Origin of the sequence: Enterobacter sp. RIT637 (assembly GCF_019718755.1) — a bacterium.
GTDB lineage: Bacteria > Pseudomonadota > Gammaproteobacteria > Enterobacterales > Enterobacteriaceae > Enterobacter.
In genome coordinates, this window is the sequence record NZ_JAIHAZ010000014.1 from 57,672 (window position 1) to 115,342 (window position 57,671).

A 57,671-nucleotide genomic window follows, 5' to 3' on the forward strand; every position below is an offset into this window, starting at 1 on the left:
GATCAGCTGACGGGCTATGGCCGTTGGGAAGCAGAATTCGCCGGTAACAAAGCCGAGAGCGACTCCTCTCAGAAAACGCGCCTGGCGTTTGCTGGTCTTAAATTAAAAGACTTTGGTTCTCTGGATTACGGTCGTAACCTGGGGGCGCTGTATGACGTCGCATCCTACACCGATATGTTCCCTGAGTTCGGCGGCGACGGTCTGGCACAGACCGACAACTTCATGACCAAGCGTGCCTCCGGTCTTGCCACCTACCGTAACACCGACTTCTTTGGCGTGGTGGACGGTCTGGATATGACCCTGCAATACCAGGGCAAAAATGAAAACCGCGACGTGAAAAAGCAGAACGGTGATGGCTTCGGTACGTCTCTGAGCTATGACTTCGGCGGCAGCGATTTCTCTGTCATCGGTGCTTATGCTAACTCCGATCGCACCAACGAGCAGAACCTGCTGACGCGCGGTGAAGGTAAAAAAGCCGAAGGCTGGGCAACCGGTCTGAAATATGATGCCAATGATATTTATCTGGCTACTATCTATTCCGAAACCCGTAATATGGCCCCAATCTCCGGTGGTTTCGCGAATAAAGCGCAAAACTTCGAAGTGGTTGCGCAATATCAGTTTGACTTTGGCCTGCGTCCATCCGTTGGCTATGTTCAATCTAAAGGCAAAGACATCGAAGGCATTGGCGACGAAGATATCGTGAAATATATCGACGTGGGCGCAACCTATTATTTCAACAAAAATATGTCCGCGTTTGTTGATTATAAAATCAACCAGATTGATGACGACAATAAACTGGGTGTAAGCAGCGATGATATCGTCGCGCTGGGTATGACCTACCAGTTCTGATTTTGTGAAAATAAAAAAACCGGCTTAATGCCGGTTTTTTTTATTGCCCGGTGGCGCTGCGCTTACCGGGCCAACGGGATAGTGCATTTTGTAAGCCGGGTAAGGCAAAGCCGCCACCCGGCACTGTGGCATCATCAGGCGGTCAGCTTAACCGCCTCGCTGGAAAAATCATCCGCAGGCTCCAGCTTCAGATCCAGCGTTGCCAGCAGCGCGCTGGCCTTGCCGAGATACTCTTTCAGCGTATGTTCCAGGCGGTCGATCACTTCCTGATCTTTGATAGGCGCCGCTTGCCAGTAGCCGTCTTTGTTAAACAGGCCAAACTGGTAGCTATAGGTAAAGCGTTTTTCCTCTGCTTCCATTTCCATCCACCAGCCCCAGAATTCACGTTTTTCGGGTGCAGGCTTCACGTTGACGCAAACAGCCAGGCAGTCGAAAAAAAAGCGATTCTCTTCACACTGCTCTTCTCGAATATACGGGCCAAGAGCCATGAACTTCTTGATCAGTCTACTTTTCGGATGTCCACTCGGTAACGTCATTGCGATCTCCTTTTGTGAAGCCACTGTTTTACCAAACCATCAAAATTTAGCAATCTATTAACACAATCTCTGCGCGATCCAGCGTGTAATCTCTTTTAACGCCTTGTCAAAATTCTGATACACCGGGCTGAATGGCACTTCAAGCAACTTGCCATCCGAAGATGACGAAGTGATTAATCGCGACTCTTCCTCCGGGCTGAAGGGATCATTTTTCCAGAAACCTGACAGCATCGGCGTTGGGCAGCGGCGTCCCAGCAACCCCTGCGTTTTTAACGAGTAACGGTTAAGCTCAACGCGCAGCGCTTCGTCTGATGCATCATGCATGCCAAGGCGACTTGCCAGCACATCAAGGTACATCTCCGGCACGCTGCCCTGACGGGCAGGATCGCTGAGCAGTGCGTGAACCACCGGGCCAAGACAGGCCACAGCCTTCAGGCGCGAAGATTCAAGATAGGCCAGACGCACCGCAACGTTCGCCCCGAACCGGAAGCCAAAAGCCGCTACGCGGGTATGGTCAACCCAGGGAATATTCTCCAGGGCTTTAAGCGCATGCTGGTGCAGCAGGCTCGAATCCTGAGTCAATTTCCACTTCGACGAGAAGCCAATAGAAGGCATGTCGAGCGTCAGCATCGCAATCCCTTTTGGTGCAAAGTAGCGCTCAAACAGGCTGTAATAATCGATTTGCAGGGAATCCAGCCCGCCGCACATCAGTACGGTCGGGAACGGGCCGTCGCCTTCCGGCATATGCAGGAACCCAGTGACGGGAGCGCCACCAGGAATGCTGAACTCAAGCTCGCGCATCTGGCCCGGTAAACGCTGCGCCGCCTCTTCATAAGCACGGTTCGCCAGCGCCTGGGCCTGCTCCGCAAGCTCATCACCTTTCAGATGTGGATACGCGGCAATAGCGTAGAGATTGGCCGCATGCAGCCAGTGCTTGCCGCTGCGCGTGGCATCCTCTTCCTGGCTGGCTTTTTGCTGCCAGAGCATCGCCTGTTTCGACCATTCATAGATCCAGTTGCCGCCGCGATAGCCCACCACCGTATCGTACAACTCGCTGTCGGTCCGTTCAGACTCGCTCATGACGATACGCGCCTGCACGTCAAGGATTTCACGCGGATCGATACCTCGCCAGATCCACATCAGGCGGTTAATCATGCGATACCAGTGGGGCACGTTTTTACCGTCTAACGCAGACTGGACGGCAGGCATGGTACCCGGATTAAACCGACGTACCAGCGTCGACGTTTCAGGGTGTTTGAAACGGGGTTTGAAGAGAGTTTCGGTGAGATTCGCCTGCGTCATTGCGTTGCCTCCATGGATACGTCATATAACGTCCATTGTAACGCGTGGCAGGATAAAAAGAACAACGCCCGGCATTGCCGGGCGTGTAAAGTTACGTACTGTGATTAACGGCCTGAAATAGGCGGTACAAAGACCACGCCCATATCCCATGGCTGTTCAATCCAGGTATCCTGCGGGATATCAATCACGTAATCGTCAACCAGTGGGCGACCCGCCGGTTTTGCGAAGATAGTGACGAAGTGCGCTTTTGGATACATTTCACGGATAGCCACCGCGGTGCCGCCGGTATCGACCAGATCGTCAATAACGATGAAGCCTTCACCGTCGCCTTCCGCACGTTTCAGCACGGTCAGCTCGCGCTGGTTGTCGTGGTCATAGCTGGAGATACATACGGTATCGACATGACGAATACCCAGCTCACGTGCCAACAGCGCCCCCGGTACCAGACCGCCGCGGCTAACGGCAATAATGCCTTTCCACTGTTCGGAAGGCATCAGACGCGCAGCCAGTTTGCGTGCGTGAATCTGCAACATGTCCCAGGTGACGACGTATTTTTCGCTCATGTGAAGTGTCCCAGCCTGTTTATATACGGCTTAAAAAGTGTTCGAGGGGGAAATAGGTTGCGCGAGATTATAGAGATCTGACGCACTAAAAACCAGTGTTTAGCGCCCCGAGCCTGAGTTTTTACATGCTTTATGCTACCCGCCGCCGGAGAAAGTGGTATTCTCAGATGCATCTCGCAAGCCTGTCTTGTGGTAACTATTAACCTGCTAACTCTGTGACCTGCAACCCTGTTTGCAGCGCATCGACAAGGAGACTTATCGTGTCTGAACTGTCTCAATTATCTCCACAACCGCTGTGGGATATTTTTGCCAAAATCTGTTCCATTCCACACCCTTCCTACCATGAAGAACAGCTTGCCGAACACATTATGGGCTGGGCGAAGGAAAAAGGTCTGCACGCCGAGCGCGACCAGGTTGGCAACATTCTGATCCGCAAGCCCGCCACTGCAGGCATGGAAAACCGTAAACCGGTAGTGCTCCAGGCGCACCTGGACATGGTTCCGCAGAAAAACAACGACACCGTTCACGACTTCACCAAAGATCCTATCCAGCCGTACATCGACGGCGAGTGGGTGAAAGCGCGCGGCACCACCCTGGGCGCGGATAACGGCATCGGTATGGCCTCTGCGCTGGCGGTGCTGGCTGACGACAGCGTTGAGCACGGTCCGCTGGAAGTGCTGCTGACCATGACCGAAGAAGCGGGCATGGACGGCGCGTTCGGTCTGCAGGCCAACTGGCTGCAGGCGGACATCCTGATCAACACCGATTCCGAAGAAGAAGGCGAGATCTACATGGGCTGCGCGGGCGGGATTGATTTCATCTCTACCCTGCCGCTGTCTCGTGAAGCGATTCCTGCGGGCTACCAGACCTTCAAGCTGACGCTGAAAGGGCTGAAAGGCGGCCACTCCGGCGGTGATATTCACCTGGGCCTGGGTAACGCCAACAAACTGCTGGCACGCTTCCTGGCGGGCCACGCGGCCAAGCTGGATCTGCGTCTGGTCGATTTCAACGGCGGTACGCTGCGTAATGCGATCCCACGCGAAGCCTTCGCCACCGTTGCCGTTCCTGCGGCAAACGCAGACGAGCTGAAAAAGCTCTCCAGCGTTTATCTCGACATCCTGAAAAACGAACTGTCGGCGAAAGAGAAAAACCTGACCGTAGTGCTGGAATCCGTGACCACGGATAAATCCGCCCTGACCGTGCAGTCTCGTGACAGCTTCATTCAGTTGCTGAACGCGACGCCAAACGGCGTGATCCGCAACTCTGACGTCGCGAAAGGCGTGGTGGAAACGTCCCTGAACGTGGGCGTGGTGACCATGGGCGACGACAGCGCAGAGATCATCTGCCTGATCCGCTCGCTGATCGACAGCGGTAAAGAGTACGTGGTGAGCATGCTGGAATCTCTGGGCACACTGGCGGGCGCGAAAACGTCTGCAAAAGGCAGCTACCCGGGCTGGCAGCCGGATGCAAGTTCTCCGGTGATGGCACTGGTGCGTGAAACATACCAGCGTCTGTTCAACAGCACCCCGAACATTCAGGTAATCCACGCCGGTCTGGAATGTGGTCTGTTCAAGAAACCATATCCGGACATGGACATGGTCTCTATCGGGCCAACCATTACCGGTCCGCACTCGCCGGATGAGCAGGTTCATATCGAAAGCGTCGGTCACTACTGGACGCTGCTGACTGAACTGCTGAAAGCGATTCCTGCTAAGTAATTCGCCGTCTGATGCCCGGTGGCGCTTCGCTTACCGGGCCTACGATGGATACAACCTACAGTCCCAATACCAGCTGTCGTTCCAACTGCGGATCCAGCAGCGTGACGTGCAATCCCACCAGCCTCACCCCTCGCCCGCCTCGTCGTTCTTCCCAGGCCTTTTTTGCGGTCGCGATAAGATCGTCTTTATTCAGACGCGGCCAGACGTGTTCCTGCGTGGTCTGCTGGAAATCGTTAAATTTTAACTTGATGCCCTGCCGGGCGATCAGCAGGTCCGGCTTCACCTTGATTAAGCGTCGCTCCAGCTCAGGGTAAAGCTGTTCCGTGATAATGGCTTCGCACTCGGACCAGTCATGAATATCTTCAATGAGGGTGCGCTCGACGCCAACGGATTTACGTAGCCGTTCGCTGTTCACATCGCGATCGTCAATCCCCTGGCTGCGCTCCCACAGCACACGACCAAACTTACCAAAGCGTTTGAGCAGCATGGCGAGATCGCTTCGCTGCACGTCTTCGCAGGTCCGTAGCCCCATGCTTTCAAGTTTGGCGGCGGAGACTTTCCCCACGCCGGGTATTTTGCCGAGCGGCAGCGTTTTCAAAAACGCAGGCACCTCTTCAGGGGTGATGACGTACTGACCGTTGGGTTTATTTAAATCTGAGGCGATTTTGGCAAGAAATTTCACGGGCGCCACGCCCGCCGATGCGGTCAAATTCAGCTCGTTGAATATCGTCTGGCGGATCTCCTGAGCCATCAGCGTGGCGGAGCCGTGGCAATGTACACTGTCGGTCACATCCAGATAGGCTTCGTCCAGCGACAGTGGCTCTATCAGAGAGGTATAGCGGGAGAAGATTTCCCGAATATGAATTGAGGCCTCTTTATAAGCATCAAACCGACCGGGCAGGAGCGTGAGATGAGGGCAAAGCTTTAAGGCCATTGCCGTCGGCATGGCGCTGCGCACGCCAAATTTGCGCGCAGGGTAGTTGGCAGTGCTGATCACCCCACGCTGAACACGGCTGCCACCAATGGCGATGGGAATATCCCGCAGCGCCGGGTTGTCACGCATCTCCACTGCGGCAAAAAAGCAGTCCATATCGACATGGATTATTTTGCGCATAGTAAGCCCTCACTCATTACTGGATAAGTATACAGTAAATAAATGAGGATTGAGAAGCAGATGTGAAAACGCCGGGTGGCGGCTTTGCCTTACCCGGCCTATATACGTTTAAATAATGCGCTGCTGTTCGCGGGCCATCCTTTTCTTCCGCGCATCGCAGGGTTCCGGGCAGTCGCACACCTTTTCCATCCCAAGGGATGAAATACCGCCGCAGCTGCCCTGAATGCTTTTACGCTTGATGATCCAGCCTAATGACATGCCGAGCACCACCAGCACAAACACCGCGAATGTTGCCAGAAACGTCAGCATCATCAGCCTCCAAAATCATCAAGCATGATGTTCTCATCTTCGACGCCAAGATCTTTAAGCATCTTAATCACGGCGGCGTTCATCATCGGCGGACCACACATATAGAACTCGCAGTCTTCCGGCGCCGGGTGCTGTTTGAGGTAGTTTTCATACAGCACGTTGTGGATGAAGCCCGTATAGCCCGTCCAGTTATCTTCCGGCTGCGGATCGGAAAGCGCCACGTGGAAGGTAAAGTTAGGGTTCTCACGCGCCAGCTGTTCAAACTCGTCGTCGTAGAACATCTCGCGCAGGGAACGTGCACCGTACCAGAAGCTGATTTTACGCTTGCTGCTAAGACGTTTGAGCTGGTCGAAGATGTGCGAGCGCATCGGGGCCATACCGGCACCGCCGCCGATAAAGACCATTTCCGCGTCGGTATCTTTGGCAAAGAACTCACCGAACGGGCCGGAGATCGTCACCTTGTCGCCTGGCTTGAGGGACCAGATATATGACGACATGACGCCCGGCGGGGCATCAGGCACATTCGGTGGCGGCGTGGCGATACGCACGTTGAGCATGATAATGCCCTTCTCTTCCGGGTAGTTAGCCATGGAGTAGGCACGAAGCGCTGGCTCTTTTACCTCGGAAACGAAGCGGAAGAGGTTAAATTTATCCCAGTCTGCCCGGTATTCATCGGGCACGTCGAAGTCAGCATACGCCACGGTGTGCGCCGGACAATCAATCTGAATATAGCCCCCCGCGCGGAACGGGACGCTCTCCCCTTCAGGGACGCGCAGCTTAAGCTCTTTAATGAACGTGGCTTTGTTATCGTTAGAGATAACCTCGCACTCCCATTTTTTCACGCCGAAGATCTCTTCCGGCAGCTCAATCTTCATGTTCTGGCGCACCGCGACCTGACAGGCCAGGCGGCAACCTTCTTTCGCTTCACGCTTCGTGATATGCGACAGTTCAGTTGGCAGAATATGACCGCCCCCCTCTTTCACCGTCACACGACACTGTCCGCATGAGCCGCCGCCACCGCAGGCTGATGAGACAAAAATCCCATTGCCCGAAAGCGTATTAAGCAGCTTATCGCCTGCCGGTGTGCTGATCTGGTTCTGCGGATCGTCATTAATATCAATGATCACATCCCCGGAATTGACCAGTTTTGCTCGCGCCACCAGAATCAGCCCTGACAGCACCAGTACTATCAGCGTGAACATCACCACGCCAAGAATAATTTCCATCTGTTAGCCCTTATAGCTGCACACCGGAGAAGGACATAAAGCCCAACGCCATCAGGCCGGTGGTGATAAAGGTGATCCCTAAGCCACGCAGACCCGCAGGCACGTTGGCATATTTCATTTTTTCACGGATCCCCGCCATGGTGACAATCGCCAGCATCCAGCCGATACCGGAACCGAAGCCGTACACCACCGATTCACTGAAGTTGTAATCGCGCTGAACCATAAACGAGACGCCGCCGAAGATGGCGCAGTTCACCGCGATCAGCGGCAGGAAGATCCCCAGCGCGTTGTACAGCGACGGGAAATACTTATCGAGGATCATCTCCAGGATTTGCACCAGCGCCGCAATCACCCCGATAAAGGTGATAAAGTTGAGGAAGCTGAGATCGACCCCTTCCACCAGCGCGCTGTCCCGCAGCACGAAGTTGAACACCAGGTTGTTAATCGGAACCGAAAGCCCCAACACAACGGTGACCGCCACGCCCAGACCAAATGCCGTCGAGACCTTTTTAGAAACAGCCAGGAACGTACACATGCCCAGGAAGAAGGCAAGCGCCATGTTTTCAACAAACACCGCGCGCACAAATAAACTCAGGTAATGAGCCATTGTCGGTTACTCCTTTTCCTGCTGTTCAGGCTTCAACGTACGAATCAGCCAGATCAGCAAACCGATAATGAAAAACGCGCTTGGGGCCAGCAGGAACAGGCCGTTCGGCAGATACCAGCCGCCGTTCTGCACCGTATCCAGCACCGGAATGCCAAACAGCTTGCCGCTGCCAATCAGCTCGCGCAGGAAACCGACCGTCAGGAGGATTACGCCATAACCCAGGCCGTTGCCAATACCGTCCATAAAACTCGCCAGCGGCGGCATTTTCATGGCGTAGGCTTCCGCACGCCCCATCACGATACAGTTGGTGATGATCAGCCCGACAAACACCGATAGCTGCTTCGACGTTTCGTAGGCGCAAGCGCGCAGCAGCTGATCGACCACGATCACCAGCGAAGCGATGATCGCCATCTGCACGATGATCCTCACGCTGTTGGGGATGTGGTGGCGAATCATCGAGATAAACATGCTGGAGAACGCCGTAACCAGCGTAACAGCAAGCGTCATCACCACCGCCGTTTCCAGCTTGGTTGTCACCGCCAGGGCTGAACAGACGCCCAGCACCTGTAGCGTTATCGGGTTATTGGCTAACAGTGGGCCAATCAGCACCTTTTTAACTTCTTTCAGTTCGCCCGTATCAGCCATTATTCAGCGCTCCTTCACGTACATTTTTCAGGAAGGGGCCAAAGCCCAGTTCACCCATCCAGAAATCAAAACTGTGCTGCACCCCGTTAGAGGTGAGCGTGGCGCCGGAAAGGCCGTCAACGGCGAATTCATCCCCGGGACGCGCCCCCCCTTTCACCACTCTCAGCGCAGGCTGGCCGTTATCATCGAGCACTTTTTTACCGACAAACTGCGCTCGCCAGTTAGGGTTTTCCACTTCGCCACCCAGCCCCGGCGTTTCGCCCTGATCGTAATAAGTAATGCCTTTGACCGTGCGTCCATCGGTATCCAGTGCCACAAAGGCGTACATCATTGACCACAGCCCGTTACCGTAGATCGGCAAAACCACTTCCTGTATGCGTTTTTGCTCGTCGCGCACCAGGTAGATCTCCGCGATGTTGCTACGGCGCTTTATACCTGCCGGATCCTGCGATGCGTCAAGCACGGTGCTCATCTGCGGATCTTTCAGCGCCAGTGCCTGGTTATACTTCGCCGGGTCTTTATCCATCAGCTCACCGGTTTTTAAATTCACCAGCCGTGGGGTGATGCGTTCGGCAAACACATCGGCGACGTCGTCCTTTGTCATCCCTCCCTGCATCAGCCCGGCCACGGCCAGAATGTTGCGCTGTTTATCCAGCGCGCGTTGCTCCTGCTGCAGCGGTTTTAACCCCACGGCAGAACCCGCAACCACGATGGAACAAACCAGACACAGCACCAGCACCACCAGCAGCGTTTTGCTGATGCTGTCGTTATTTTTAACCTTTTTAACCTCAGCCACGCGCCTTCCTCCGCTTAATGTTGGCGCGTACGACCAGATAGTCGAACAGCGGCGCAAACAGGTTGGCAAACAGAATGGCCAACATCATCCCTTCCGGATAGGCCGGGTTGACCACGCGAATCAATACACACATGACGCCAATGAGCGCGCCGTAACACCATTTACCTCTGTCGGTAAACGAGGCCGAGACGGGATCGGTAGCCATGAACATCATGCCAAACGCAAATCCGCCCAGCACCAGGTGCCAGTACCACGGCATGGAGAACATCGCGTTAGTGTCTGAACCAATGAGGTTGAACAGCGTGGCGGTAAGCACCATGCCGAGCATGACGCCCGCGACGATGCGCCAGGAGGCCACGCGGCCAAAGAGAATGATGGCCCCGCCGATCAAAATCATCAGGGTGGAGACTTCCCCGATGGAACCCGGAATGTTGCCAATAAACGCATCAAACCAGGTCACCGGCTGGCCGGTCGCATTGTTAACCAACGTTTCGCCGCCGCCTGCCGCCCACTGTGAAAGCGGCGTCGCGCCGGAGAAACCGTCGGCAGCCGTCCACACCAGGTCGCCGGAGATCTGCGCCGGATAAGCAAAGAACAGGAACGCACGCCCCGCCAGCGCCGGGTTGAGGAAGTTCCGTCCGGTCCCGCCGAAGATCTCCTTGGCAATCACCACGCCAAAGCTGATCCCCAGCGCCGCCTGCCAGAGCGGCAGCGTTGGCGGAACAATCAGGGCAAACAGAATGGAGGTAACAAAGAAACCTTCGTTGATCTCGTGCTTGCGAATGATGGCGAACAGCACTTCCCAGAAGCCGCCCACGATAAAGACGGTCATGTAGATCGGCAGGAAGAAGACCGCACCCAGCGTCATCATACTCAGCCAGCCCGCGTCTGCAGCAAAGCTGACCCCCAGCGACTGCGCCAGACGGTAATGCCAGTCGGACTGGATCACCTGCGCCAGCTGTTGTGCATCGTACATGTGGTGCAGTGCCGGAATGGTCTGCAAGCCGACGTTGTACATGCCCCAGAACATGGCCGGGAAGACCGCAAACCATACCAGGATCATCATTCGCTTGAGATCGATGGCGTCACGCACGTGCGCCGCCCCTTTCGTCACCAGCCCCGGCGTGTAGAAAATGGTCGTTGTCGCTTCATACAGCGGGTAGTACTTTTTGAGCTTCCCTTCGGTAAAGTGCGGCTCAATTTTTTCAAAGAGGTGTTTTAAGCCCATCGTTATCCTTCCTGCTCAATGCGGGTTAACACCTCGCGCAATACGGGTCCGTATTCGTATTTACCCGGACACACATAGGTGCAGAGCGCCAGATCTTCTTCGTCCAGCTCCAGGCAGCCCAGCGCCTGCGCGCCGTCGGAATCGCCAGCAAGGAGATCGCGCAGCAGCACGGTAGGCAAAATATCCAGCGGCATTACGCGCTCGTAGTTACCAATGGGTACCATCGCACGCTCACCGCCGTGGGTGCTGGTGGAGAAGTTGAAAAGCTTATGGCGCAGGAAGTGGCCCAGCGTGGTACGGGTAACCGAGAATTTTTCCGCACCGGGCAGCACCCAGCCGAACAGTTCTTTTTCACGACCTTCCAGCACCACACTCACCTGCAGATGGAAACGTCCCAGGTACGCGTGCGCATTTACAGCGCGGCGGCCGCTGAGTACCGAACCGGAAATCAGGCGGTTCTCTCCCTCTTTCGTTTCCCCCGCAAGCAGTTCATTAATGTCTGCTCCCAGAAGCGTTTTCACCAGGCGCGGGTTTGCGGCCTGCGGCCCGCCGATAGCGACGATCCGTTCAGCGCAGAGTTCACCCGTGGTAAAGAGCTTACCGATGGCAATGACGTCCTGATAATTAAGGTGCCAGACCTGTTTCTTCAGGCTCACCGGCTCAAGGAAGTGGATATGGGTCCCGACCAGCCCCGCCGGATGTGGGCCGGAAAATTCATTAAACGTGACCTGTCCCTGAGGATGGCCGCCAAGCTTGCCGCCACCGGCCTGGCAAACATGCACTTTTCCGGGCGTCAGGCGAGTCAGAACGGTCAGCCCGGCATCAAAGGCTTTACGCTGCGCCAGAATAATGGGCTGCGGATCGGCGCTGAGCGGGTTGGTGTCGATGGCCGTAACGAAAATAGCGGCCGGGGCGGTATCAGGAACGGGCGATTTGCTGAACGGACGCATACGCAGCGCCGTCCACAGGCCTGACGCGAGCAGCTGAGCCTGCACATCTTCGCGGCTAAGCGTCGCGAGGTCTGCCGCATCATAACGAGCAAACTCACGCTGTTCATCGCCTTCAATGCGGATGACTACCGACTGCAGCACGCGACGCTCGCCGCGGTTGATCGCCACCACGGTGCCGCTGGCAGGAGCTGTGAACATGACGCCTGGATTTTTTTTGTCCTCAAAGAGCGCTTGCCCTTTAATAACGCGATCGCCCTCTTGTACCAGCATTGAAGGCCGCATTCCCAGATAATCGTCACCTAATATAGCGACATGACGGACACTTGCACCTGACGAGACGTGCTGCTCAGGCACGCCTGCAATCGGCAAATTAAGTCCTTTTTTTATTTTAAACATGTGGTTAGCAGGTTTCCATAAACAACAATCCAGTGGGCGCGAAGTGTAACATTTTCCCCGTGTAACGGGCAGGGAATCCGCCGTCGGGCGCGCCAAAATGCGAGCTATTACGCAAAGTTCCTGGAGCCAGCGCGTATTTGATGGTTTATAAAGTAAAACTAATTTGTAAACTCACCGCCCGGCTCTTGCGAAAATCTATAGCGGTGCTAATGTGAGCGCTCCTAACAGAATAATCTGATTTCGGGTCTCTTTTGCCGTCCTGGCAAGTTGGTCATGGTTTTATCAAGGAACTAGTAGTATGCGTAAAATCGCATTGTTCATTGCGATGCTTCTGATGCCGTGCATGTCGTTTGCCGGGCTGCTCAGCAGCAACAGCTCCACGACGCCGATCAGCAAAGAATATAAACAGCAGTTAATGGGATCCCCGGTTTATATTCAGATCTTCAAGGAAGAGCGCACGCTCGATCTGTATGTCAAAATGGGTGAGACATATCAGCTGCTTGATAGTTACAAAATTTGTAACTACTCCGGCGGTCTGGGGCCAAAACAGCGTCAGGGCGATTTCAAAAGTCCGGAAGGGTTTTACAACGTTCAGCGTAATCAGCTAAAACCCGACAGCCGCTTCTATAAGGCCATTAACATCGGCTTCCCCAATGCCTATGACCGTGCACACGGTTATGAAGGTAAATACCTGATGATTCACGGTGCCTGCGTGTCTGTCGGCTGTTATGCGATGACCGACTCCGGCATTGATGAGATTTTCCAGTTCGTGACGGGCGCACTGGTCTTTGGGCAGCCTAACGTACAGGTCAGCATCTATCCGTTCCGCATGACGGACGCCAACATGGCGCGTCACAAGTACTCCTACTACTCAGATTTCTGGAAACAGCTGAAGCCAGGTTACGACTACTTTGAGCAGACCCGCAAGCCACCGGTGGTCTCTATCGTCGATGGCCGTTACGTGGTCAGCAAGCCGCTGAGCCACGAAGTCGTCCACCCGCAGCTGGCGTCAAATTACACGGTCCCCGAGACAAAATAGCACCCACTCGCCTGGCATAATCTTTTGCCAGGTTTCGTTGCCCGTCAGCGGCTGCGTAGCAATGACTGTGACCACATCGTTCGGTGTGGTCTCCTTCTGAAAGTCTATCTCCACATCCTGATCCAGCAGCGTCGCAACGCCAAACGGCGCGCGGCGGGTGATCCAGAACAGATTGGTTGAGCAGAACGCCATCACGTAGCGCCCGTCAGAGAGCAGCATGTTGAACACGCCTTTTTCACGCAGTTCAGACGCCAGCGTCGCGATGTATTTGAATACGGCGGCCATGTTGCCGGGCGTGCGGGGATAGCGCTCCGTCAGCTTGTGCAGCAGCCAGCAGAAGGCTTTTTCGCTGTCCGTTTCGCCGACCGGACGGAAATTGCCCGTCTCCAGCGACTTATAGCCCGTAAGCTGCCCGTTGTGCGCGTAGGTCCAGTTACGGCCCCACAGCTCGCGGGTAAACGGATGAGTATTTTCCAGCGCCACTTCGCCGCGGTTTGCCTGACGGATGTGGGCGATCACCGAGCGGGACTTGATGGGGTAGTCCTGCACCAGTTTGGCGATCGGTGAGTTAAAGCTGGGCTGTGGATCTTTGAACGTGCGACACCCTTTGCCTTCGTAGAAGGTGATGCCCCAGCCGTCTTTATGCGGCCCGGTTCCTCCACCGCGCTGAACCAGCCCGGTGAAACTAAAGCAGATATCGGTTGGCACATTAGCGCTCATCCCGAGCAGTTCGCACATACAACACCTCCACAACAGCGGGGGGCATTGGTGCCCCCCAGCGAAGTCTTACTTAACCATCTCTTTTTCGATCAGCTGAATCAGAATGTGGATCACTTTGATGTGAATTTCCTGAATACGGTCAGCATAACCGAAGTGTGGAACGCGGATTTCAACGTCCGCTGTACCGTCCATCTTACCGCCATCTTTACCCGTCAGGGTGATGACTTTCATCCCTTTTTCACGCGCGGCGGCGATCGCTTTGATCACGTTGCCGGAGTTGCCGGAGGTAGAAATCCCCAGCAGCACGTCGCCTTCACGGCCTACCGCTTCAACGTAGCGGGAGAAGATGTGGTCGTAACCGAAGTCGTTCCCTACGCAGGAGATGTGGCTCACGTCGGAAATCGCAATCGCCGGGTAGCCCGGACGGTTTTCGCGATAGCGTCCGGTCAGCTCTTCTGCGAAGTGCATGGCGTCACAGTGGGAACCGCCGTTACCGCAGGAAAGCACTTTGCCACCGGCTTTGAAACTGTCGGCCAGCAGGACCGCTGCGCGCTGAATAGCGTGAATATTGGCATCATCTTTCAGAAAGTTCGCCAGCGTTTCCGCCGCTTCGTTCAGTTCGTTACGAATAAGATCCTGGTACATGAGGATAATCCTTCAGTATTGATGAAATAACACAGTGGAGTGTACCGGATAGCGGGAAAAGCGAGAAGCTAAAGCCATGCGAATCGTCCGGCGTTTTGATTTTTTGTGCCGGCTAAAACACGAACAATGTGAACCAGGTTGTAATTATTTTGTAAACACATTGCTAAAGGAATTCACATCAACTACAACCATATCATCACAAGTGGTCAGACCTCCTACAAGCAAGGGAGCTTTTCTTTATGATGATTTTGAGCATTCTCGCAACCGTTGTACTGCTCGGTGTGCTGTTCTATCACCGCGTAAGTTTATTCCTGAGCAGCCTGATTCTTCTGGCCTGGACGGCTGCGCTTGGCGTCGCAGGTCTCTGGAATATCTGGCTTTTAGTCCCTCTTGCCATCATTCTTCTGCCGTTTAACCTGGCCCCGATGCGTAAGTCGATGATCTCCGCGCCGGTGTTCAAAGGCTTCCGCAAAGTGATGCCGCCAATGTCGCGCACTGAGAAAGAAGCGATTGATGCGGGCACCACCTGGTGGGAAGGCGACCTGTTCCAGGGCAATCCGGACTGGAAAAAGCTGCACAACTATCCGCAGCCGCGCCTGACCGCTGAAGAGCAGGCCTTTATCGACGGCCCGGTGGAAGAAGCGTGCCGCATGGCGAACGACTTTGCCATTACCCATGAAATGGCCGACCTGCCGCCAGAGCTGTGGGCATATCTGAAAGAACATCGCTTCTTCGCGATGATCATTAAGAAAGAGTACGGCGGTCTGGAGTTCTCCGCTTACGCTCAGGCTCGCGTCCTGCAAAAGCTGGCGGGCGTCTCCGGGATCCTGGCGATTACCGTTGGCGTGCCTAACTCCTTAGGCCCGGGCGAACTGCTGCAGCATTACGGTACCGAAGAGCAGAAAGATCACTACCTGCCGCGTCTGGCACGCGGTCAGGAAATTCCATGCTTCGCGCTGACCAGCCCGGAAGCAGGCTCCGATGCGGGCGCGATCCCGGATACCGGCGTGGTCTGCATGGGCGAATGGCAGGGCGAACAGGTGCTGGGCATGCGCCTGACCTGGAATAAGCGTTATATCACCCTGGCGCCTATCGCCACCGTGCTGGGTCTGGCCTTTAAGCTCTCTGACCCGGAAAAACTGCTGGGCGGCGAAGAAGATCTGGGCATTACCTGTGCGCTGATCCCAACCTCTACCCCAGGAGTTGAAATTGGTCGTCGTCACTTCCCGCTGAATGTGCCGTTCCAGAACGGTCCGACCCGCGGCCAGGATATCTTTGTGCCGATTGACTACATCATCGGCGGTCCGAAAATGGCCGGTCAGGGCTGGCGTATGCTGGTGGAATGTCTGTCGGTCGGCCGCGGCATTACCCTGCCGTCGAACTCAACCGGCGGTCTGAAGTCGGTCGCGATGGGTATTGGTGCCTACGCCCACATCCGCCGTCAGTTCAAAATCTCCATCGGCAAGATGGAAGGTATCGAAGAGCCGCTGGCGCGTATCGCGGGCAACGCCTACGTGATGGATGCCGCTGCTTCTCTGATTACCTACGGCATTATGCTGGGCGAAAAACCGGCCGTGCTGTCCGCGATTGTGAAGTACCACTGTACCCACCGCGCGCAGCAGTCGATCATTGACGCGATGGATATCGCAGGCGGTAAAGGCATTATGCTCGGCGAAGGCAACTTCCTGGCGCGTGGCTATCAGGGCGCACCGATTGCCATCACCGTGGAAGGGGCAAACATCCTGACCCGCAGCATGATGATCTTCGGTCAGGGCGCAATTCGCTGCCATCCGTACGTGCTGGAGGAGATGGCCGCCGCGCAGAACAACGACGTGGATGCCTTCGATAAGCTGCTGTTCAAGCATATCGGTCACGTGGGCAGCAACAAGGTGCGCAGCTTCTGGCTGGGCCTGACGCGCGGTCTTACCAGCGCGACGCCGACCGGCGATGCGACCAAACGTTACTACCAGCATCTGAACCGACTGAGCGCCAACCTGGCTCTGCTGTCTGACGTCTCCATGGCGGTGCTGGGCGGAAGCTTGAAGCGTCGCGAGCGTATCTCTGCTCGTCTGGGCGATGTGCTGAGCCAGATCTTCCTGGCCTCTGCGGTCCTGAAGCGCTACGACGACGAAGGCCGTCAGGAAGCGGATCTGCCGCTGGTGCACTGGGGCGTGCAGGATGCGATGTATCAGGCTGAACAGGCGATTGACGACCTGCTGGCGAACTTCCCGAACCGCTTCGTGGCGGGCGCTCTGCGCGCGGTGATCTTCCCGACCGGTCGTCATCATCTGGCGCCGTCCGACAAGCTGGACCACAAGGTGGCGAAGATCCTGCAGGTACCGAGCGCAACCCGCTCCCGTATCGGTCGTGGTCAGTATCTGACGCCGACGCCGCATAACCCGGTGGGTCTGCTGGAAGAGGCGCTGCTGGACGTGATGGCTGCCGATCCGATTCACCAGAAGATCTGTAAACAGCTGGGCAAAAACCTGCCGTTTACCCGTCTGGACGAACTGGCAAAACAGGCGCTGGCCGGTGGCATTATCAATAAAGATGAAGCCGCTCTGTTGGTGAAAGCCGAAGAGAGCCGTCTGCGCAGTATTAACGTGGATGATTTCGAACCGGACGAGCTGGCGACGCAGCCGGTAAAGCTGCCGGAGAAGCACCGCAAACCTGAAGCGGCGTAACGCGTTTCGCTTATACAAACCCCGCCTCGCGCGGGGTTTTTTATTGCCACATTTTCTCGTAATGACGTGCTACAGTGTCAAAAAGCGGTCTTTTGAGGAGTCTGTATCGTGCCTGGTTTGAAGATTTCGATTTTGCAGCAACCTTTAGTGTGGATGGATGGCCCCGCCAACCTGCGCCACTTTGATCGTCAACTGGAAGAGATTACCGGGCGTGATGTGATTGTCCTGCCGGAGATGTTCACGACCGGCTTCGCCATGGAAGCGGCGAAACAGTCGATGCCGCAGGATGAAGTGGTTACCTGGATGCAGACCAAAGCGCAGGAGACCAACGCGCTGATTGCCGGAAGCGCCGCGCTGCAAACCGAACGCGGGCCGGTGAACCGCTTCCTGCTGGTGGAGCCGGAAGGGAAAGTGCACTTCTACGATAAGCGCCACCTGTTCCGCATGGCCGATGAACACCATCACTATGAAGCCGGTCACGAGCGCGTGGTGTTCGAGTGGCGCGGCTGGCGTATTTTGCCGCTGGTCTGCTACGACCTGCGCTTCCCGGTGTGGTCGCGCAACCGCAACGATTACGACCTGGCGCTGTATGTTGCCAACTGGCCTGCGCCGCGTTCGCTGCACTGGCAGACGCTGCTGGCGGCGCGCGCTATAGAGAACCAGGCGTACGTGGTGGGCTGTAACCGCGTGGGAACCGACGGCAATGGCCATCACTACCGCGGCGACAGCCGGGTGGTGAATCCGCAGGGCGAGATTATTGCCACCGCCGAGCCGCATCAGGCGACGCGCATTGATGCGGAGCTGTCGTTGACGGCGTTAAAGGAGTATCGGGAGAAGTTTCCGGCGTGGCAGGATGCGGATCCGTTTAGCATTGGGTGAATAAAAGCCGGGTGGCGGCTACGCCTTACCCGGCCTACAAAAGCACAGCGCCATCAGGCGTTAATTAACTCACTAACGCCTGCCCGTCTTTGCGGCTTTCCGTTGCGGCCACGTAGTGCCCTTCCGGCAGGCGGTAAATCACCTGCGCACCACCGAAGTTGTAATCCTGAAGCGGATCTTCCACCACGATCTGATGCCCGCGCTCGCGCAGCGCGGCAATCGTATTGCGATCGAACGTCGATTCCACGATCACCTCCCTGCCCTGCACCACGCGCCAGCGCGGGGCGTCGATTGCCGCCTGCGGGTTTTGCCCATGCAGCATAATGCGCAGCGCCATCTGCATGTGCCCCTGCGCCTGCATCGGGCCGCCCATCACGCCGAAGGACATCAGCGGCTTGCCATTCCCGTCCATCGCAAAGCCCGGAATGATGGTGTGGAAGGGACGCTTGCTGCCTGCCAGCGCGTTCGGGTGATTCGGATCCAGCGAAAAACCACAGCCCCGGTTTTGCAGGCTGATCCCCGTATCCGGCACCACGATGCCTGATCCAAAGCCCATATAGTTGGACTGAATAAACGAGACCATCATCCCGCTGGCGTCGGCGGTGCTGATGTAGACCGTGCCGCTCTGCGTCGGGGAACCGTAAACGAAGTCAGAGGCTTTATCGTGGTCGATAAGCAACGCGCGCGACTTCAGATAATGGTCGCTCAGCAGCTCTTTTGCCGCGAACGCCATGTGATCTTCATCCGCTACGTAGCGGTCGAGATCCGCCAGCGCCAGCTTCATCGCCTCGATGGAGAGATGCAGAGACTGTACGGAATCTGGGTGATGTTTCTCAATGCCGCACTGCTCCAGAATGCCGAGCGCAATCAGCGTGGCGATCCCCTGGCCGTTTGGCGGCAGCTCCTGCACCGAACCGCCCGCGAAGTCGCGCGACAGCAGCTCCACCCAGTTCACGCGGTGGTTTGCCAGATCTTCAGCCGTCAGGTGCGCACCGTGTTCTTTGGCAAAAGCAGCAATTTTCTGCGCCAGCTCGCCGCGGTAAAAAGCGTCACCGTTGGTGCGGGCAATCAGCTCCAGCGAGTTAGCCTGCGCCGGGTTACGGAAGATCTCCCCCACGCGCGGGGCGCGGCCTTCCGGCGCGAAGCAGGCGCTAAAGCCCGGCTGATCTTTCAGTTTGCTGTAGCCGCGCTGCCACAGATGGCCGATCAGCGGGGAGACCGGGAAGCCGTTGCGCGCGTAGTCAATGGCGGGCTGCGCCAGCGTGGTCAGCGGCAGCGTGCCGAAGCGTTCCGCCAGCGCCACCCAGCCGGAGACCGCCCCCGGCACCGTCACCGCGTCCCAGCCGATTTCCGGCACCGCCGTTTTACCGGCAAACAGATCCGCATGCCAGCTTGCAGGCGAACGGCCGGACGCGTTGAGGCCGTGCAGCTTTTCACCGTCCCAGACGATGGCAAAGGCGTCGCTGCCGATCCCGTTGCCGGTCGGCTCAAGCACCGTCAGCGCCATCGCGCTGGCAATGGCCGCATCCACGGCATTCCCGCCCAGCTGCAGCATTTTCATGCCAGCCTGCGCCGCCAGCGGCTGCGACGTGGCAACCGCGTTATGGCCCAGCATCGGCGGGCGTCGGGAAGCGTAACCGGACGTAAAATCAAGCGCTTTGGTCATCATGACTCCTTAGTCGTGGCGCGGATCGAGCGCATCGCGCAGCCCGTCGCCGAGTAAATTAAAACCCTGCACGGCGAGGAAAATCGCCACGCCGGGGAACACGGACATCCACGGCGCCTGCTCAAGAAACCCTTTCGCGGTGTTGAGCATGGACCCCCAGGACGGATTGGGCGGCTGCTGTCCCAGCCCTAAAAACGACAGGCTGGCTTCGGCGATAATCGCCGAGGCAATCGCCAGCGTGGCCTGCACGAGGATCGGCGACATCACGTTTGGCAGGACGTATTTAATGATGATCCAGCGATCCGGCAGGCCAATCGCCCGCGCGCCGTCGATGTACTCTTCGTTGCGAATGGCGATCACCTGCCCGCGCGTCAGGCGGGCGAAGATAGGCATCGCCGAAAGACCGATAGCGATCATCGCGTTGGTCAGGCTCGGGCCCAAAAATGCCCCCAGCGCGATCGCCATGATCAGGAACGGACAGGCCAGCAGCGCCTCGATAAACCGCGAGATCACGCCGTCCCACATCTTCTGGAAGTAGCCCGCCACCAGCCCCAGCGGCACGCCGATGACCACCGCGATAACGACCGACATACAGCCCGCCATCAGCGAGGTGCGAGCCCCCCAGATAATGCGGGATAAAATGTCGCGCCCCAACTCGTCAGTACCGAACCAGTACATCGCCGACGGCGCTTTGCGCACCGCCAGGAAGTTGGCTTTAACCGGGTCAAACGGGGCGATCCACGGCGCCAGCAGCGCCACCAGCACAAAGAACCCCACCACCACCGCGCCAATCACCGCGCTTTTATTACCGAGGAATTTCTTCAGCACCCGGTTCTGCGCGCGCGGCTGCGCGGGGGCAACGGTTTGCGTCGTCAGTTCCGCCATGATTAACCTCGCATTTTCGGGTTGATAAGGACGTAGAGCACGTCGGCCAGCAGGTTGAGCATCAGGAAGCCGATCGCCACGATCAGCACCACGCCCTGCACCACCGCGTAGTCACGGTTAAATACCGAGTCGACGATCATCTTGCCGAACCCCGGAATGGTGAAGACCTGCTCGGTCAACACTGCGCCGCCCAGCAGCTCGCCGAACAGCAGCGTGGTGAGGGTGATGACCGGCACAAGCGCGTTGCGAAACGCGTGCTTCAGGATCACCGCTTTTGGCAGCAGCCCCTTAGCCCGCGCGGTGCGGATGTAATCTGCCTTGAGCACCGCAATCATCGAGGCGCGGGTGTGGCGCATCAGCGTTGCTGCAAGCCCCGTTCCGAGCACGGATGCGGGCAGCAGCAGCGTGCGCAGGTTCTGAAGCGGATCCTCACTGAACGGCACGTAGCCGGACGCGGGCAGCCACTGCAAATTCACCGAGAAAACCAGAATCAGCAGGATCCCCAGCCAGAAGTGCGGGATCGAGATCCCCGAGATCGCCACGAAGTTCGCCCCGTGATCGACCCAGCTGTTTTTGTTCACCGCCGCGAGGATCCCCATGCTGATGCCAAACACCAGCGCAATAATCATCGCCAGCAGCGAAAGCTCCAGCGTGACCGGCAGCTTGCTGGCAATCAGCTGCGTCACCGGTTCATGCGTGCGTAAGGAGACGCCCAGATCGCCCTGCAGCGCCCGCGTTAGCCAGTGGAAATACTGCACGGGGATCGGCGCATCGAGGTTCAGCTCCGCGCGCAGCTGGGCGATGACGGCCGGATCACGCTCTTCGCCTGCCATGGCGATCAGCGGGTCCCCGGGCAGCAGCTTTTGCAGCCCGAACACCATCATGCTCACCAGCAATAGCGTCGGGACGGCCAGCAGCAGACGTTTGCAAATCAGTTCCAGCATGGGTTCTCCTCAGGACGTTTATTTCGCCAGCGTCAAACCGGCCAGACGCACGATGCCGTCCGGGTACGGCTTAAAGCCCTGCACGCTTTTGTTCAGACCAAAAATGCGCGGCTCGAAGTAGAGGTAGGCAATCGGCATGTCGGTTTGCAGCTGCTTCACCACCTTGTCGTACAGCGGCTGGCGTGCGGCCTGGTCGGTGCTCTGGCGCGCCTGTGTCAGCCATTCATCAACCTGCGCATTGCTGTAGCGGCCGTCGTTAAGCGTGCCTTTGCTGTTGATAAAGCCGTAGATGCTGCCGTCCGGATCCGGGCGTCCCGACCAGCCGGAGAAGCTCAGCTGATAGTCACCGCTCTGCTGGCGATCCAGCAGCGTGGCGAATTCGGTCATCTGCAGGTTCAGCGCGAAGCCCGCCTCGGCAACCATCGCCTGCAGCACCTGTCCCACCTGCTGCGAGGTTGGGTTGTTCGGCACCAGCAGGTTGACGGTCAGCGGCGCGGTGACGCCTGCGGCTTTGAGCAGCGCTTTGGCCTTCTCGACGTCACGCGGCGGGACTGGCAGGTTAACGTGATACGGGCTGACCGTTGAAAACGCCTGGTTTGCCGGGGTGTAGAGCCCCTCAAAGACCACCTGGTTTAGCGCATCGCGGTCGATGGCCAGAGAAAACGCCTCGCGCACGCGGGCATCCTTGAACGGATCGTTCGCCGGCACCTTGCCGTTGTTGATGTTGAAGGTGATGCCCTGATAGCCGAGACCGGTTACCTTCGCCAGCGCCAGCTTGTTGTCGGCTTCGACGGTTTTAACGTCGCTGGCGGCGATGCCTTCGGTCAGGTCAAGATCGCCCGCGCGCAGGTTCGCGAGGCGCACGGAGGCATCCGGGATCGGCAGATAAATAATCTTGTCGAAGTGGTAGGCGCCTTTGTTCCAGTAGTTGTCGAAACGGGTCAACACGATGCGGTCCTGGGACACGCGGCTGTCGAACTTGTACGGGCCAGAGCAGACGGGATGGGCGGCAAAGTCAGGCTTTTTCGCCGCTTCAGGCGCCATCATTGCCCCGGCGCGGTCGGTGAGCTGCATCAGCAGCGCGGCATCCGGCGTTTTCAGGTGCAGCGCAATCTGCATCGGGCCGGTGACCTCGACCGATTCAACGGAGGAGATCTCGCTCTTACGCAGGGAGCCTTTCAGGGTCAGGGCGCGATCAAGGTTGTATTTTGCGGCGGCGGCATCGAATTTCTCACCGTCGTGGAAGGTCACGCCGTCGCGGAGATCCATGGTCAGCGTTTTGCCGTCATCGCTCCATGCCCAGGATTTTGCCAGACCCGGCACCACCTTCAGGTGCTCGTCAACGTCCACCAGCCTGTCGCACAGGGAGGCGAACACGAAGCGGCCATAGTAGGTGCGCGCCAGATGCGGGTCGAGCATGTCCGGGTCAGCGCCGAGGCCGATTCGCAGCACGCTTTCAGAATGGGCGGGCAGCGCCGCGCCAAGCAACATAACACTTCCCAGTACGGTCAAAAGAGAATTACGCATTGTCATTATCATGAGTTCCTTGAAGGAAGGGACGAGTGAGTGGCCGCGTGTTCAAACAGCGCGCGGCGGCGCAGAAAAGCGGCGGATGGCGGTGCGATCTGGATAACGCTGCGATCGCGGTTGATCTCCTGCCAGCGGTGGCAGGCAACCTGACGTCCGCCGTCGAGCACCTGATTGATCGGCTCGACCTGGCGGCATTCATCGGTAACGTACGGGCAGCGAGTGTGGAAACGGCAGCCGGACGGCGGGCTGGCCGGGTTGGGCAGATCCCCCTGCAGCAGCGGCGCGTCGCGCTCAACGCCCGGCTGCATCTGCGGCGCCGAGGCGATCAGTGCCTGCGTATAGGGGTGCAGCGGCGCGTCGAAGATTTCGTCGACGGTGGCAAGCTCAACGATTTGCCCAAGGTACATGACCGCCACGCGGTCGCTCATATGGCGGATCACCGCCAGGCCGTGGGCGACAATCACCATCGTCAGCCCCAGCTGGTGCTTCAGGCTTTCCAGCAGATTGACCACCTGCGCCTGAACGGAAACGTCCAGCGCGGAGACCGGCTCGTCGCCCAGCAGCAGCTTCGGTCCCGAGGCCAGCGCGCGCGCAATGCCGATACGCTGCCGCTGCCCGCCGGAAAACTCGTGCGGGTAGCGCCCGGCCCAGGCGGCAGGCAGGCCAACGGTTTTAAGCAGCTCGGCGACGCGGTACTGGCGGTCCCCTTTTTTCATGTTCTGGTGCAGCCACAGCGGCTCGCCGACGATCTGCTCCACCGTCATGCGCGGGTTCAGCGAGGCGAAGGGATCCTGAAAGATAATCTGCAGCTCGCGGCGAAGCTGGTTAAGACGAGCTCCGGAGGCGTCGGTGATCTCCTCCCCCTGGTAAAACACGCGCCCTACGCTGGCGGCCAGCAGGCGCAGCAGCAGGCGGCCGAGGGTGGATTTCCCGGAGCCGGACTCGCCGACGATCGCCAGCGTTTCGCCCGGCATCACCGAAAGTGAGACGCGATCGACCGCAGTGACAAACCGTGCCGGGGTAAAGAGCTTTTTCGGACCGGGAAAGCGTTTACTCAGGTCGCGGGCTTCAAGAATGGGGACGGTCATGCAATTTCTCCCAGAGCGATGTGCTGTTCGAGCGGCACGCGGAAGCAGGCGACCTGATGGCCCGCACCGAGCGCGGTGAGCTGCGGTTTTTCAGCATGACAGCGCGTCTGCGCAAACGGGCAGCGCGTCGCGAAACGGCAGCCTTTCGGCATGGATTCCGGCAGGGGTACCGCGCCGGGAATGGTGGAGAGCTGGCCCTTGCGTGCGCCAAGAGAAGGGATCGAACCCATCAGGCCGATGGTGTACGGGTGCTGCGGGTCGGCGAATATCGCCTCCACGCTCCCCTGCTCCACCACCTGCCCCGCGTACATCACCGCCACCTGCTGGGCGACTTCCGCCACCACGCCTAAATCGTGAGTAATCATCAGCACCGCCGTGCCGGTTTCCTCTTTTAAGGTGTTGAGCAAGGCGAGGATTTGCGCCTGAATGGTGACGTCGAGCGCAGTGGTGGGTTCATCGGCAATCAGCAGTTTAGGGTGGTTAATGAGCGCCATCGCAATCATCACCCGCTGGCGCATGCCGCCGGAGAGCTGGTGCGGATACGCCCTGAGGCGCATCTCCGCCGCCGGGATCTGCACCTTCTCGAGGGTCTGCAGCGCGACCTTCATCGCCTCGGCGCGCGAAACACTCTGGTGGCGTATGACCGCTTCGCTCAGCTGATCCCCCAATGTAAACGCCGGATTGAGCGAGGTCATCGGCTCCTGGAAAATCATCGCCAGCTCGCTGCCGCGCAGATCGGCATATTCCCGCGGCGAGAGCTTGCGCAGGTCATGACGGCGAAACTGCATCTCACCGCTGACAATCTGCGCGCTGGCGGGCAGTAACCCCATCAGCGCTAATGAGGTGATACTTTTCCCGCAGCCGGACTCCCCCACCAGCGCCAGCGTTTCGCCCGCTTTGACCGTCAGGGAAATGCCGTCGAGTACGCTCACCGGCGAGCCGGAAAACCTGACGTTGAGATTATTCAGCCGCAATACGGGCGTGGCGTCCTTAAAGGGTATGGTCGTCATAGCGTGAAATCGTCCTCAAGGTGGATCGCCTGAATCAGGGCGGCCTGCAGGCTAAGCAGGTGCTCGCGCATCGCGGCGGCGGCTTCATTAGGCTGACGATGGATAATCGCGGACATGATCTTGTGGTGGTGGTCGTTGTAGCTGTCGACACGTTCGGGCGTGCGGGCGAGTTCACGCAGATGCTGCCAGCCGGGTTCCCGACGGACGGCATCAATTGCATCAAAAAGCCCGAGCATCAGGCGGTTGCCTGCGGCTTCGGCAATGGCGCGATGAAAGGCGCTATCCCACAGTTCGTTGAGATCGCGGTCATCCGGGCTGACCTTATCAATGCGTTCCAGCATGCGCTGCATGAGCGCGAGGTTTTCCCTGGTGGCACGCAGTGCCGCAAGCCGGGCTAAGCCGGGTTCAAGCTGTAGACGAGCTTCCATCACTTCCAGCAGGTTAGTCTGCTGAACCAATCCCTGAAGGGCCAGCGGTTCAACAGGAGCTGCCGGGCCAATAAAAGTCCCTTTCCCCTGCTTTCGCCAGATACGCCCCTCTTCTTCCAGCACGTCCAGCGCACGACGGACTTCACGTCGCCCTACGCCGAGAGTATCCGACAGCTCACGTTCCGTGGGCAGCGGAATGCCTGGTGTTGACTCGTGCTGGTTAATAAGCCCGCGCAACTGCTCAAGCGCGGTGCTGGAATTGGCCAGAAACCGTGACGGTTTTTCCATATTGGTTCGCTCGCTTTCATCATGACTTTATTTTTATTAACGATAAGTTATTGATATGACGTGCTACTTATCGTGCTAATGATTAAGCAATAAACGAACCAATTCGCTATTGGTTCAAATATAAATAACAGCGGTAAAATTAATCTGATGATTTTTAATATATTATTTTAATCGACTCGGTCGGGCACAGACACGCGCCAACACGCCTACACGCCAAAAGATGCACAAAAACAGTGCAATGCATGCACCAAAAACGATCAATTGTTAATGTAATGCACCTAAATTGTTTTAATCATGTTAACCAATAGTTATGTCATATGCGCAACTGTACCCCTGGTGGGTGAGAGTTATCCTTATTGATATCTTCACCACCTTCTTTCGGCGATCCCGGTCATTAAAATACGTTCGTCATTATTCTATTTTTTATTTTCACCAACAGACCATTTCAGATATTTAAATGATAAGCACTGATTACTTTAGTTAATAAAGTAAAGGGACGTAACGGCCAATATTTAAGATATCTCAGCATACATTCCACGACGTAAATAACGCATCATAAAAAATCAACAAAACGACAACAACCACAACGCTAAATAAACATTTCACATGTCAAATTTCCATTTAAGAAATCCAGTAACTATCTGTTTTCACAGCATTTAAATCTTAATAAGAACGCCAGTATGGCAATTCATATTATTTAATTAAGAATTTTACCTGGTGGTCTGTATGATTATTCCTAAAGAACGACGGCAATTTCGCTAAACATCTTTAAATTATTAATGTATCGATTCAGTGCGTGTGAGGTAAAATATGTACAGTGCGACTAACAACCCAATCCATTTATCTTCCACTGATAGACTGCCCGTCTGTCATACGCCATCTATGCATTGTTATGGTTGTGATAAAAAATGTCATTTTGACAATTCCGCACTGCATGAAATTAAAGAGTGCACGGGTCTTGAGTATTACATCTGGCCTGACAATAATAGTTTTCTTGTTGAAGGTATTCGTCATTATTTCACTGACGTAAATGATAAATACATTACTCAGCCTGTGGTGATTATTGATTTTAGCCATAAAAACATCAATTACTTCCTGTCAGACAACTGGCTGGATCAGTTCAAGAACATGAGACTGATTCTTGTCACCGATAAGAAGATGACCGCCATTGCCCATTACTGGTTTTACAACGACACGTCCGACACGACGATTAGCTCGGTGATCTTTTACGACGACACGGCCGAGGAGGTGGCAACAAAACTGCAGAAAACCTTCCTCGCGAAAACGATTAAGCCCGCAGGCAGCAGGCCAAAACTGAGCCAGAATGAATACAGTCTGTTTGCGTTTCTTTTCAACGGATGGACACCCAAGAAAATCGCATACCGAAACGGAACCAGTGTCAAGAACACCTATGCGATGAAAAACAGAATCGAACGCAAGCTGGGTGTGTCAATTACGCGACTCGCAAGCTGACGTATACTGAAAAAAACGTCTGGCATGGCATCATGCAGTAAAATACTCGCTGTCGAAAATTCCTGGTACGACCGCGAGTAATCTTACTGCCACCCGTTTTCATCCGTAATGCAATTTTAAGATGAATGTTGATATATTATATCAAATTTAATATTTATAATATGGACGCACTGCGTTTAACTTAATGGATAGAGTGATTATTAATAATATTGAACACCACGACAACGCAATGCGCTGCTATGGATGCGTGAATAAATGCGTCTATACATCTGTACAAACAAAAAAGAATGTAGAGTGTACCGGTGTAGAATTTTACATTTGGCCAGAGAATAACTCATTCCTGATTGAGGGACTGCTGCAGTATTTTAGCAATATTAATTCAAAAGTAATTTCACAGCCTATTGTGGTTATTGACTTTAACTATAAAAACATAAATTACTTCTTAACAAACAACTGGTTAAGTCAGTTTAAAAACTCCAGATTGATTTTAATCACGGATAAAAAAATGGCCGCTGTCGCGCACTACTGGTTTTACAACGATACGAGCGAAACGGTCATCAGCGCGGTCATTTTTCATGATGATGTGACAGAAGATATCAAAACCAAGATTAATCAATCTTTTATGGGCAAGATCACACGCCCCTCGGAGAAAAAGGCAAAGTTAAGTGCAAATGAATATGCACTTTTTGCTGAATTGTATAAGGGACAACTGCCAAAAAAAATTGCCATGAAAAATGCGACTAACGTAAAAAATATCTACGCCATGAAAATACGTATAGAGAATAAACTTGGCGTTCCCATTTCAAGACTTGCCAGTTGAATAGTAATACGCAGGAAACATACATTTACCTGCCGAGATGTAAATTATTCCTAAGCGAGTGGTTACTTATCCTTATTGTGTGCCTGATGCTTAACTCATACACTAAGATATTGCCAGCGCTTGTATTTTCAGCATAAACAATCCGCTACCACTCATCGTATTCATGGATGTTTCTGGTCGTTTTTTAAATCGCACATTCTTTACTTTTTTAATTCTAAGTGAGGAACGTCACTACAGGTCTGGATTCGATAATGAGCACGCATCTTTCCACCGTTGAAATTAATTCAGAGCACGACTTCAATAATATTGAAGATCCCCGAAAAGATTCCCTTCTGTGGGGTGTTGAATGGCTTTGTACACATCATGCTAAGTTTGCCAGCAAAGAAGTCCTCTATGCTGGCCTGCCAAAAAGCGACAAGCTTGAGCCAGAAATGGCATTGCGCATGCTTGACCAGATGGGAATATCTGCCGGTTGGGTAAAGCGCGATCTGAGCACCCTCTCCTCGTGGCTATTTCCTTTACTGATAGCACGTAAAGACGGGACCTATTGCATTCTTACCGCGCGTAACGGAAAGCGCGGAGAACATACTTATAAGATTGTGGTACCGGAAAACGAAGGAACCGTTGTCGTGACGGAGGCGGAGTTAAACGACGTCTACGGCGGTTATGCCCTCGTCACGACGCGCAAGCCGACGCTGGACGAGCGTGCAGACGACCAGCTGTTGCCGCAGGCTCAGGCGGAAGGGCATTGGCTCTATTCGACGCTATGGCGCTACCGCCACTACTTCTACAGCGCGGCGCTGGCCGCACTGCTGGCGAACATTCTCACGCTGGCAGGCACCTTCTTTACCATGAACGTCTATGACCGCGTCATTCCCACGCAGGCCTACGTAACGCTGTGGTCGCTGGCGATTGGCGTGGTAATTGCCATTGTATTTGAATTTTGTAGCCGACAAATTCGAGCCTACCTGATCGACATCGCCGGGAAAAAAGCGGACCTGATACTCGGGGCAAAACTGTTCCGTCAGGTGATGTCGATGCGAATGGAGTACAAGCCACAGTCCTCGGGCACCTTTGCCAACCAGCTGCGTGATTTTGAGGCCGTGCGCGACTTTATTACCTCAGCAACGCTTGCAACGTTGTCCGACCTGCCGTTTTGCGCCCTCTTCATGTTCGTCATCTACCTGATTGGCGGCCCGCTGGCGATCGTGCCGTTAGTCGCGATGCCGCTGATTTTGATTGTCAGCATCATCATCCAGTGGCCGCTGGGCCGCTACATGGAAGAGAACGTCCGCGAAATCTCACTGAAGCAGGGTCTGCTGATTGAGAGCATTGAAGGGCTGGAAGCGCTGAAAGCGGCACAGGGCGAAGGGGTGATGCAAAAACGCTGGGATGATTTCAGCGCTCTGGCAGCCGCGTCGTCGATGAAAACGCGTTATCTCTCGATGCTGACCACCAACTTTGTCTCTTTCGTGCAGCAAATCACGACGGTCTGCATCGTCGTTCTTGGCGTGTATCTCATTCACGCTGGCGAGCTGTCGATGGGGGCGATGATTGGGGTGGTGATCCTCTCCAGCCGCTCGCTTGCGCCGCTGGCGTCGGTTGTCGGGTTAGCGCTGCGCTATCAGCATGCCAAAACCGCGCTGAAATCGCTGAACCAGCTGATGGAAACACCGACCGACCGCGATGCCTTGCTCAATTATCTGCCGACGCCGAATTTCACCGGCAGCATGCGCCTCAACAAGGTGGGCTTTACCTATCCGGTGCCGGGCATGATGGTTGCGCCGCGCATCCTCGACAACATCAACATCAATGTTGAAGCCGGTGAGCAAATCGCCGTGCTGGGCAAAATCGGCAGCGGAAAATCGACGCTGTTGCGCGTGATGGCCCGCCTGTATCAACAAAGCAGCGGCCAGATGTTCATTGACGGCGTAGATGCCACCCAGATTGACCCGGCGGACTGGCGAGCCGCGGTGGGCTATGTCGGCCAGGATTGCCGTCTCTTTTACGGCACGCTGCGCTACAACATCATCATTGGCAACCCCGGCGTAAGCACGGAAGAGTTCCTGCGCGTCGTGCGTCTGACCGGGCTGGATCACGTGGCCGCCAGACACCCGCTGGGTTTTGACATGCCAATTGGCGAAATGGGCAACTGCCTTTCCGGTGGACAAAAACAGCTTGTCGCCCTGGCCCGCTGCCTGCTGCTACGCCCAAAGATCCTGCTGATGGATGAACCCACCAGCTCAATGGATGCCATGACCGAAACGCTGTTCCTGCGTCGGCTCAAAGAGGCGACGCAAGGGCAAACGCTGATCATTGTGACCCATCGCATGTCGGTACTGAGCCTGGTTGAGCGTCTGATTGTGCTGGAAGACGGGCATATCGTGAAAGACGGGCCAAAAGATCAGGTGATGGCCAGCCTGAATGAAAACGTGATGAAGAAAAAACAAGCGATGCATTCGGTTGAAGAGAAGCAACAGAAACAAGGTGCAAATGGATGATGAACGAGGACGAAGTGAATCATAACGCCTCAAAGGGAGAGGCCGACTCCGGGACGGGTGCATCCTCCACGGCGTTGAGAAAGGTAGACAGCAACGGCGGGAAAACCCAGCTGGCAGTGCAAAAACCGCAGGCCACAGGAAAGGTCAAAGCAGACGATTTGAAATTCATGAATGACCTGCAGGGCGCGCTGATCGCACAGAAAACCCCGTTCAGCATGATCATGCTCTACACCATCGCCCTGGTGGTGGTGGTGTCGCTGGTGTGGGCGCACTTCGCACGGGTTGAAGAGATCACCCGTGGCGATGGCAAAGTGATCCCGGCCAGCCGCGAGCAGCTCATTCAGAGCCTGGAAGGGGGAATTCTTGAGGAGCTGAACGTTCAGGAGGGGGATATCGTCGAGAAAGGGCAAATTCTGCTGAAAATTGACCCGACCCGCGCAGGGGCCAGCTACGGTGAATCCCTCTCTAAAGTGCAGGGGCTTAAGGGCAGTATTGCCCGCCTCCGCGCGGAAGCTTACGACACGCCATTGACCTTCCCGCCCGACATCGCCGGGATCGAGTCCATCGTGCGTGATGAAACCCAGGCCTATAACGCGCGCCTCAAAACCCTGAACGAGAGCGTTCAGGCCTTACAGCGCAGCCTGTCACTGGCGCAAAACGAGGTCAGCCTGTCAGAGCCGCTGGCCCGTAAAGGGCTGATGTCGGATGTGGAGATCCTGCGCCTGAAGCGTCAGGCCAACGAGTTCAGCCTGCAGATCGCAGAGCGAACCAACCGCTTCCGCTCCGACGCCAACAGCGAGCTTAACCGGCTGGAATCTGAACTGGCGCAGGCGGAAGAGATCCTGCGCGGGCGTCAGGATGTGATGAATCGCACCACGGTTGTTGCGCCGGTACGCGGCACCGTCAACAACATTCGCGTGACTACGCGCGGTGGCGTTATCCAGCAAGGGGCGGAAATCATGACCATCATTCCGCTCGAAGATAACCTGCTGGTTGAAGCCAAAATCAAACCGTCCGATGTGGCCTTTATCCATCCGGGGCTGCCCGCCACGGTAAAAATTACCGCCTACGACTACGCCATTTACGGCGGGTTAACCGGCGTCGTCGAGCACCTGAGTTCCGACACCCTGATTGATGAGGAAAAAGCGCGTCAGGGACGTGGCGATTCGACCTATTACCGGGTCTTCGTCCGCACCAATCGGGCGGCACTGCAGGTTAAAGACAAAGAGTTCCCGATCATACCAGGCATGGTGGCGAACGTTGAAATCAGAACCGGGGAGAAGACCATTTTGTCTTACATCCTCAAACCAATACTGAAAGCGCGCGAAGCATTCAGAGAGAGATAATTTTATGGTTAAGGCACGTAAAGAGCGTCGTTGGGCCAGAGTAGCCACCGCGGTAGCACTCTGTTTGCCCTGCTCTTCTTTCCTCATTCCGCTCCACGCGGCTGACGTAGCGCAGGTTAAAAAAGACCTGTCCTCGCTGCCGCCGATGCGCACACAGTCACAGTTAACCCGCGCCGCGCAGACGCCAGCGCAGCCTGCGGTGCGCGCGAGCACTCCGGGGACGGCTCAACGGACCTCGCTGCCCTCAATGCGCACGCAGTCGCAGTACGCCAGTACGCAAAAAACCGTACCTACACAAACGTACACCGCGTCGCGACCGGCAAGCTACGCCGCGACGCAGCAAACTGCGGCGCCTCAGCCGAAGTACGAGAACGGTACGGCTAATAAAGCGGCGCTGAAAACGAATTACGATTTCTTCCCGCCCGTCAAAGAATACTACAAGCCCGAACCGGCCTACGCGAACGTTCGCCAACAGGGCGCATCGGCAAGCTCCCGCGCCACCAGCGGCATGTCGCAAGGCTATTTCAACGGGGCCAGCACCAGTGACTCGCGGGAATTCCTGCGCAGCATGGTTGCAAGAGCGCTGGCGTACAGCCCTGAGCTGCGCGCGGCCTCTTCTGAGGTTCTGGCCTCGGACTACATGGTGGATCAGGTCAAAGGCCAGCGTATGCCGCAGGTGCGGCTGGGCGTGACGTCGCCGCTGACAACCGTGGGGGGAGACCGCCAGGCGTCCAACAATACGCATATCAGCGACTCCAGCGGAACGGTTTCCGTCAACACCCCAGTGATCGACTGGGGACGCATCGGTCATCAGGTCGATAACTCGCTGGAAACGGCAAAAGCGGCCCGCTATTCCAAAGAGTATTCCCGCGAGCAGCTGGCCTATAACACCGTGTCCGAGCTGATGAACATGAGTCGGTACCAGCAAAGTAAACTGGTGGCGAAGCGCTATGTTGGCCGCATGAAGGAACTGGTCAACATGCTGTCGCAAATCACCCAGGCGGACCGCGGCAGAGAAAGCGAACTGGTGCAGGCGAAAGCGAAACTGATGTCCGCGCAGGCGAGTCTCGACAACATCGAGCATCAGCTGAGCGCCAGTAAAATCAAGCTGGTGCGCCTGCTTGGCGCAGAGCCTGTGCTGCCAGAGAACCTGAGCTGGCAGGATACGGTTATCCCGGCATCCGTCGCCATCGGCTCGCTGGACAAGAACCCGATGATGCTCAACCTGCAGTCCAAAGTCCGCGCGGCGGAATCGGAAGCCGAAAGCATTAAAGCGGCTGCGCTGCCGCAGGTTAACTGGGTCGTCTCCAAAAGCACCGCCAAGGACAGTAACGGTAACGAAGCGGGCTGGTATACCGGCCTTAACGTGGAGTGGGAAGCGTTCAGCGGCGGCTCTCAGCGCGCCGCTCAGATGACGGCCCGCGCTAAAGCCAACGTGGCGCAGCAGCAGTATGAAGTGAGCTACCGCGATCTGGAGTATCAGATTAACTATCAGGTGCAGGTGCGAGACTCGTCATTCCTGCGTGCAGATGATTACGAGCGTCTCTCAGGCGAAACTGACCGCGTGCGCCAGATGTTCTACCAGCAGTGGTATCACCTGGGTAAACGCACGTTGCTTGATGTGCTGACCGCTGAAAACGACCACTTTAACAACCAGCTTTCCGCCATTAATAATCGTTATGACGGGTACATTTCCAACGTGAACGTCATTGCCAGCGCCGCGATGATGCTCAGCTGGATGCGGATAACCTGAGCCGTAGCGACCTGATAAAAAAAGCCAGACCCTCATTGCTGAGGGTCTGGCTTTTTTGTTGCCCTTTGCGTCTTACCAGAGGGCGTTTTCTTTATCGATCTCCGCCCAGCGCAGATACATGTCGCTCGACATCATGAAGTCGTTATGCCATTTCCACCAGGCGTGGAGGGTGTAATAGGCCAGACAGGGCAGATAGCTCAGCAGGAAGTACACCTCAAACCACACCTTCCACCCCAGCAGCATGAGCAGCAATCCCACCACTGCCGACCAGACAAACTCCACTCCCACCAGCATCACCAGCCTCAGCCACAAAGGTTTCTCAGACAGGGCGCGCCAGGGGATCGTCGGGGAGAAAAACAGGTCGATCTCGTTAAGGAAAAGATGCCCCAGGAAGATATACCGCTTCGTGAACCGTAAAAACAGCAGATTAATGGCCAGCACCACCGCGCAGAGCACCAGCATGGTAATGATGGACTCGAGGGTGAAGTAACGGCCATAGCGATCGAACTGTTCACTGTTACGTAAGGGGCTAATCGTCAGCAAGTTCATGACGACGGACATGACGACGGCGATGGCGACATAATGGGACAGACGTTTATATTTCCCTTTGTCCCGCGCCGAGGCGATGACCTGTCGGATGTAGATCGAACGCATCGCTGCGAACATTCCCCAGACGATGAGCGGCGCGACGAGGGTTAGCGTCAGCAGCACGATCCCCGGCTGGGCCAGGGTGAGCATCAGCGCAATAATGCCTGCGAAAACCAGCGTGGCGCTCGCGAGCACCATCACGGGTTCGACAATCATCGCATTCACCGGCCTGGTCTCATTCTGCAGAAAAACAGACAGATCGACATTTTTGACCACGCACTTATAGGCCCAGAACGCCTTGAGATCGGCAATGAAGCTATACAGGATCAGCGCAAAAATACCGCTCGCCAGCCAGGCATCCTGCCGGGTAAAGGAAAACCCGGCGTTTTTCCAGTAAAAGCCCATCAGGATAAAGGTCACGATAGAGATAAAAAGAAGGTTCCTTTTATCCTGAAAGCGAATGAACGTTAAATAATCTGGAATCATATCTCGACCATTACATCTCTAATGCTTTTCTGCAGTGCAGGACGCGTTCGGCATTAAAACCGGCAAAATCATTCAGCATTTGACCGAGATAAGGTTTGTTACTCATCTCCAGGAACAGCGGACGCTCTGAATGGTTGATAAATCTGGCGACAGAATCGTTCCATTTCACCGTGTGGGTCAGGTGCAACGACAGATTTTCTTTGATTTTTTCCGGCACGATTTCCATCCTGCCCGTCACGTTCATCAGCACATCATACGCGGGTGAGGTGAAAGGTTGTCCGGCGAGGAAATCCCGCATCAGCTGGACGCCCTCTTCCATTAGGCGCGTATGCCAGGCACCGCTGACGCCGAGCTTAATCGGCTCATAGCCTTCATCCGCCAGCACCTGGGCGAAGTCGCTCAGCGCAGCCGGTGTCCCGCCGATAACCTGCTGGTGCGGGGTGTTGTCACAGCTGATATCCAGCGCAATCCCGGAACGGGTGATGATGTCGCTCAGGGTGGCATAATCCGCCCCTTTCAGCGCGATCATTGCCCCTTTCTGCTTTTTGCTCACCGCATCCATGGTGCTGGCACGGAAATGCAGGGTGCGGAATAAGGTCTCCAGAGAGATCGCCCCCGCCGCATAGAGCGCGCTGTACTCCCCGACGCTATGGCCGCAGGCGCCCGTCACCCGAAGGTTGGGGAAACGCTCACGGCAAAGGCTATAGAGCGATACGTTGATCGCCGTGACGGCCAGCTGCTGTACCGTGGTCTGGATCAATCGGTTCATCGGCCCCTTGAGGCAGAGTCGGCGAAGATCGAGGCCAGAAATATCGCTGGCGCAATCCCAGATCTGTTTCGTCGTTGAATTCAGATCCCATAGATCGCTGCCCATCCCGATTACCGGGTTCCCTTGCCCGGAAAACAGCAGCACAACAGGCTGCGATGTATTATCAAGCGTCATAGTCATTTCCTTATAAATAATACTTAAAGCCAACATAACCACCGGCGACGTCACCGAAGAATGCAAACTCAGAATTTGCGCTACCCAGAGCGGAATAGACGCCGGTATACGCTTCCAGCTGGTCATCAATAAAGGTCAGCGGTGCGCTGAGGTGCAGCCCTGCCATGGAGCTTTTATCCATCAGGTTGAGGATGAAATAGGGCTGTGCGGTAATCTGATGCGTGAACCGCACGCTGGACCAGGCGTTGAGATAATGTTTTCCCTGCAACATCCCCTTATTACCCGTATTGCCGATCTCGGAGGCCATCAGGTATTTATAGGAATCATATGCCCTGTCGAGCGGTGCATAGCCTGTAGCTGTGTTCAAAAAGGTCATCAGATCGCGCTGCTTGCGCCATTCAGATCGCGAATAGCCTTCGCTCTGGTAATAGTATTCCAGGCCGAAAACGTTGAAGGTATCGGAGGTATATTGCCCGCCCACGGCCAGCTCAACGCCCTGTTTCTCTTTTGTTTCATACAGCGAAGTGGGGAACTGATACCGCTCCAGCTCCGCGCTTTTCTCTTCGGACAGATGACGCCAGCGCTGTTCCGCATGCCACGCCACGTCGGCATTGAACGTGAGCTGAGGGGTGTAGTTGTAACTGTCTGAAAGCGCGACCGACAGCGAGTCACCCATCAGGACACGCATCCCCGGCGTATGGTCACGGAAGACATGGGAGGTATAGCTCAGCAGCCAGGATTCACTGCTGTTGCCACGCTGATTCGCAGACCAGTTCCCGGAGGTCAGGTAGTATTCATCCACCGTCGCCAGCTTCGGGATCATCGTCAGCGAAAGCGACTCGTCCCGGTTATCCATCGTCAGCGTTGCAGCCCAGGAGGAGGACTGATAAGCCGAGCGGAGCTGAGGATCGTAAAGCCGCGTCGGTTTTGCACCGTCGTAATAATGCGGCGTGAGATCCGAAGGCGAGCGCAGGAAGAAGAGCCCCGGCCTGGACGAAAGCTTCCCGACCTCAAGCTGCAGGCTGTCCGACAGGGTGTAGACCAGCTTAAGGCGCTCAATTAACAGACGTGAACGGCGGTCATCTTCTTCAAACGCACCGAGCTTACGCGGGGAATACCAGGTGAGCCCATAGAGGGATAAATCCAGGTCCAGCGTATCCTCAATCAGCGAACAGCGGCTTGCGACATTCACCCCGGCATCGTTGTAGATATTGTGTCGGGTGTACGGGTTTCGGCCATTGATTCGCCACTCCGAAATCTGTTTTTTAACGACAGACACCTGCTCATACAGCGTGACGGACGTGTTCTTTGCAACGTCACTGCCGGACAGACAATCCGCGAATACGCTGACGGGCAGCGCGGCGAGCATCAGGGTTAAGCCTGTTAATGTACGCTTCATTTCGCGCCTCGCTGAATAGACTCGCGCGTGAACGCCGATTCAGGTAACGATTCATAACGCACATCGCTGTAGGTCATGACGGAATAGCTCTTGCCGTGGCGCGCCTCTTTCACCACAATTTTCATCGGGCGCATTTTGCCTAATACCATCTGGAAATCCTGATACAGCACTTCTTTGATTAACTTATTGTCCAGAGAGAAATAGGCGGCTTTATAAGGACGGTTATCCCCCTCTTTTTCAACGTAATAGTCCACCTTCGGCCAGGTCACTTCAGCCGATTTACGCACCAGCTCCAGCTTATAGCACTGCGTTTCGCCGCAAGGCTCTTCCCCCTTCAGCGTGGCGTCGTAGGCATATTCAAAGTTGGTGACAATGACGTCGCCATTGGAAATTTGCCCAATCAGACGCTGCTGGCGAGAGACAGGAACAGGACGGCGGAGTTCTGGCGTGTAGAACCATAAATCGTACCAGTCAGAGAGCAGCACCTTTCCCTTGTCGCGCGGCGGATAAATAAAGCGCGCAAGGGAGCGGGCATCCGCTTTCATCTCGCCTTCTGGCTTCATAAAGCGCATGGAAATATCCAGCACCTGTTTATTGTCGGGCTGCGTGGCACCCGTTTTAAATTCATGGATGGTGAGGGTGTAGCGAAAGGGTTTATTTGGCGAACGGACTTCATCCGCACGACGAATAATATCCACCGCCTTGTCATCGGCAGAGGCGGAATACGCCCCCGCCGAAAACAGACAGGCACCCAAAAGGAGTGAGGCCATAACGCTGAGTTTCATATCGCTTCCTTACGAGAATTTAAATGCGTCCGAAATATTGAGCCGTGAAGCACGTAGTGCGGGTAATACCGAGGCCCCCGTCGCGGTCAGGATCGGCAATACCAGGGTTATCCAGTTCAGCGCGAGACTGTCGGTTTTAATAAATGCGGTATAGCCTTGCGATTGCCCCGGCGACGGTGGCATCGCGATACCGTACAGATTAATGACGCTGGCAATGGCGTAACCTATCGCCAGGCTGCCAATCGCGCCGATAATGCCGATGAAAATCCCTTCCAGTAAAAACAGGCGGGTAACGTGCAGCGGTTTGAGGCCAATGGCCCTGAGCGTGGTAATTTCACGGGTGCGTTCGATAATATTCATCGTCATCGAATTACCGATCATGAAGATGACAATCAGACCGACAATGAGCTTAATAAAGAAATAGATCCCGGATAACAGCCCTTCTACCTGCTGATAAAATATCGAGGCGTCTTTCCAGTCTTTTACGATCAGCGGTAAGTTATGCTCGGCAATAAAGCCGCGCAGTTTCGCCGTGAACGCGGCTGTATCGTCTTCTTTCAGCAAGATCAGCACTTTACTCACGCTGTTGGTGCCCATAATACGTTGAGCCGTACCCAGCGGAATTTTCATCGCCACGTCATCGTAATCTTTGATCCCGGATTCAAAGATACCGCGTAGCTTCATGGAAAGTGCGCCCTGCCCGCCTTGCGTATTGACCACCAGCACGTCCAGCCAGTCGTCGTAGTGCGCATTCAGCGTTTTCGCCAGGCCGCTTCCCAGCGTGATTTCGTCCGTGCGGATGCGGGACAGATCGCTGCCGGTGATTAATTTATCAAACGAGCCCAGCTTCAGTGCCGGTAGCGGTTCAACGCCCAGCGCGGAAAAATAGCTGGAGGTTTCACTCTCATACTGTGAAATAACGCCGGTGAACTCCAGCTGGCCGGAGAGCGTCGAGATATCCTCCGCCAGAGCCGGATCGTTAAGAATCGCTTTCTTTAATGCCGAATAATCTTCGATCAGGCTTTTGTTTTTATTGGAGGTCTCAAAATAATTTTTGTTATAAATTTGCACATGACCAATATTGGTTCGAATCGTTTGCTCTTTCAAAATCCAGAAAGAGTAATCAATAAACCCGCCGTACAGGAATATCGACACGCCGCCCAGCATGATGGCCGCCATGGTCGAAAACGATCGTCTCTTGTGGCGAAACAGATTTAAAAAAGCAAACTTCACGTCCCGCGATCGGAATAATACACACCAGAGGACAAAAAGCAGGATCAACACCACAACGCTATTCGCTAACATCATTTCCCCGGACATTTATTTCCCTTTCGCCAGCGGCAACAATATTTCTGTCACTTCGTTGATATCCCACTCTGGCGCACTGCCCGATGCCAGAGACGATGCCGTATTCGCATTACGCAGTTCAATCTCTGCCAGTAACGCGTCTGCCTGCCGCTTGTGTTTGCAACTCAACAGCGCGCGATAACGCATTTCGTTGATGTGTTCCACCAGCCCCGCATTGAATACGTCAGGCGTATTCAGCATCTGTTCCGTATCCTTTAACGTCACCACGCAGCGCCCGATTGACGCAGGCAACCAGGCATCGACCCGGGCACGCATATAGCGCACCAGCATGTTGTCTTCATAAAGATCAACCGCCTCATCCAGATAGAAAAAGCCCGTTTTCCCGTACTCCGATGCGCGAATAAAATCGTTGGTCTTGAGGGCGCGATCGGCCTGACGCAACGTTCCGTAGGCATAGAAAACCAGCGAAAGAGGATTATCGTTGGCTTTGTATTCTTTAAAGAGAGACTGCGTCATCTCTGCAAGCATGTCCGCTTCCTGCGGAAAACCGCTCTTAATAACATGCTCGGCGACGGGTGCCGGTGCGGCTTTAATGTTTCCGGCATAGGCCAGGCACAGCAAAAACCAGCAAAGAAGGAAAAAATTACGATTGTGAATCATGAACTAAAACTCCGTCCTTAATTTCAACCACGCGCCGCGCACGCTCTTTAAGCTGGCTTGAATGCGTGGAAATAATAAAAGTGGTGCGCGTCTCCTGATTAATTTTCAGAAGAAGATCCAGAATGGCCTCCCCGGTGACCAGATCGAGGTTCCCGGTCGGCTCATCGGCGATGACCACCTGCGGGTCGTGCGCCAGCGCCCGGGCGATGGCCACGCGCTGCTGCTGGCCGCCCGAAAGCTGGCCCGGTTTTCGCTCGGTGAATCCCGCAAGCCCGACGCTTTCGATGAAGTGCAGCGCCCGCTCTTTGGCCTCTTTTTTCCCGACGTGGCCGTTTAGCACCAGCGGGAAAAACACGTTATCGAAAACGCTCAGTACCGGTATCAGATTGAAAAACTGAAAAATAAAACCCAAATGCTTGCCGCGGATCGCCGATAATTGGTCTTCCGGCAGTTGATTCAGTAATTTTTTCAGAAACATCACCGAACCGACGGTGGGTTTATCAATTCCCGACAGGATATTTAACAACGTACTTTTGCCGCTGCCGGAAGGCCCGCAGAGCGCCAGAAATTCGCCTTTTTCTATTTCCAGATTGATATTTTTCAGGGCATCGACTTTGCCTTCGCCCGAGCCATAACTCTTATAGATATTGTTCAGCGATATCGTTGGGAGTTCTTTAATTATTCCGCTCATGGAGATGTCGTTATTCCTTGCAATATTCAATGTCGAAATAGCTGTAACCAAACTGCTTGTCGGGAACGATGGTTCTTAATCGCCCCGAAAAATCAGCATGTTGTTTGAGCCAGGCGAAACTTAACGCTGGAGTCAGGCAGCCGCTGGCACCGTAGAGATCAACCAGATCCAGCGTGTTCTTCGCGGGCAGCGTCGAGCGAGACAGCAGGTCTTTGCGCAGGCCCGAAAACGCAATCTGTTCGGGAACCTGGGTGTGCTCGATAGCATCGGCCATGACGTATTGCCCGCCGTTCACCCGGATAGCGCTTTCCTGCTGGCTGAAGATGAAACACCCGGCGCGTTCAACCGTTAAATTGACGTCTTCGGCCTTGCCTTTACGCTTCTCTCCCCACTTGAGGGCAATGTCTTCATCAGAAAACACCAGAATTGGGATCGCCCGGTACGCCGTGCAGATCACGACAAAATCAAACACGTCCCAGCTCAGGTAGTCGTTCGCCAGGCTGAGGGCCTGCACGAAGGATTGCTTCTCACCGCGGAGCTTGCACGTGGGGGCGTTAACCGAGAATTTCTTGACCAGATTTTTGGGCAGCGTGTCGATCGTTGAGATATGCAGTGCACTTGAAATATTCTCAAACGGCCCGGATTCCCCCCACGAGTCGACATAAATAAATGCCGTGCGCTGTTTCAATAAGCGCATTCGCTCTTTAGTGGGCAGCGCCATCAGCGCGTCATCCGCCGCCTGATCCATCGCCTCAAGGTATTTTTGATATTGCGGGTTACGGATCATTTCACCGGGATAGAGATCCGGCTGCGTACCAAAACGTTTTAACCCCCAGCCGTTAGCATGGGTGGATTTCGTCGCCTTATTGTATAAGTGTGCTTCCCAGGCGTTTAACCAGCTGGGTTGATAGAAATAAAATTTATCTTCCGGCTCAATAAGCGAAAATGAGGATAAATACATAGGGCTCTCCATAATCGTTCAAAGGCCTCGATGAATATCAGACATCACGGCACCGATAATTGAACCATCCACGCCAACCCCTACCTTAAGCAGATGGTTTTTGTGGTGCCCAATGATGCCGCGGTCAATAACAACATGCTGCGCAACGCTATCAATAATGGCGTCGTTGCCCACGGGTGAAATCAGCTCTTTCTGCGATAACGTATGGTGACCAATAATTAAATCGACGATGCCTGAGCCGGTGGCGGTATAGCCAATCTGGCCTTTATAGGCGAGAACCGGAAGGGTATTTCCCTCAGCAAAGACCTCTATCGCTTTTGCTTCCGCTTTATCACTGATGGAGGAGCCGTTGCCGTGCGGAATAATCGCGCACAGATCTTCCGTGCTGAGGTCCGCTTTTTTCATCGCGGCCTGCATCACCTTTAATACATTGGTGCTGAGCCAGGAGCTGTCATTGCTTCTTCCGGCACTAATCTGCGTGTAGGTGGTTTGCAGTCGTATCCCATGTCCTGCTTTTCTGGCGCGTCGGTGGCGCGCATTTTCCAGCAGGATCGCGCTGTATCCCTCAGCAAAAAGCACGCCTTTACTGTTTTCACCGAACGGCTGGACCAGGTGCGTATCCAGCATCGACTGGGTATCAAGGAACCAGATATCCTGGGTTTTAATTTTTGAGCAGTTCACCACCAGCACAATATCAACGCCGCCATGCTCAATAGCCTGGCAACCTAAATGCACCGCCGTCATCGCTGAATTACTGGTGCAGTTCATATTGGGCGGTAAATACTGCAGGTGATATTTACGTGCAAGATGCCCGGCAATACGATCCTGCGACATATTATCGACGTGCAGGGTCATTAATGATTTTGTCAGATGAATATCTTCAATATCATTTTTGTTATAGAAACTCTTGAAGGCCATGCCATCGACCCGAGGGCCGATGCCGGTTAAATAAACGCGGGCGTTGCACCCGGCCAGCCATTGAACATCTAATCCGGCCTGGGCGAGTGCATCGTCGATCAGACGATAAAGCAGATCTAATGCGCTATCATCCGTATGATCCAGCGTGGCAATATGCTTATTGCCATCGAACCCACACTTAATTGCCTCGTCGTCGGATTTAAACCAGGGCTTTCTTTCAACACGTTTGCCCAGCTTCAGATTTTGAATAAGCTGAATACTGTCTTCGGCAAACGGCAGACAGGAACTGAACCCCGAAATGATAGCGGCATTATCCACAATATTATCCTTTAATCACAAACGCGTAGTAGTTGCCGCCTTCCGTCGCGCCTACCAGCAGCACGTGCTTCAGGGCGAGCTTCAACGGTTCACGAACGAAGTTGATTCGCTTATCGAAGAACTCAACGGTATGAGGAATGGCGGGAACCGCCTGCTTCTTAATACAGTCAATGATGACGGCCAGGTTAAGCAGCCCGGCAGCAGACGCGACAAAGCCAAAGCAGGCGTTATAGTTCACGACCGGTACGTCCGGTTTGGCCTGAGCGAAGGCTTCAGCGATGGCATCGATTTCAATGCGTGAGCTTTCATCGCTGCCGTTGCTGGTGCCGCAGACCAGATCGATCTCCTGCGCCGTGACGCCGGCATCCTTCAGCGCGCGGGTAATCGCCAGCGCCATGGAGGCGGATTTCTCGTCCTGCTGAGAGGCATCGAAATAGCTGTTGCTACAGGCTTTACCGTAACCCACCACTTCTGCCAGCACCTCAGCACCACGCTCTGCGGCGCGCTGCGGATCTTCCAGCAGCAGCATGCAGGCGCCTTCGCCGGGAATGTAGCCCTTCGAATCGTTACCGTAGATGTGGTAGTCGCGAGCGTCAGAGGTCATATGGAGCTTACGGGTGACGGCATCCATATAAAGTGACATCGACGGGAAATACTCGTCCGCACCGCCCACCAGCACCTGCGGCTGCAGATCCTGACGCACGATTTCGTAGCCGTAGGTTAATGCGCCTAATGCCGCATTCTCCCCGGTCGCCAGGGTGGTGGTGTAGCCCTTGATCCCTTCGGAGATGCCGCAGAACGTAGGGATTGAGTTCATCAGCGAGCCCGGGAACTCAGAGGTTCTGACCTTGCGCGGGTCTGGCTTCAGGCTTTGCAGGTATTTGTAGGTGGTTTCCTGCGGGCCGCTGGACATCCCCATCACCATGCCCAACGCATCGCCATCACGTTTAATTTTACGCTTCGCCTGTTCCAGCGCTTCGGACAGTGCAATCAGCGCGAAGGTGCCGCCACGGGTGGCTTTACGCGGGTCAAAGCGACGCAGATGTTTACGCGGCTCAAGGCCGGTGACCTGGAAGGTTTTAAAGTGTTCGTTCGCTTCCGGACGGGTGGCCGTCAGCACGCTGAACTCTTCACCAAACAGCGTCTCAAACTGACGGGTTGATTCGAGCACATCCAGCAGCTCTTTCGCCTCTTCCAGCGTGTCTTCCGGGAAGGTCACGCCGCCCAGTTCAACGCTATGGTTCTGCTTCCAGACGTTGTCGAGGATCTCGTTAACGGTGTGACCAATCGCGGAGACGGCCCCCAGACCGGAGATTGCCACGCGTTTTTCGTCGTAGGTGCTGACCGGAACAGAACACGGCTCCATGCTGATAATCATGCTGCAGTTATTACCGCCGAAGGCATAATTGTTCTTCATGAAGAGGTTGATTTTCTGGTCGCGGAAGTCGTTTGGCACGTAGTCCAAATCGCAGTTTGGACGCGCGTTATTGAAGTTCAGCGTCGGCAGAACGCGGTTATCCGGCAGCGTCACCAGACACGCGATCAGTTCGACGATACCCGCCGCACCGATGTTATGGCCAAAGTAAGACTTGGTAGAGCTGACCAACAGCTTCTCGTTGTTGGCGAACACCTTTTTCATCGCCAGCGTTTCGATGCGGTCGTTCGCTTCCGTGCCGGTACCGTGGGCGTTGACGTACTCAATCTGCTCCGGGGTGACGCCCGCGTTTTCCATCGCCTTATGCATCACCTGTACGGCACCGCTGGCGCGCGGATCCGGCCCAGTTTCGTGGAACGCATCGCAGGAGGTAGCGTAGGAGAGGATTTCACCGTAAATGGTGGCACCGCGCGCGACGGCGTGCTCGTACTCTTCCAGCACCACGGCGCCTGCGCCTTCACCAATCGACATGCCGGAGTTGCCGGAAAACGGCGTACAGGCTTCCGGATGCATGACGTTCAGGGCATAAAAACCGGCGAAGGTTGGCAGGTAGATCGGCTCTGTCCCGACGGCCAGCATCGTTTTGCTTTTGCCGTTCTGGATGTAGTCAAACGCCATACCGACCGCGTTAGGACTGGCCGTACAGGCGGTCGCGACCAGTTCAACCCCGCCCTGCAGTCCGAGCAGCGTAGAGACGCTGGAACAGCAGGAGGAGAAACCGCCGGAGAACAGCGCCTTACGCAGGGAGAAATCTTCCATGCGCTGTTCAAACAGCGGCAAGAACGCCTCGGTGCCCGCGGAGGAGACGCCCACAATCAGGCCCGTCTCTTTCAGGTGGGTCTTATTCTCGGCCAGCCCCGCCTGATTCAGCGCGTCTTTACCGACCTTATAGGCCCAGAGTGCGGCATTATCCAGTGACGCAATAACGTCATCCGGTAATTCTGAATAATCAATATCATGTAACACTTCAGCCGCGCGGGCGTTTTCAAACCATTTTGAAAAACGCACGCTGTCGGTGACGCCATTTTTTTTATTTAATAATGCGTCTCTGAAATCCTGAAGGTTTTCAGCCAGTGAGGAAAGGATCCCAATCCCGGTAATAACAACGCGTTTCCGGTTTGTCTTCATAATTAAGTACCACCGTGTACAGACACTAAACAGCAGCAAGGATCCGTGGCGTTAAATTGCCCACGGATATCTTGCTCACTGTTAATGATGAATAATGAATTACAGCGCGCTTTTCGCTTTCGACGCGTCGATAAAGCTGTGCTCAGTCGGATTAACTAGCATGCTCAGGTTATAAATAAATGGCATACCTTTGGTTTTAGCCGCGACGGTTTCCGAATTAGTTTGAATAGCGAAACCGCTGATATCAGACCATGCGTATTCATTTTCCAGCAGTGCCAGCGCAATGAAGCACTGCAGCGCCGGAGAGAAGACCGCTTTCACAACGTTACCCACAGCCTGACCGTCAACCAGCACGCTGTCGCCTGAAGCAATGCCCGCGCATTCCCCTTCGACGATCATGCCGATAACCTTGCGCGCGCCTTCAGCGTGAGACAATTCTTCAACGGCGTCTTTACCCACAAAGCCTTCTTTGTCGTACTGCACGGCCCACTGCAGCTGCAGCTCTACCGGGTTAAGGTTGTAGCCAGCCCACAGTGCGTCATCCCAGCCTGGGTTTTCGATACGCACAATTTTCTGGTAGTCCAGCCCGCCGGTCTGCAGCTGGTATTTGCTACCGTGCTCCAGCAGCTGCTGCCACTGATCCAGCAGTTGTTCCTGCTGGCCCACAACCATGTAGGCGAACTCGCCGTGTTTGCCGCAGCGGAATACCATCAGCTCGTTATCGGTATTCATGTACTCGTAGTAAGGCAGGCCGATCACGTCGAAACCGTGGATTTCGGACATCAGCTCCCAGGAGTAAGGCCCTTCAACCATGATTGCGCCCCAGCTCTGCTCACGCATGTCGGCAATTTCAGGGGTTTCCTGGATATCCAGCTCGTCGGCTTTTTCCAGAAGGGCATTCAGACCCGCGATCAGCTCAGATGACGGGATGTTTTCAGACAGGATGTAATAGCCGTCGGATGAGCAGAGCACGTACACGTCGCCGCGTACGGTACCGTCTTCATTCAGCACCAGAGAGTAAATCCCCTGCTCGTCACGAATAATAGAGACATCGGCGGAGACCAGGTTATTCACCAGGGCCCAGGCGTCATCACCCATCACGCTGACGATAGACATGTGGGAATAGTCCACCAGCAGGGCATTTTCACGAACGGCTTTGTATTCCACCATCGGGTCATGATAGGCAGATGGAACGTTGGCATTGTTATAAATGCCCATTTTCGCATTGTTTTTCAAATGAAAATCATAAAGAGACTTCATAACGGGATCCTGTTATTCGCAATGATAAATTAAGCTTTTTTCTTCTGGATGATAAACGTCGCCAGATTATTGATACTTCTCATATAAGAAGGATCGTCGCTTTCGCTGACTTTAATATCGAAAACTTTATCCAGCATGACCACGATTTCCGTTGCATCGACGGAATCCAGCTTTAAGCCATTGCCAAACAGGGCTGTATCATCATCAATTTGAGATTCATCGCGCTGAATATTTAAACGCTGAATAATCTCGGTTTTAATTGTCATCAGCACGTCCTTGCGCTGGTCAATTTCATTTTTCATTGTTGTCATGGTATTAACTCTCTCAGGGGTTTACTTACTTTCGCGGTAATTAATAATGGTGCCGTGGCTGATTAATCGCTTTCCGACGTTTGCCGTCACGGAATAGTGCTTAAAGCCATGGGCATCAGAAAATGCCAGCTTGCTGGTGACTTCAATCGAGTCGCCAGGGTAGGCAATATCTTTGAATTTTAAATTCTGGGCAGCCAGTACGCCCCGCACCTGCGCGCGGCGGGTGCGGATGATCTCCCGCATCTCGTCACGCGTGATGAGCGCATGGATATCGCGTAACGATTTGAGTTCACCGCCGTACGTTTCGCTGTAGATATCGCAGATATCGGTGAGGAACGAGAGGTACTCACTGGCCTGACCAAAGATTTCAGAAATAATCACCCCGGGCATGATCGGATCGTCCGGGAAGTGCCCGAGCAGATAAGGCTCGTTATAGGTGATGTGCTTCGTCACCTTCACAAAGCCATTTTCGCCGTATTTGAAGTCATCAATTCTGTCGACCATCAGCAGCGGCTGACGCCAGCCGCCCATTTCCAGAAAGATCTTCGAGGGGATAACGTATTTAGACATAACTCACCGCATCACCAGGCCGCCATCGATAACGATGGTTTGACCCACAATGTAACTGGACGCAGTCGAGCCCAAATAGACGACGGTATTGGCCACCTCGTCACATTTGCCCAGACGACGCAGCGGAATAGAGGCGGTCACGCCGCGCACCACCGTACGGGAGACTTTTTTCACCATTTTGGATTCAATCATCCCCGGCGCGATGGCGTTGACGCGCACGCCGTACGGTGCCAGTTCGGCAGCCAGCGTGCGGGTGAAGCCCAGAATCGCCCCTTTAGACGCGCTGTAGTTCGCCTGCCCCACGCTTGGGATAATGGCCGCAATGGACGCGACGTTGATGATGGCCGGGTTTTCTGAAGAACGCAGCAGCATTAACGCCTCTTTGGTCAGGCGGAAAATACTGAACAGGTTGGTGTCCACCACCTGGCTGAAATCATCAAAGCTCATTGAAGCAAAGAGGCTGTCTTTCACAATACCGGCATTGTTCACCAGCACATCCAGCTTGCCGACGGCTTCCGTCAGGTGAGAACAGAGCGCAGAAACGCTCTGCGGATCGGCGAGATCGCACTGAATAATAGACAGCTTGCTGCCCGCCGGATGCGTCTCTTTTAGCTCCGCTAACTGCGTAGCATTTGATTTATACAGCGCGTAAACATCGCAGTCCTGATCGAGAAACTTCGCGCAGATCGCCAGACCAATATCTCCGCTCGCTCCGGTGACCAGAACCGTCTTTTCCTTAAGATCGTTATATTGATACATAATATTCACAACTAGTTAGGTTAATAAAGTATGACAACGGCAGTCGCATAATTCTGACAATGCGAAATACTGAGCGAGGCATTCTCGAGCTGCTTTTCGACAAGCATCTCTTTTACTCGCCCGGAAAAAACCAAATAGGGGCAGCCCAGTTCGTCATGGCTAATTTCGATATCTTTAAAGGCGATGCCGTCGCGATATCCACAGCCGAGCGCTTTGACGACCGCCTCTTTTGCCGCCCAGAATCCCGAGGCTCGTTCATAATTCGGGTCTTCGCGGTTAATTTTTATATTTTCCTGCTGGGTAAAAACGCGATGTAAAAAATCGCTCTGCCAGTTTTTTATCGCCCGCTCTATCCGCGAAACTTCCACGATGTCCGTGCCGATACGCATTTTTCGTACTTCCCTGTTCAGAGCTGATAAGAAACATTCAGATTAAAATTAAATTTATTCACGTCCATGCTGCCCGGGTATTTTACCGGCATGGAGATTGACGAATCGTACGCCAGGCTTTTGACGTTACCCTGAATACCTATTGTGCTGCCGATGATAATCTCTTCGCCGTAGAGGCTGTCCCGCCTTATATGGCCGGCATCGACACCCAAATAGTAATTAGCGTCTATACCCTGCACCGGACGAAAAAAGGTATTTTGCAGGTAGTATCCGCTGTTCCCGGTGAGCCCCACGCTGTTTTCAAACCCGCGCACGCTCCAGCGATCGCCCATCGTCATTTGGTCCTGCAGCGTCAACTCGCGCGGGGCGTATTGCGCCAAAAAAAAAGCGTTATACACATTGCCGCCGAGCTGGCGGGTATAGTGACTTTCAACATTAACAAGCTGGCTTACGGGGCTGACATTGCCATAGACCATATCGGGCGTGTGTTCCGCCCCGAACCAGCTCAGGAATCGCTGCCAGGAGAGCGACGAATCCCAGTGAGCATTCACTAACTGCTGCTTATAGTTAACGCCAACCTTGACGTTATCCATATCGCGCTTCTGCAAGACCAGCTCTTCCCCCTCCACGGTATAACCGGATTTCCGGCGTATCAGCTCGGCGCTGCCGCTCACCTTGCGGGTTTTGTCCCGGTAGAGGGTGCGTGATGCTTTCACGCTTGCGTAATCATTTTTCCCCGCATAGTCCACGGTGGTGTAGAACAGCGGCAGGGTCTGACGCGACTTGCTGGTGCTGTAGAACAGAGAATAGTTCCAGTAGCCTACCGGCAGCGCGTAGTAACCACTCACACTTTCATAGCGGCCATTGGTGCTTTTTGTTCCCGCGAGATAAAACAGGTCGCTGAACCGGGCAGTGTTGTACAGGTAGCCCACCGCAGAGGTCAGATACTGCCCCGTCTCTTTCACACCCCAGTTGTTATAGCTCGCCCGCACGCTCCAGCTTTTTTCGCGGTTCGTGTTGATGTGAATCGTGCTATATCCCTGCTTTGTGCCCGGCTCGATGTTGATTTTGACGTCAACACCCGGCTCCTGCTGGAGGTTTTCCAGCCCCTGCTCAATATCGCGAATATTCAGGATGTCTTCTTTCGCGAAAGGCAGCATCAACGGATTAATGTCGTTACTGTCGACAATAATCTTTTCAATTTTCCCTGCACTCACGTCAAGCTTCAGCGTGCCGGACGCAATGTTTTGCGTTGGGATCGTAATACGGGTGGTGATGTAACCCGCATCGATATAAAAATCTTGCAGCGCCGCGGCAATTTTCACCACGCCAATACTGCCTACACAGCGGCCGAGGATCTCTTTTTTGATTGCCCTGTCGGTCTTACGCTGAAGAAAATCATTTTCAAGAACCAGAGACCTAATCGTAAAGCAGTTCTCTTCTTGCGGTAGATCATTCAGCCTGAATACTTTACGTTCGGTACTGGAATAAACGTCCTGCCGGTACACCTTTTGTTCTTTGAAAGTATTCAAATCGGCATTTTGCTGCTGTTTAATCAGGTTATTAATACCCTCTTCCGCGAAGGCATGAAAACTTAACAGCAACAATAAAGGTAAAAATTTAAATCGCGATTTCATTAACTTTCTCAGAAAAAAAAGGCAGCAGGTTCTCGCGTTGACTTTGCGCTATCAGACGATAGCTGCTGCCTTGTGTTACACCTTATAAATTACAGACCTACAATATCGCCGGTATTGGTGACTTTATTTGCATTAAGTTCCATACCAGACAGACCGCCGAATACAGCATTGCTTCCACTGTTCGTCAAATTATTGGTCGTCACACCGGCAACACCGTAACTCACCATATTCAGGTAGTTATAAATATTGCCCGCTGTTTTCACCAACAGGGTATAATCGCTCACGATATTACCGCGGTTGTTAATGTCGGCACCGGCATTAATCGCGATATTCTGCGCAAGGATATTGCTGTTGGCGTTATTGGTCACATGACGCTGTGTATCAATTTTCGCGCTGGTCACACCCACGATGTCTTTAAAGTTCTCAACACCGTTCAGGGCATTAATCGCCAGTGCGTTACCTGAAGAGATGGCATTGCGGTTAGTCAGTGCACCTTTCAGGACATTGAAGTTCAGATCGCCTTTACCACTGATCCAACCGTAGTTGGTGACGTTGTTATCAACGGTCAGATTAACGTTCTTGTCTGACGCGATAACGCCGGTCGCCGTGTTGCTCTCCATGCTGCCATCGCTGTAGTTGCTCAGCGTGCCTGCAGTCACGTCCAGGTTGCCCGCGCTGTAGGTGGTCGCATAGTTGTTATAGAACGTACCCGCTGCTTTGATAACCGCATCAGCACCGCTTACCAGCATCGCACGGGTGTTATCCAGCGTCCCTTTGGACAGCACGCTCAGCGCACCGTCATCCGCGATGATGCTGCTGTTGTTGTTGTAGACGTTCTGACCGGAAAGCGACACGCCTTCACGACCAATCATGCCGCCAACATCGCCCGTCACGCCGAAGGTTTCGCCATGACTACGAACAAAGTTGTTACCGTCACGGTTTTCAATATTCCCTGCCGCGTTAACGGTGAGCTTGTTGTCCGCCACGATCATTGCGGTGTTGTTGTAGACAGTTCCTTGTGCATCGACGGTAACGTTCTTACCTGCGATCAGACCGTTGTTGTTATCAACGGTGCTGGCAGCCAGCTTGATGTCACCCGCCTGCGAAAGAACTGAACCACGGTTGCTGTCGAAATAACCTGTCAGCGCCAGATCGATATTGCCGTAGGCCGCAACCCGACCGTAATCGTTATTCAGTCGGTTCGCTTTCAGGGCAATGTCGCTACCGGACAAGATCTGACCGTAGTAGTTATCAACCGTTCCACCTGCAGTGATAGTTACGTCGCCAGTCTCAGAGCTGATTTCACCGCGGCTGTTGTTAACATTTCCGGCGGCAGTCAGCGTTAAATCACCGACCGCTTTGATTTTGCGCGAGTTGTTATCAATGGTATTGGCACTTAAGGTGGCATCACCATAGCTGATCATATTCAGATCGTTATAGATATTGCCTTTCGCGCTCATTGCCAGGCTGCTGTCAGCAACGATATTCCCGCGGTTATTGATGTCATAGCCCGCTGAGATCGTAACCTTATCACCAACCATGTTGCTGTTGGAGTTGTTGGTCACGCCACGCTGGGTGTTCACCACCAGATTCTCGCCTGCGGCGATATCTTTCAGGTTTTCGATACCGGTCAGCGCGGATACCGTCAGCGATTTCTCAGCAGAAACGGTATTACGGTTGGTGAAAGAGCCGTTCAGAATGTTGACGATGGCATCACCCAGGCTGCTGATCCAACCATAGTTGGTCAGGCTGCCCTTCAGATTCATGGTCAGGTTCTTATCCGCCGCAATCACGCCCGTTGCATTGTTGTCTTCGAGCGCGCCGTCGCTGTAGTTGCTCAGGCTGTTGGCCTCGATAGCCATGTTGCCCATGCTGTAGAGGGTGGAGTAGTTGTTGTTCAACGTACCGCCAACCTTGATGTTGGCATCCCCACCGCTCACCAGCAGTGCGCGGGAGTTATCCACGTTGCCTTTTGCCAGCAGGGTCAGCGGGCCATCTTCAGCAACAATACGGCTCTGGTTGTTGTAGATGTAATTCGCGGACAGCGAAACGCCTTCTTTACCGACCATACCGCCGTTCTGCTGCGGCATACCGAAGTAGGTGCCGAACGCAGAACCAAAATCGGTACCGTAGCGGTTTTCGATGTTATCGCCAGCAGTGACACTCAATACCTTGCTTGCAACGATGAACGCCGTGTTGTTGTTCACGCCTGCGTTGGCATTAATGGAGACGTTTTGTCCCATAATGAAGCCGCCGCGGTTGTTCAGGGCGTTGGCTGCCAGAGCGACATCGCCCTCTTCTGAGCTGTAAACGCCGATGTAGTTAGTGATGTTGCCACCCACCGCAACGCTAACGCCGGTTTTACCTGCCACGCCGCCGTTGTCGTTACGCATAGAGGCCGCTTTGGCAATCACTTTGCTGGAGGAGTTCAGCTTGCCGGAGTAGTTATCAATAGCGCCGGCGCTTTCCAGGGAGATATCGCCATTCGACGCCATCTGTCCACCGTTGTTATTGATGCTGTTCGCCGCAATCTGCACGCCCTTCTCGGCGATAATGCCTAAAGAGTCATCGCTGGCGGTATCGGCCGTTTTGGTCGCGCCGTTGTTAACCGCACCTTTGGCCGCGATTTTCGTGAAGCCGCCTGCGGAACGGATCATGCCTCTGTTGTTGTCGACGTTGCCGCCGCTGACAACGTTCACATCACCCAGGGAGTCAACCAAACCGCTGTTGTTGTTCACCGCGGCAGACTCAAGGCCAACGTATCCGCCCTTAATCTGACCGTTGCTGTTGTTCAGCGTACCGGTTTTTAACGCCACGATACCGGCTTCAATCCCAACCGCATTGCCTTTACCGTAGTTGGTTAAGGTATTGCCGTTGGTGTCGGCCGCCAGCATACCCGCCGCCGCCATTTTGCCGTTGGTGTTGTCGACAGCGCCGCTGTTGACATAGAGGTCAGCCATCGTCGAGATGTTGCCCGAACGGCTGTTATTGAGGCTGTTTTTGTTGGTGTCCAGCGCAATAGTCCCAACGGAGGTAATATCCCCAGTGGTGTTGCTCAGTGCGCCATTGGTTTTGATATTGATCTGACCAGAGGACTCAATGCGTGCATTGTTGTTCAGCAGCTGGCCGTTGGCGTCAATATTGACCCCATTGAGACCACCCGCAATAACGCCCTGGTTACGGACGCCGACACCGCTTTCGGTGCTGACGAGGTTGATCTTGTTGGCATACATGCCGCCCAGCGCAGCAACGTCAATGCTATTGGCATTACGCGTACCGGCAGCGGTTACCGACCCGGTCACCTGGCCTGCAGCGTTAACGTAGTTATTGCCCGCCACAACGTTCAGCTCGTTAGCGGTGACTTTATCCGTCACAACGACGTTACGAGACAGAATTTCAGTTGGGCTGGAGTTATTCAGTTTACCCAGGGTAATGGTGCCACCGTTGACGGAGTAACCCGCCAGCTGGTCATTCTGAATATCCGGCGTACCGGTCGTCAGGGTCAATTTACTGGTGTTAATTGAACCCCCACCGTTAACGGTAATACCGTTCGGGTTGGCGATAATTAAATCTGCCTTATCACCTGCGACTTCCATCATGCCGTTAATAGCAGAGGCATTTTTCGAGGTCACTTCGTTCAGAATAACTTTCGCTGAGCCGGAGGTCAGGTTGCTGTTACCCTGAATCTGGCCTGCCAGAACGGTATTCGCTCCTGCAGCACTGTTATTGAAGATCAGACCGTTATTGTCCACGTTTAACTTGTCATACACATTATGCGAAAGCCCCTTATCGTTGGCTTTGTTAATGTTAATGACAGGCACGTTTCCAGCAGAAGAAACGATACCGTTCTTCATGCTGATCTCTGCTGTGTGCGCAACAAATGGCAGAGCGAGCAGAACCGAAGCGGCAACAGGGTGCCACTTAAGCTCTAATTGAAAGACATTATTCTTTTTACTTTTCATTATTACCTACTCTTTATTACGGAATCATTACATTCTTTTAGAAATATAACTTCGCCACTCTAAATAATAACTTCACATCCTATGATGATTGACCTCCTGTGGTTTCCTACCATTTCATTAATTAGAATTTAAGAGCATAGAATTGAGGCTAATTCTGTCATTTTTGATCTGAATTGGCATTCAGACTGCACCACATATATGGAACTTTTGATTAGGAACAAGTCATCCAATATTCGGAATTTTATACATCCCGGATAGTGTTGACCTGTTCCGTAATCAGACTTTATTCCTGATAGGAATAGTCGCCGTAGGTGTAAGGTTCAGCGGCGCGCTTCTCTACACCGTTAAATATGGTGCCCTGGATGGCGATGCCATTTTGATCGAAGCGGCGCAGTCCTGCCTCCACCTCTTTCAGGGAGTTCTGTTCAAAGCGCACCACCATCAGTGATGTTGATGCATATCGGCCAACAATGGCCGCATCCGTCACGCTCAGGATCGGCGGGGTATCAATGATAATCACGTCATATTGCGTTGAGCACGACGTGAGCAGCGTCTTGAATTTCTCAGACATAAAAAGCTCAGCAGGATTATTGGTCATTCGTCCGCGACCAATAAAATCCACTTCCGGGTATTCCGTGTGCTGAATAACAGTCGAAATATTAATGTCCTGAGATAAATAATCCGCAAGCCCCGCGCCATTTTCTGCCGCAGAGAAAACACGGTGCAAATACCCTCGTCGTAAATCGCAGTCGATCAACAATACCCGCGTACCCGCCTGCGCCATCAGTACGGCGAGGTTAGAACTCACGAAAGATTTACCGACCCCGGGCGACGTCCCGGAGATCATTAATATTTTGTTGTCCGATTTCAGCATCGCAAAATGGAGGCTGGTACGCAGCCCCCTTAACGCTTCGACCGCCAGCGACGTTGGCGTCGATTTCGCCAGCAGCTCGTCAGACTGGTAAGTTGGAATGGCGCGGCACCGTCTGCGCTTCGTTAACTCAGGCGCCAGGGGAACAACGGCAAGGACAGGAATGCCACGTTTCTCCAGCTCAGCTGGTTGCCGGATCCCTTTTATCAGCATGTTGCGAACAAGGATGACCCCGGAAGAAAAGAGGAACCCCATTAAGGCTGATAAGAGAACAATCAATATTTTTTTCGGTTTGACCGGTTTCTGCTGCGTGACCGCATGGTCAATAATACGCACATTCCCCAGGGTACTGGCCTTACTGATATTAAGCTCGTGCTGTTTATTCAGCAAAATCATATAAATATCATTACCCATCTGGACATCGCGGGTCATGCTTAAAATTTCTTGCTGGGTGCTGGGCATCGCGCTAATACGCTGGTTCAGCTTTTCTTTTTCTGCTACCAGAATGGCTTTTTTCTCAGATAACGCTTTATAGGCCGGGTGCGTACGCTTATACAGCTTGGAAATTTCTGCCTCTTTAAAGGTCAGTTCATTGAGCTGCGTATCAATAGAGACGACGTTATCCAGAATGAATTTAGCTTCTAATGACAGGTCAACGGACTCATTATTCTTTCTGAATTCATTCAGTTTACTCTCGGCGTTAACCAGATTGCTTTTGATCTGCAAAAGCTGTTTATTTAAAAACGCCAGGCTTTTGCTTGCCTCTGCTGATTTGCGCTCAACGTCCTGCGCCAAATAGTTTTGAGCAATACTGTCCAGGATCTGGCTGATCGTCACCGGGTCGGGGCCGATCATGCTCAGGTGCAGCATGCCATTCCCCCCCGACTTGGTATCAATGGAGACGCGCTCTTTGAGCTCTTCAATGACCGAAAACTCATTGCGCTTCGTCACAATGAACGCGGTGTTTTCCGTGAGTTTGGCAGACTCGATCAGAAGCTCAATACCGCTGGCCTGAACAGGAACACCCACTTTACCTTTCACGACGGCATCCCCCACGTGCAGGGCGAAGTCTCCAGAAACCGCGATGTCCAGATTCAGCGGGGTATTAATCCATTTTTCCGGTACGGACAAATAGGCAATATCGAGCGTCGCCGGCTCATGCCCCAGCAGACGCTGCAGAGTGGCATTCGCAACAGGATAGGTTTTTTCTCTTACGACAATATCCAGCTTCAAATCATGTACCGTTTTACCCATCACTAACCGTGATTTGAGTATTGACACTTCGGATTCAGAACTGACTCCGGAGCCTTCCGGTAGCATGGTAGACAGCTTGTTTAAAATACTTAATGAGGAATTCTTCTCAACCTGAATTAACGCATCACTTCTGTAAATCGGCGTCGAGATGTTAGCAATAATAATTCCCATAATGATAAACAGAATGGTCGTCGCCGCTATCCAGACTTTGCTGTAAAACAGCACTTTAAGGATTTGAACAATATCAATGTCCTCCGCCCGCTGAACAGGATCGGGAGGGGCATTGCTAACGTGTTTGTTATACATACTCTAATCAGCCTTGATTATTTAACCTGCTGGAAAACCTTGACCCATTCTTCGGCAGCGGAAAAAAGTTGTTTGAAAATGATGTCGGATATTTCTGCTCCCCGGCGATAAGGATCTGAAATTTCCAGTTGCTGAAGCCAATATCCGAATAAAAAGGTCTTACCCCGGGCTTCCATCGCCAGTTGTGTAACCGCTTCAATATGATGCTTATCCATGGTCAGGATTAGATCGTATTCACGGCACATAGCAGGCGTAAGCTGTCGGGCAAGATGACCCTCTAAAGAAAAACCCTGTTTGCTGGCCGACTGTCGCATGACGGGATCCGCCGGTTCCCCTGTTAACGCTGAAATACCGGCAGAGTCCACCCTCATGCCGGGTAAGCGCGAACGCAAAATCCGTTCCCCAGCCGGTGAACGACAGATATTGCCCGTGCAGACGACCAGGATGGAGGTATATCGCCCATACACGATCAGTTACCCCAGTTTCTGACAAAGCGCGTGGTTTCTGTCAGGCTGTAAATACCATTAATGGTTGGCATTAACTGGTTAATCACCCTGTTCCAGCGTGCAACCGGCGCCGTCGTGACATAGACAATATCGTATGGCTTAAGCTTAAATTCCGTGCCTAATACCAGCGCGGTGGCATCACGCGCGTCGAGCTGATAAATAGCCGCTTGTTTCCCCGCTTCTGCATCAGGTTTCGCCTCGGAGCGAATGACAAATATGCCGCTTGCATCGCTTGTCATTTGATTGATCCCTTCAGCATTCCCCAGCGCTTCTGTCAGCGTCATGCCG

At 54.2% G+C, this 57,671-nt stretch carries 50 protein-coding genes (2 of these 50 cut by a window edge); 10 read left to right on the plus strand and 40 right to left on the minus strand.

Annotated elements, in window-relative coordinates; all coding sequences use genetic code 11:
* A protein-coding gene (gene phoE / locus K5E19_RS18050) for a phosphoporin PhoE (RefSeq protein WP_010427906.1) crosses the window boundary here: on the plus strand, positions 1-849 show its 3' portion. 204 nt of this gene lie to the left of the window's left edge; only the last 849 of its 1,053 coding nucleotides appear in the window; its start codon lies off the left edge, out of view; it ends in the stop codon at positions 847-849.
* Positions 850-983: 134 nt separating this feature from the next.
* Here the strand turns inward: phoE and crl are convergent, their stop codons facing one another.
* The 3 genes from crl to gpt form a co-directional block, all read right to left on the minus strand.
* Positions 984-1,385, minus strand: a complete 402-nt coding sequence (gene crl / locus K5E19_RS18055; protein WP_010427905.1) for a sigma factor-binding protein Crl — start codon at positions 1,383-1,385, stop codon at positions 984-986.
* Between the two features lie 57 nt (positions 1,386-1,442).
* Positions 1,443-2,687: an esterase FrsA gene (frsA, locus tag K5E19_RS18060; RefSeq protein ID WP_108415658.1), complete on the minus strand. Its 1,245-nt coding sequence runs from the start codon at positions 2,685-2,687 to the stop codon at positions 1,443-1,445.
* Between the two features lie 104 nt (positions 2,688-2,791).
* The gene (gpt, locus tag K5E19_RS18065) at positions 2,792-3,250 is read right to left on the minus strand and encodes a xanthine phosphoribosyltransferase (RefSeq protein WP_010427903.1); all 459 of its coding nucleotides are present in this window, start codon (positions 3,248-3,250) and stop codon (positions 2,792-2,794) included.
* A 260-nt stretch (positions 3,251-3,510) separates the two neighbouring features.
* Here gpt and pepD point away from each other — a divergent pair, with 260 nt between their 5' ends.
* Positions 3,511-4,968: a cytosol nonspecific dipeptidase gene (gene pepD / locus K5E19_RS18070; protein ID WP_221552412.1), complete on the plus strand. Its 1,458-nt coding sequence runs from the start codon at positions 3,511-3,513 to the stop codon at positions 4,966-4,968.
* A gap of 55 nt (positions 4,969-5,023) precedes the next feature.
* Here pepD and dinB read toward each other — a convergent pair whose 3' ends face one another.
* The 8 genes from dinB to K5E19_RS18110 all read right to left on the minus strand — a co-directional run bounded on the left by dinB (position 5,024) and on the right by K5E19_RS18110 (position 12,239).
* Positions 5,024-6,082: a DNA polymerase IV gene (dinB, locus tag K5E19_RS18075; RefSeq protein WP_221552414.1), complete on the minus strand. Its 1,059-nt coding sequence runs from the start codon at positions 6,080-6,082 to the stop codon at positions 5,024-5,026.
* 108 nt (positions 6,083-6,190) lie between these two features.
* Positions 6,191-6,391 carry a (Na+)-NQR maturation NqrM gene (nqrM, locus tag K5E19_RS18080; RefSeq protein ID WP_029484987.1) on the minus strand — a complete coding sequence of 67 codons (201 nt, stop codon included), beginning with the start codon at positions 6,389-6,391 and terminating at the stop codon, positions 6,191-6,193.
* A 2-nt stretch (positions 6,392-6,393) separates the two neighbouring features.
* On the minus strand, positions 6,394-7,617 hold the full coding sequence (gene nqrF / locus K5E19_RS18085; protein WP_221552416.1) for an NADH:ubiquinone reductase (Na(+)-transporting) subunit F: 1,224 nt from the start codon (positions 7,615-7,617) through the stop codon (positions 6,394-6,396).
* Positions 7,618-7,627: 10 nt separating this feature from the next.
* Positions 7,628-8,224: an NADH:ubiquinone reductase (Na(+)-transporting) subunit E gene (gene nqrE, locus K5E19_RS18090; RefSeq protein WP_061099102.1), complete on the minus strand. Its 597-nt coding sequence runs from the start codon at positions 8,222-8,224 to the stop codon at positions 7,628-7,630.
* Between the two features lie 6 nt (positions 8,225-8,230).
* A complete protein-coding gene (locus tag K5E19_RS18095; protein ID WP_221552418.1) occupies positions 8,231-8,869 on the minus strand; it encodes an NADH:ubiquinone reductase (Na(+)-transporting) subunit D in 639 nt (212 codons plus the stop codon).
* Positions 8,862-9,665, minus strand: a complete 804-nt coding sequence (locus K5E19_RS18100; protein WP_221552420.1) for a Na(+)-translocating NADH-quinone reductase subunit C — start codon at positions 9,663-9,665, stop codon at positions 8,862-8,864. Before K5E19_RS18100 ends, K5E19_RS18095 begins: the two co-directional genes overlap by 8 nt.
* Positions 9,658-10,893, minus strand: coding sequence for an NADH:ubiquinone reductase (Na(+)-transporting) subunit B (locus tag K5E19_RS18105; protein ID WP_221552422.1), 1,236 nt, complete (start codon positions 10,891-10,893; stop codon positions 9,658-9,660). Before K5E19_RS18105 ends, K5E19_RS18100 begins: the two co-directional genes overlap by 8 nt.
* A gap of 2 nt (positions 10,894-10,895) precedes the next feature.
* Entirely contained in the window at positions 10,896-12,239 is a 1,344-nt protein-coding gene (locus K5E19_RS18110) for a Na(+)-translocating NADH-quinone reductase subunit A (RefSeq protein ID WP_221552423.1), read from the minus strand.
* Between the two features lie 298 nt (positions 12,240-12,537).
* Here K5E19_RS18110 and dpaA point away from each other — a divergent pair, with 298 nt between their 5' ends.
* On the plus strand, positions 12,538-13,278 hold the full coding sequence (gene dpaA, locus K5E19_RS18115) for a peptidoglycan meso-diaminopimelic acid protein amidase (RefSeq protein WP_221552424.1): 741 nt from the start codon (positions 12,538-12,540) through the stop codon (positions 13,276-13,278).
* On the opposite strand, the gene K5E19_RS18120 is transcribed toward dpaA, so the two are convergent.
* Positions 13,249-14,016 carry a class II glutamine amidotransferase gene (locus K5E19_RS18120; RefSeq protein ID WP_010427885.1) on the minus strand — a complete coding sequence of 256 codons (768 nt, stop codon included), beginning with the start codon at positions 14,014-14,016 and terminating at the stop codon, positions 13,249-13,251. The genes dpaA and K5E19_RS18120 overlap by 30 nt on opposite strands.
* Before the next feature lie 48 nt (positions 14,017-14,064).
* The gene (lpcA, locus tag K5E19_RS18125; protein ID WP_010427884.1) at positions 14,065-14,643 is read right to left on the minus strand and encodes a D-sedoheptulose 7-phosphate isomerase; all 579 of its coding nucleotides are present in this window, start codon (positions 14,641-14,643) and stop codon (positions 14,065-14,067) included.
* 239 nt (positions 14,644-14,882) lie between these two features.
* Here lpcA and fadE point away from each other — a divergent pair, with 239 nt between their 5' ends.
* Positions 14,883-17,327, plus strand: coding sequence for an acyl-CoA dehydrogenase FadE (gene fadE / locus K5E19_RS18130; RefSeq protein ID WP_029739697.1), 2,445 nt, complete (start codon positions 14,883-14,885; stop codon positions 17,325-17,327).
* Positions 17,328-17,435: 108 nt separating this feature from the next.
* The gene (locus K5E19_RS18135; protein ID WP_221552425.1) at positions 17,436-18,206 is read left to right on the plus strand and encodes an amidohydrolase; all 771 of its coding nucleotides are present in this window, start codon (positions 17,436-17,438) and stop codon (positions 18,204-18,206) included.
* Between the two features lie 64 nt (positions 18,207-18,270).
* Here K5E19_RS18135 and K5E19_RS18140 read toward each other — a convergent pair whose 3' ends face one another.
* From K5E19_RS18140 to K5E19_RS18170, 7 genes are read right to left on the minus strand one after another with little or no spacing between them, the layout of a single operon-like run.
* Complete coding sequence (locus tag K5E19_RS18140) at positions 18,271-19,872, minus strand: gamma-glutamyltransferase family protein (RefSeq protein WP_221552463.1); 1,602 nt, start codon at positions 19,870-19,872, stop codon at positions 18,271-18,273.
* Positions 19,873-19,881: 9 nt separating this feature from the next.
* Positions 19,882-20,757: an ABC transporter permease gene (locus tag K5E19_RS18145; RefSeq protein WP_221552426.1), complete on the minus strand. Its 876-nt coding sequence runs from the start codon at positions 20,755-20,757 to the stop codon at positions 19,882-19,884.
* Positions 20,758-20,759: 2 nt separating this feature from the next.
* Entirely contained in the window at positions 20,760-21,701 is a 942-nt protein-coding gene (locus K5E19_RS18150) for an ABC transporter permease (RefSeq protein WP_008500268.1), read from the minus strand.
* 18 nt (positions 21,702-21,719) lie between these two features.
* Positions 21,720-23,234 (minus strand): ABC transporter substrate-binding protein, encoded by a 1,515-nt coding sequence (locus K5E19_RS18155; RefSeq protein WP_221552427.1) that lies wholly within the window; start codon positions 23,232-23,234, stop codon positions 21,720-21,722.
* A 2-nt stretch (positions 23,235-23,236) separates the two neighbouring features.
* Positions 23,237-24,319: an ABC transporter ATP-binding protein gene (locus K5E19_RS18160; protein WP_221552428.1), complete on the minus strand. Its 1,083-nt coding sequence runs from the start codon at positions 24,317-24,319 to the stop codon at positions 23,237-23,239.
* The gene (locus tag K5E19_RS18165) at positions 24,316-25,329 is read right to left on the minus strand and encodes an ABC transporter ATP-binding protein (RefSeq protein WP_221552429.1); all 1,014 of its coding nucleotides are present in this window, start codon (positions 25,327-25,329) and stop codon (positions 24,316-24,318) included. The genes K5E19_RS18160 and K5E19_RS18165 overlap by 4 nt, the downstream gene beginning before the upstream one ends.
* Entirely contained in the window at positions 25,326-26,045 is a 720-nt protein-coding gene (locus K5E19_RS18170; RefSeq protein WP_010427872.1) for a FadR/GntR family transcriptional regulator, read from the minus strand. The genes K5E19_RS18165 and K5E19_RS18170 overlap by 4 nt, the downstream gene beginning before the upstream one ends.
* A gap of 810 nt (positions 26,046-26,855) precedes the next feature.
* Here K5E19_RS18170 and K5E19_RS18175 point away from each other — a divergent pair.
* The 5 genes from K5E19_RS18175 to K5E19_RS18195 all read left to right on the plus strand — a co-directional run bounded on the left by K5E19_RS18175 (position 26,856) and on the right by K5E19_RS18195 (position 33,938).
* Entirely contained in the window at positions 26,856-27,518 is a 663-nt protein-coding gene (locus K5E19_RS18175; RefSeq protein WP_221552430.1) for a hypothetical protein, read from the plus strand.
* Positions 27,519-27,702: 184 nt separating this feature from the next.
* Positions 27,703-28,338 (plus strand): hypothetical protein, encoded by a 636-nt coding sequence (locus K5E19_RS18180; RefSeq protein ID WP_250901318.1) that lies wholly within the window; start codon positions 27,703-27,705, stop codon positions 28,336-28,338.
* A gap of 251 nt (positions 28,339-28,589) precedes the next feature.
* On the plus strand, positions 28,590-30,839 hold the full coding sequence (locus K5E19_RS18185) for a type I secretion system permease/ATPase (RefSeq protein WP_221552431.1): 2,250 nt from the start codon (positions 28,590-28,592) through the stop codon (positions 30,837-30,839).
* Positions 30,836-32,185, plus strand: coding sequence for an HlyD family type I secretion periplasmic adaptor subunit (locus K5E19_RS18190; protein WP_221552432.1), 1,350 nt, complete (start codon positions 30,836-30,838; stop codon positions 32,183-32,185). Before K5E19_RS18185 ends, K5E19_RS18190 begins: the two co-directional genes overlap by 4 nt.
* A gap of 4 nt (positions 32,186-32,189) precedes the next feature.
* Positions 32,190-33,938, plus strand: a complete 1,749-nt coding sequence (locus K5E19_RS18195) for a TolC family protein (protein ID WP_221552433.1) — start codon at positions 32,190-32,192, stop codon at positions 33,936-33,938.
* Between the two features lie 72 nt (positions 33,939-34,010).
* On the opposite strand, the gene K5E19_RS18200 is transcribed toward K5E19_RS18195, so the two are convergent.
* The 20 genes from K5E19_RS18200 to K5E19_RS18295 all read right to left on the minus strand — a co-directional run.
* Positions 34,011-35,012, minus strand: coding sequence for a hypothetical protein (locus tag K5E19_RS18200; protein WP_221552434.1), 1,002 nt, complete (start codon positions 35,010-35,012; stop codon positions 34,011-34,013).
* Positions 35,013-35,022: 10 nt separating this feature from the next.
* Positions 35,023-35,955, minus strand: a complete 933-nt coding sequence (locus K5E19_RS18205; RefSeq protein WP_221552435.1) for an ACP S-malonyltransferase — start codon at positions 35,953-35,955, stop codon at positions 35,023-35,025.
* Between the two features lie 10 nt (positions 35,956-35,965).
* On the minus strand, positions 35,966-37,354 hold the full coding sequence (locus K5E19_RS18210) for a hypothetical protein (RefSeq protein WP_221552436.1): 1,389 nt from the start codon (positions 37,352-37,354) through the stop codon (positions 35,966-35,968).
* Complete coding sequence (locus K5E19_RS18215; RefSeq protein WP_172701396.1) at positions 37,351-38,124, minus strand: outer membrane lipoprotein-sorting protein; 774 nt, start codon at positions 38,122-38,124, stop codon at positions 37,351-37,353. Before K5E19_RS18215 ends, K5E19_RS18210 begins: the two co-directional genes overlap by 4 nt.
* Positions 38,125-38,148: 24 nt before the next feature.
* Positions 38,149-39,459: an ABC transporter permease gene (locus tag K5E19_RS18220; RefSeq protein ID WP_221552438.1), complete on the minus strand. Its 1,311-nt coding sequence runs from the start codon at positions 39,457-39,459 to the stop codon at positions 38,149-38,151.
* Positions 39,460-40,107 carry a hypothetical protein gene (locus tag K5E19_RS18225; RefSeq protein ID WP_221552440.1) on the minus strand — a complete coding sequence of 216 codons (648 nt, stop codon included), beginning with the start codon at positions 40,105-40,107 and terminating at the stop codon, positions 39,460-39,462.
* Positions 40,091-40,798: an ABC transporter ATP-binding protein gene (locus tag K5E19_RS18230; protein WP_221552441.1), complete on the minus strand. Its 708-nt coding sequence runs from the start codon at positions 40,796-40,798 to the stop codon at positions 40,091-40,093. The genes K5E19_RS18225 and K5E19_RS18230 overlap by 17 nt, the downstream gene beginning before the upstream one ends.
* 10 nt (positions 40,799-40,808) lie before the next feature.
* Positions 40,809-41,759, minus strand: coding sequence for an ATP-binding protein (locus K5E19_RS18235; RefSeq protein ID WP_221552443.1), 951 nt, complete (start codon positions 41,757-41,759; stop codon positions 40,809-40,811).
* An 18-nt stretch (positions 41,760-41,777) separates the two neighbouring features.
* Positions 41,778-42,995 (minus strand): beta-ketoacyl synthase, encoded by a 1,218-nt coding sequence (locus tag K5E19_RS18240; protein WP_221552445.1) that lies wholly within the window; start codon positions 42,993-42,995, stop codon positions 41,778-41,780.
* 4 nt (positions 42,996-42,999) lie between these two features.
* A complete protein-coding gene (locus K5E19_RS18245) occupies positions 43,000-45,558 on the minus strand; it encodes a beta-ketoacyl-[acyl-carrier-protein] synthase family protein (RefSeq protein ID WP_221552447.1) in 2,559 nt (852 codons plus the stop codon).
* A gap of 99 nt (positions 45,559-45,657) precedes the next feature.
* Positions 45,658-46,818 carry an aminomethyltransferase family protein gene (locus tag K5E19_RS18250; RefSeq protein WP_221552448.1) on the minus strand — a complete coding sequence of 387 codons (1,161 nt, stop codon included), beginning with the start codon at positions 46,816-46,818 and terminating at the stop codon, positions 45,658-45,660.
* A 29-nt stretch (positions 46,819-46,847) separates the two neighbouring features.
* The gene (locus K5E19_RS18255) at positions 46,848-47,129 is read right to left on the minus strand and encodes an acyl carrier protein (protein ID WP_221552449.1); all 282 of its coding nucleotides are present in this window, start codon (positions 47,127-47,129) and stop codon (positions 46,848-46,850) included.
* A 21-nt stretch (positions 47,130-47,150) separates the two neighbouring features.
* Positions 47,151-47,699 carry a 3-hydroxyacyl-ACP dehydratase FabZ family protein gene (locus K5E19_RS18260; RefSeq protein WP_010427841.1) on the minus strand — a complete coding sequence of 183 codons (549 nt, stop codon included), beginning with the start codon at positions 47,697-47,699 and terminating at the stop codon, positions 47,151-47,153.
* A 3-nt stretch (positions 47,700-47,702) separates the two neighbouring features.
* Positions 47,703-48,458: an SDR family NAD(P)-dependent oxidoreductase gene (locus tag K5E19_RS18265; protein ID WP_260411840.1), complete on the minus strand. Its 756-nt coding sequence runs from the start codon at positions 48,456-48,458 to the stop codon at positions 47,703-47,705.
* A 20-nt stretch (positions 48,459-48,478) separates the two neighbouring features.
* On the minus strand, positions 48,479-48,847 hold the full coding sequence (acpS, locus tag K5E19_RS18270) for a holo-ACP synthase (protein WP_221552452.1): 369 nt from the start codon (positions 48,845-48,847) through the stop codon (positions 48,479-48,481).
* Between the two features lie 17 nt (positions 48,848-48,864).
* Positions 48,865-50,484: a ShlB/FhaC/HecB family hemolysin secretion/activation protein gene (locus tag K5E19_RS18275; protein WP_221552453.1), complete on the minus strand. Its 1,620-nt coding sequence runs from the start codon at positions 50,482-50,484 to the stop codon at positions 48,865-48,867.
* A gap of 89 nt (positions 50,485-50,573) precedes the next feature.
* The gene (locus tag K5E19_RS18280; protein ID WP_221552454.1) at positions 50,574-54,446 is read right to left on the minus strand and encodes a filamentous hemagglutinin N-terminal domain-containing protein; all 3,873 of its coding nucleotides are present in this window, start codon (positions 54,444-54,446) and stop codon (positions 50,574-50,576) included.
* A gap of 283 nt (positions 54,447-54,729) precedes the next feature.
* A complete protein-coding gene (locus K5E19_RS18285) occupies positions 54,730-56,877 on the minus strand; it encodes a polysaccharide biosynthesis tyrosine autokinase (protein ID WP_221552455.1) in 2,148 nt (715 codons plus the stop codon).
* 17 nt (positions 56,878-56,894) lie between these two features.
* On the minus strand, positions 56,895-57,344 hold the full coding sequence (locus tag K5E19_RS18290; protein WP_089598152.1) for a protein tyrosine phosphatase: 450 nt from the start codon (positions 57,342-57,344) through the stop codon (positions 56,895-56,897).
* A 2-nt stretch (positions 57,345-57,346) separates the two neighbouring features.
* Positions 57,347-57,671: the end of a polysaccharide export protein gene (locus K5E19_RS18295; RefSeq protein ID WP_221552456.1), read on the minus strand. Its footprint extends 815 nt past the window's final position; the window shows 325 of its 1,140 coding nt (coding positions 816-1,140); its start codon lies beyond the right edge, outside the window — the gene reads right to left on this strand; its stop codon occupies positions 57,347-57,349.

Bases quoted from the DNA above. Each gene is read 5' to 3' on its own strand.
- K5E19_RS18220 (WP_221552438.1), bottom strand. From the start codon at position 39,459: ATGTCCGGGGAAATGATGTTAGCGAATAGCGTTGTGGTGTTGATCCTG.
- K5E19_RS18285 (WP_221552455.1), bottom strand. From the start codon at position 56,877: ATGTATAACAAACACGTTAGCAATGCCCCTCCCGATCCTGTTCAGCGG.
- K5E19_RS18170 (WP_010427872.1), bottom strand. From the start codon at position 26,045: ATGGAAAAACCGTCACGGTTTCTGGCCAATTCCAGCACCGCGCTTGAG.
- K5E19_RS18105 (WP_221552422.1), bottom strand. From the start codon at position 10,893: ATGGGCTTAAAACACCTCTTTGAAAAAATTGAGCCGCACTTTACCGAA.
- K5E19_RS18280 (WP_221552454.1), bottom strand. From the start codon at position 54,446: ATGAAAAGTAAAAAGAATAATGTCTTTCAATTAGAGCTTAAGTGGCAC.
- frsA (WP_108415658.1), bottom strand. From the start codon at position 2,687: ATGACGCAGGCGAATCTCACCGAAACTCTCTTCAAACCCCGTTTCAAA.
- K5E19_RS18145 (WP_221552426.1), bottom strand. From the start codon at position 20,757: ATGGCGGAACTGACGACGCAAACCGTTGCCCCCGCGCAGCCGCGCGCG.
- K5E19_RS18250 (WP_221552448.1), bottom strand. From the start codon at position 46,818: ATGAAGTCTCTTTATGATTTTCATTTGAAAAACAATGCGAAAATGGGC.
- K5E19_RS18140 (WP_221552463.1), bottom strand. From the start codon at position 19,872: ATGACCAAAGCGCTTGATTTTACGTCCGGTTACGCTTCCCGACGCCCG.
- K5E19_RS18180 (WP_250901318.1), top strand. From the start codon at position 27,703: ATGGATAGAGTGATTATTAATAATATTGAACACCACGACAACGCAATG.
- K5E19_RS18230 (WP_221552441.1), bottom strand. From the start codon at position 40,798: ATGAGCGGAATAATTAAAGAACTCCCAACGATATCGCTGAACAATATC.
- K5E19_RS18150 (WP_008500268.1), bottom strand. From the start codon at position 21,701: ATGCTGGAACTGATTTGCAAACGTCTGCTGCTGGCCGTCCCGACGCTA.
- K5E19_RS18235 (WP_221552443.1), bottom strand. From the start codon at position 41,759: ATGTATTTATCCTCATTTTCGCTTATTGAGCCGGAAGATAAATTTTAT.
- acpS (WP_221552452.1), bottom strand. From the start codon at position 48,847: ATGCGTATCGGCACGGACATCGTGGAAGTTTCGCGGATAGAGCGGGCG.
- K5E19_RS18195 (WP_221552433.1), top strand. From the start codon at position 32,190: ATGGTTAAGGCACGTAAAGAGCGTCGTTGGGCCAGAGTAGCCACCGCG.
- nqrE (WP_061099102.1), bottom strand. From the start codon at position 8,224: ATGGCTCATTACCTGAGTTTATTTGTGCGCGCGGTGTTTGTTGAAAAC.
- K5E19_RS18095 (WP_221552418.1), bottom strand. From the start codon at position 8,869: ATGGCTGATACGGGCGAACTGAAAGAAGTTAAAAAGGTGCTGATTGGC.
- K5E19_RS18255 (WP_221552449.1), bottom strand. From the start codon at position 47,129: ATGACAACAATGAAAAATGAAATTGACCAGCGCAAGGACGTGCTGATG.
- K5E19_RS18225 (WP_221552440.1), bottom strand. From the start codon at position 40,107: ATGATTCACAATCGTAATTTTTTCCTTCTTTGCTGGTTTTTGCTGTGC.
- lpcA (WP_010427884.1), bottom strand. From the start codon at position 14,643: ATGTACCAGGATCTTATTCGTAACGAACTGAACGAAGCGGCGGAAACG.
- nqrF (WP_221552416.1), bottom strand. From the start codon at position 7,617: ATGGAAATTATTCTTGGCGTGGTGATGTTCACGCTGATAGTACTGGTG.
- K5E19_RS18185 (WP_221552431.1), top strand. From the start codon at position 28,590: ATGAGCACGCATCTTTCCACCGTTGAAATTAATTCAGAGCACGACTTC.
- K5E19_RS18175 (WP_221552430.1), top strand. From the start codon at position 26,856: ATGTACAGTGCGACTAACAACCCAATCCATTTATCTTCCACTGATAGA.
- K5E19_RS18260 (WP_010427841.1), bottom strand. From the start codon at position 47,699: ATGTCTAAATACGTTATCCCCTCGAAGATCTTTCTGGAAATGGGCGGC.
- K5E19_RS18200 (WP_221552434.1), bottom strand. From the start codon at position 35,012: ATGATTCCAGATTATTTAACGTTCATTCGCTTTCAGGATAAAAGGAAC.
- K5E19_RS18275 (WP_221552453.1), bottom strand. From the start codon at position 50,484: ATGAAATCGCGATTTAAATTTTTACCTTTATTGTTGCTGTTAAGTTTT.
- K5E19_RS18265 (WP_260411840.1), bottom strand. From the start codon at position 48,458: ATGTATCAATATAACGATCTTAAGGAAAAGACGGTTCTGGTCACCGGA.
- crl (WP_010427905.1), bottom strand. From the start codon at position 1,385: ATGACGTTACCGAGTGGACATCCGAAAAGTAGACTGATCAAGAAGTTC.
- K5E19_RS18155 (WP_221552427.1), bottom strand. From the start codon at position 23,234: ATGACAATGCGTAATTCTCTTTTGACCGTACTGGGAAGTGTTATGTTG.
- nqrM (WP_029484987.1), bottom strand. From the start codon at position 6,391: ATGCTGACGTTTCTGGCAACATTCGCGGTGTTTGTGCTGGTGGTGCTC.
- fadE (WP_029739697.1), top strand. From the start codon at position 14,883: ATGATGATTTTGAGCATTCTCGCAACCGTTGTACTGCTCGGTGTGCTG.
- gpt (WP_010427903.1), bottom strand. From the start codon at position 3,250: ATGAGCGAAAAATACGTCGTCACCTGGGACATGTTGCAGATTCACGCA.
- K5E19_RS18110 (WP_221552423.1), bottom strand. From the start codon at position 12,239: ATGTTTAAAATAAAAAAAGGACTTAATTTGCCGATTGCAGGCGTGCCT.
- dpaA (WP_221552424.1), top strand. From the start codon at position 12,538: ATGCGTAAAATCGCATTGTTCATTGCGATGCTTCTGATGCCGTGCATG.
- K5E19_RS18160 (WP_221552428.1), bottom strand. From the start codon at position 24,319: ATGACCGTCCCCATTCTTGAAGCCCGCGACCTGAGTAAACGCTTTCCC.
- K5E19_RS18120 (WP_010427885.1), bottom strand. From the start codon at position 14,016: ATGTGCGAACTGCTCGGGATGAGCGCTAATGTGCCAACCGATATCTGC.
- K5E19_RS18215 (WP_172701396.1), bottom strand. From the start codon at position 38,124: ATGGCCTCACTCCTTTTGGGTGCCTGTCTGTTTTCGGCGGGGGCGTAT.
- K5E19_RS18210 (WP_221552436.1), bottom strand. From the start codon at position 37,354: ATGAAGCGTACATTAACAGGCTTAACCCTGATGCTCGCCGCGCTGCCC.
- dinB (WP_221552414.1), bottom strand. From the start codon at position 6,082: ATGCGCAAAATAATCCATGTCGATATGGACTGCTTTTTTGCCGCAGTG.
- K5E19_RS18245 (WP_221552447.1), bottom strand. From the start codon at position 45,558: ATGAAGACAAACCGGAAACGCGTTGTTATTACCGGGATTGGGATCCTT.
- K5E19_RS18190 (WP_221552432.1), top strand. From the start codon at position 30,836: ATGATGAACGAGGACGAAGTGAATCATAACGCCTCAAAGGGAGAGGCC.
- K5E19_RS18165 (WP_221552429.1), bottom strand. From the start codon at position 25,329: ATGACGACCATACCCTTTAAGGACGCCACGCCCGTATTGCGGCTGAAT.
- K5E19_RS18205 (WP_221552435.1), bottom strand. From the start codon at position 35,955: ATGACGCTTGATAATACATCGCAGCCTGTTGTGCTGCTGTTTTCCGGG.